Annotated in this window: 57 protein-coding genes and 4 tRNA genes (1 of these 61 cut by a window edge); 36 read left to right on the top strand and 25 right to left on the bottom strand. The window is 66.6% G+C overall.

The window, feature by feature from the left end:
- Positions 1-261 carry the 5' portion of a glycosyltransferase family 4 protein gene (locus tag ON23_RS24795; protein WP_039781115.1) on the bottom strand. The gene continues 879 nt to the left of window position 1, outside the view, so only the first 261 of its 1140 coding nucleotides appear in the window; it begins with the start codon at positions 259-261; its stop codon lies beyond the left edge, outside the window.
- A gap of 74 nt (positions 262-335) precedes the next feature.
- Positions 336-812, bottom strand: coding sequence for a DUF3592 domain-containing protein (locus ON23_RS24790; RefSeq protein WP_223273552.1), 477 nt, complete (start codon positions 810-812; stop codon positions 336-338).
- Positions 813-852: 40 nt separating this feature from the next.
- On the opposite strand from ON23_RS24790, the gene ON23_RS24785 reads away from it, so the two are divergent.
- A complete protein-coding gene (locus tag ON23_RS24785; RefSeq protein ID WP_039781114.1) occupies positions 853-1359 on the top strand; it encodes a DUF2505 domain-containing protein in 507 nt (168 codons plus the stop codon).
- 51 nt (positions 1360-1410) lie between these two features.
- Here the strand turns inward: ON23_RS24785 and ON23_RS24780 are convergent, their stop codons facing one another.
- The 3 genes from ON23_RS24780 to ON23_RS24770 all read right to left on the bottom strand — a co-directional run bounded on the left by ON23_RS24780 (position 1411) and on the right by ON23_RS24770 (position 3696).
- Positions 1411-1860, bottom strand: a complete 450-nt coding sequence (locus tag ON23_RS24780) for a VOC family protein (protein ID WP_036505891.1) — start codon at positions 1858-1860, stop codon at positions 1411-1413.
- Positions 1861-1869: 9 nt separating this feature from the next.
- Positions 1870-2331, bottom strand: coding sequence for a helix-turn-helix transcriptional regulator (locus ON23_RS24775; protein WP_039781139.1), 462 nt, complete (start codon positions 2329-2331; stop codon positions 1870-1872).
- Positions 2332-2415: 84 nt separating this feature from the next.
- Positions 2416-3696 (bottom strand): geranylgeranyl reductase family protein, encoded by a 1281-nt coding sequence (locus ON23_RS24770; RefSeq protein ID WP_039781113.1) that lies wholly within the window; start codon positions 3694-3696, stop codon positions 2416-2418.
- 358 nt (positions 3697-4054) lie between these two features.
- Between ON23_RS24770 and ON23_RS24765 the strand changes: the two genes are divergently transcribed.
- Positions 4055-5077 (top strand): polyprenyl synthetase family protein, encoded by a 1023-nt coding sequence (locus tag ON23_RS24765; RefSeq protein WP_030516270.1) that lies wholly within the window; start codon positions 4055-4057, stop codon positions 5075-5077.
- A gap of 186 nt (positions 5078-5263) precedes the next feature.
- Positions 5264-6142, top strand: a complete 879-nt coding sequence (gene htpX / locus ON23_RS24760) for a zinc metalloprotease HtpX (RefSeq protein WP_039781112.1) — start codon at positions 5264-5266, stop codon at positions 6140-6142.
- Here htpX and ON23_RS24755 read toward each other — a convergent pair.
- Positions 6139-6630, bottom strand: a complete 492-nt coding sequence (locus ON23_RS24755) for a YajQ family cyclic di-GMP-binding protein (RefSeq protein WP_039781111.1) — start codon at positions 6628-6630, stop codon at positions 6139-6141. The two genes, htpX and ON23_RS24755, sit on opposite strands and share 4 nt — an antisense overlap.
- 164 nt (positions 6631-6794) lie before the next feature.
- Here ON23_RS24755 and ON23_RS24750 point away from each other — a divergent pair.
- From ON23_RS24750 to ON23_RS24630, 25 genes are all read left to right on the top strand, one after another.
- Positions 6795-6875: transfer RNA gene (locus ON23_RS24750), tRNA-Tyr, on the top strand.
- A 340-nt stretch (positions 6876-7215) separates the two neighbouring features.
- Positions 7216-7288 (top strand) — tRNA-Thr (locus ON23_RS24745).
- A 65-nt stretch (positions 7289-7353) separates the two neighbouring features.
- A tRNA-Met gene (locus tag ON23_RS24740) sits at positions 7354-7426 on the top strand.
- 43 nt (positions 7427-7469) lie between these two features.
- Positions 7470-7640 carry a 50S ribosomal protein L33 gene (gene rpmG / locus ON23_RS24735; RefSeq protein ID WP_011211653.1) on the top strand — a complete coding sequence of 57 codons (171 nt, stop codon included), beginning with the start codon at positions 7470-7472 and terminating at the stop codon, positions 7638-7640.
- Positions 7641-7860: 220 nt separating this feature from the next.
- A complete protein-coding gene (locus ON23_RS24730; RefSeq protein WP_039781138.1) occupies positions 7861-8931 on the top strand; it encodes a fused (3R)-hydroxyacyl-ACP dehydratase subunits HadA/HadB in 1071 nt (356 codons plus the stop codon).
- A gap of 240 nt (positions 8932-9171) precedes the next feature.
- Positions 9172-9244, top strand: a tRNA-Trp gene (locus ON23_RS24725).
- A gap of 31 nt (positions 9245-9275) precedes the next feature.
- Complete coding sequence (gene secE, locus ON23_RS24720; RefSeq protein ID WP_039781110.1) at positions 9276-9689, top strand: preprotein translocase subunit SecE; 414 nt, start codon at positions 9276-9278, stop codon at positions 9687-9689.
- A 172-nt stretch (positions 9690-9861) separates the two neighbouring features.
- Positions 9862-10677, top strand: a complete 816-nt coding sequence (gene nusG / locus ON23_RS24715; RefSeq protein ID WP_039781109.1) for a transcription termination/antitermination protein NusG — start codon at positions 9862-9864, stop codon at positions 10675-10677.
- A 70-nt stretch (positions 10678-10747) separates the two neighbouring features.
- On the top strand, positions 10748-11182 hold the full coding sequence (gene rplK / locus ON23_RS24710) for a 50S ribosomal protein L11 (protein WP_030516276.1): 435 nt from the start codon (positions 10748-10750) through the stop codon (positions 11180-11182).
- Between the two features lie 94 nt (positions 11183-11276).
- Positions 11277-11990, top strand: coding sequence for a 50S ribosomal protein L1 (gene rplA / locus ON23_RS24705; protein ID WP_039781108.1), 714 nt, complete (start codon positions 11277-11279; stop codon positions 11988-11990).
- 533 nt (positions 11991-12523) lie between these two features.
- Entirely contained in the window at positions 12524-13078 is a 555-nt protein-coding gene (gene rplJ, locus ON23_RS24700) for a 50S ribosomal protein L10 (RefSeq protein WP_039781107.1), read from the top strand.
- Between the two features lie 75 nt (positions 13079-13153).
- The gene (rplL, locus tag ON23_RS24695) at positions 13154-13534 is read left to right on the top strand and encodes a 50S ribosomal protein L7/L12 (protein WP_036505922.1); all 381 of its coding nucleotides are present in this window, start codon (positions 13154-13156) and stop codon (positions 13532-13534) included.
- A 236-nt stretch (positions 13535-13770) separates the two neighbouring features.
- Positions 13771-14859 carry an ABC transporter ATP-binding protein gene (locus tag ON23_RS24690; protein ID WP_051043278.1) on the top strand — a complete coding sequence of 363 codons (1089 nt, stop codon included), beginning with the start codon at positions 13771-13773 and terminating at the stop codon, positions 14857-14859.
- 11 nt (positions 14860-14870) lie between these two features.
- Positions 14871-15665, top strand: a complete 795-nt coding sequence (locus tag ON23_RS24685) for an MlaE family ABC transporter permease (protein ID WP_051025193.1) — start codon at positions 14871-14873, stop codon at positions 15663-15665.
- 41 nt (positions 15666-15706) lie between these two features.
- Positions 15707-16534 carry an MlaE family ABC transporter permease gene (locus ON23_RS24680; RefSeq protein ID WP_086006975.1) on the top strand — a complete coding sequence of 276 codons (828 nt, stop codon included), beginning with the start codon at positions 15707-15709 and terminating at the stop codon, positions 16532-16534.
- Between the two features lie 61 nt (positions 16535-16595).
- Entirely contained in the window at positions 16596-17951 is a 1356-nt protein-coding gene (locus tag ON23_RS24675; protein ID WP_051043276.1) for an MCE family protein, read from the top strand.
- Positions 17948-19027 carry an MCE family protein gene (locus ON23_RS24670; RefSeq protein WP_174376521.1) on the top strand — a complete coding sequence of 360 codons (1080 nt, stop codon included), beginning with the start codon at positions 17948-17950 and terminating at the stop codon, positions 19025-19027. The genes ON23_RS24675 and ON23_RS24670 overlap by 4 nt, the downstream gene beginning before the upstream one ends.
- Positions 19027-20037, top strand: coding sequence for an MCE family protein (locus ON23_RS24665; RefSeq protein WP_039781106.1), 1011 nt, complete (start codon positions 19027-19029; stop codon positions 20035-20037). The genes ON23_RS24670 and ON23_RS24665 overlap by 1 nt, the downstream gene beginning before the upstream one ends.
- Positions 20037-21323 carry an MCE family protein gene (locus ON23_RS24660; RefSeq protein WP_083904214.1) on the top strand — a complete coding sequence of 429 codons (1287 nt, stop codon included), beginning with the start codon at positions 20037-20039 and terminating at the stop codon, positions 21321-21323. Before ON23_RS24665 ends, ON23_RS24660 begins: the two co-directional genes overlap by 1 nt.
- Entirely contained in the window at positions 21320-22558 is a 1239-nt protein-coding gene (locus ON23_RS24655; protein WP_083904213.1) for an MCE family protein, read from the top strand. The genes ON23_RS24660 and ON23_RS24655 overlap by 4 nt, the downstream gene beginning before the upstream one ends.
- Complete coding sequence (locus tag ON23_RS24650) at positions 22555-23796, top strand: MCE family protein (RefSeq protein ID WP_039781104.1); 1242 nt, start codon at positions 22555-22557, stop codon at positions 23794-23796. The genes ON23_RS24655 and ON23_RS24650 overlap by 4 nt, the downstream gene beginning before the upstream one ends.
- A gap of 50 nt (positions 23797-23846) precedes the next feature.
- The gene (locus tag ON23_RS36125) at positions 23847-24659 is read left to right on the top strand and encodes a hypothetical protein (RefSeq protein WP_157170287.1); all 813 of its coding nucleotides are present in this window, start codon (positions 23847-23849) and stop codon (positions 24657-24659) included.
- Between the two features lie 13 nt (positions 24660-24672).
- Entirely contained in the window at positions 24673-25428 is a 756-nt protein-coding gene (locus ON23_RS24640) for a hypothetical protein (protein ID WP_039781102.1), read from the top strand.
- A 508-nt stretch (positions 25429-25936) separates the two neighbouring features.
- Positions 25937-29437 (top strand): DNA-directed RNA polymerase subunit beta, encoded by a 3501-nt coding sequence (rpoB, locus tag ON23_RS24635; RefSeq protein ID WP_039781128.1) that lies wholly within the window; start codon positions 25937-25939, stop codon positions 29435-29437.
- A gap of 128 nt (positions 29438-29565) precedes the next feature.
- Positions 29566-33519 (top strand): DNA-directed RNA polymerase subunit beta', encoded by a 3954-nt coding sequence (locus ON23_RS24630; protein WP_039781101.1) that lies wholly within the window; start codon positions 29566-29568, stop codon positions 33517-33519.
- 300 nt (positions 33520-33819) lie between these two features.
- On the opposite strand, the gene ON23_RS24625 is transcribed toward ON23_RS24630, so the two are convergent.
- Positions 33820-34443, bottom strand: coding sequence for a TetR/AcrR family transcriptional regulator (locus ON23_RS24625; protein WP_039781099.1), 624 nt, complete (start codon positions 34441-34443; stop codon positions 33820-33822).
- A gap of 81 nt (positions 34444-34524) precedes the next feature.
- Here ON23_RS24625 and ON23_RS24620 point away from each other — a divergent pair, with 81 nt between their 5' ends.
- Entirely contained in the window at positions 34525-35418 is an 894-nt protein-coding gene (locus ON23_RS24620) for an SDR family oxidoreductase (RefSeq protein WP_039781098.1), read from the top strand.
- Positions 35419-35564: 146 nt separating this feature from the next.
- Here the strand turns inward: ON23_RS24620 and ON23_RS24615 are convergent, their stop codons facing one another.
- From ON23_RS24615 to ON23_RS24600, 4 genes are all read right to left on the bottom strand, one after another.
- Positions 35565-37940 (bottom strand): ATP-binding cassette domain-containing protein, encoded by a 2376-nt coding sequence (locus ON23_RS24615; RefSeq protein WP_039781097.1) that lies wholly within the window; start codon positions 37938-37940, stop codon positions 35565-35567.
- Positions 37941-38001: 61 nt separating this feature from the next.
- Positions 38002-38412 carry a VOC family protein gene (locus ON23_RS24610; RefSeq protein WP_030517086.1) on the bottom strand — a complete coding sequence of 137 codons (411 nt, stop codon included), beginning with the start codon at positions 38410-38412 and terminating at the stop codon, positions 38002-38004.
- Between the two features lie 17 nt (positions 38413-38429).
- Positions 38430-38867: a helix-turn-helix transcriptional regulator gene (locus tag ON23_RS24605; RefSeq protein ID WP_039781095.1), complete on the bottom strand. Its 438-nt coding sequence runs from the start codon at positions 38865-38867 to the stop codon at positions 38430-38432.
- A 79-nt stretch (positions 38868-38946) separates the two neighbouring features.
- On the bottom strand, positions 38947-39624 hold the full coding sequence (locus tag ON23_RS24600; protein WP_039781093.1) for a hypothetical protein: 678 nt from the start codon (positions 39622-39624) through the stop codon (positions 38947-38949).
- A 179-nt stretch (positions 39625-39803) separates the two neighbouring features.
- Between ON23_RS24600 and ON23_RS36120 the strand changes: the two genes are divergently transcribed.
- Both ON23_RS36120 and ON23_RS24590 read left to right on the top strand, forming a co-directional pair.
- Positions 39804-41822 carry a serine/threonine-protein kinase gene (locus ON23_RS36120; RefSeq protein ID WP_051043272.1) on the top strand — a complete coding sequence of 673 codons (2019 nt, stop codon included), beginning with the start codon at positions 39804-39806 and terminating at the stop codon, positions 41820-41822.
- A gap of 178 nt (positions 41823-42000) precedes the next feature.
- A complete protein-coding gene (locus tag ON23_RS24590; protein WP_039781092.1) occupies positions 42001-43131 on the top strand; it encodes an alkaline phosphatase family protein in 1131 nt (376 codons plus the stop codon).
- Between the two features lie 24 nt (positions 43132-43155).
- On the opposite strand, the gene ON23_RS24585 is transcribed toward ON23_RS24590, so the two are convergent.
- From ON23_RS24585 to ON23_RS24570, 4 genes are all read right to left on the bottom strand, one after another.
- A complete protein-coding gene (locus tag ON23_RS24585; RefSeq protein WP_039781090.1) occupies positions 43156-43665 on the bottom strand; it encodes a hypothetical protein in 510 nt (169 codons plus the stop codon).
- A complete protein-coding gene (locus ON23_RS24580) occupies positions 43662-44735 on the bottom strand; it encodes a DNA polymerase III subunit beta family protein (RefSeq protein ID WP_039781089.1) in 1074 nt (357 codons plus the stop codon). The genes ON23_RS24585 and ON23_RS24580 overlap by 4 nt, the downstream gene beginning before the upstream one ends.
- Before the next feature lie 68 nt (positions 44736-44803).
- Positions 44804-45358, bottom strand: coding sequence for a hypothetical protein (locus ON23_RS24575; RefSeq protein WP_157170286.1), 555 nt, complete (start codon positions 45356-45358; stop codon positions 44804-44806).
- A gap of 13 nt (positions 45359-45371) precedes the next feature.
- A complete protein-coding gene (locus tag ON23_RS24570) occupies positions 45372-45926 on the bottom strand; it encodes a cupin domain-containing protein (protein ID WP_051043270.1) in 555 nt (184 codons plus the stop codon).
- A 181-nt stretch (positions 45927-46107) separates the two neighbouring features.
- Here ON23_RS24570 and ON23_RS24565 point away from each other — a divergent pair, with 181 nt between their 5' ends.
- Complete coding sequence (locus ON23_RS24565; protein ID WP_167331892.1) at positions 46108-47040, top strand: AraC family transcriptional regulator; 933 nt, start codon at positions 46108-46110, stop codon at positions 47038-47040.
- Positions 47041-47121: 81 nt separating this feature from the next.
- On the opposite strand, the gene ON23_RS38080 is transcribed toward ON23_RS24565, so the two are convergent.
- Positions 47122-47259, bottom strand: coding sequence for a hypothetical protein (locus ON23_RS38080; protein ID WP_157104447.1), 138 nt, complete (start codon positions 47257-47259; stop codon positions 47122-47124).
- A 226-nt stretch (positions 47260-47485) separates the two neighbouring features.
- Here ON23_RS38080 and ON23_RS24555 point away from each other — a divergent pair, with 226 nt between their 5' ends.
- Positions 47486-47956 carry a PaaI family thioesterase gene (locus ON23_RS24555; protein WP_039781084.1) on the top strand — a complete coding sequence of 157 codons (471 nt, stop codon included), beginning with the start codon at positions 47486-47488 and terminating at the stop codon, positions 47954-47956.
- A gap of 18 nt (positions 47957-47974) precedes the next feature.
- Here ON23_RS24555 and ON23_RS24550 read toward each other — a convergent pair whose 3' ends face one another.
- Positions 47975-48976 (bottom strand): aldo/keto reductase, encoded by a 1002-nt coding sequence (locus ON23_RS24550; protein WP_039781083.1) that lies wholly within the window; start codon positions 48974-48976, stop codon positions 47975-47977.
- Positions 48977-49076: 100 nt separating this feature from the next.
- Between ON23_RS24550 and ON23_RS24545 the strand changes: the two genes are divergently transcribed.
- The gene (locus tag ON23_RS24545; protein ID WP_039781125.1) at positions 49077-49952 is read left to right on the top strand and encodes a helix-turn-helix transcriptional regulator; all 876 of its coding nucleotides are present in this window, start codon (positions 49077-49079) and stop codon (positions 49950-49952) included.
- On the opposite strand, the gene ON23_RS24540 is transcribed toward ON23_RS24545, so the two are convergent.
- The 5 genes from ON23_RS24540 to ON23_RS24520 all read right to left on the bottom strand — a co-directional run bounded on the left by ON23_RS24540 (position 49953) and on the right by ON23_RS24520 (position 52747).
- Entirely contained in the window at positions 49953-50936 is a 984-nt protein-coding gene (locus ON23_RS24540; RefSeq protein WP_039781082.1) for a pirin family protein, read from the bottom strand.
- A gap of 42 nt (positions 50937-50978) precedes the next feature.
- Positions 50979-51290 (bottom strand): GNAT family N-acetyltransferase, encoded by a 312-nt coding sequence (locus ON23_RS24535; RefSeq protein ID WP_039781081.1) that lies wholly within the window; start codon positions 51288-51290, stop codon positions 50979-50981.
- Between the two features lie 4 nt (positions 51291-51294).
- Positions 51295-51771 carry a carboxymuconolactone decarboxylase family protein gene (locus tag ON23_RS24530; RefSeq protein WP_039781080.1) on the bottom strand — a complete coding sequence of 159 codons (477 nt, stop codon included), beginning with the start codon at positions 51769-51771 and terminating at the stop codon, positions 51295-51297.
- Positions 51772-51835: 64 nt separating this feature from the next.
- Positions 51836-52261 carry a MerR family transcriptional regulator gene (locus ON23_RS24525; protein ID WP_039781079.1) on the bottom strand — a complete coding sequence of 142 codons (426 nt, stop codon included), beginning with the start codon at positions 52259-52261 and terminating at the stop codon, positions 51836-51838.
- Positions 52262-52378: 117 nt separating this feature from the next.
- On the bottom strand, positions 52379-52747 hold the full coding sequence (locus ON23_RS24520) for a VOC family protein (protein WP_039781078.1): 369 nt from the start codon (positions 52745-52747) through the stop codon (positions 52379-52381).
- Between the two features lie 84 nt (positions 52748-52831).
- Between ON23_RS24520 and ON23_RS24515 the strand changes: the two genes are divergently transcribed.
- Complete coding sequence (locus ON23_RS24515; protein ID WP_030517105.1) at positions 52832-53032, top strand: hypothetical protein; 201 nt, start codon at positions 52832-52834, stop codon at positions 53030-53032.
- A gap of 23 nt (positions 53033-53055) precedes the next feature.
- Here the strand turns inward: ON23_RS24515 and ON23_RS24510 are convergent, their stop codons facing one another.
- The gene (locus ON23_RS24510; RefSeq protein WP_039781077.1) at positions 53056-53547 is read right to left on the bottom strand and encodes a SixA phosphatase family protein; all 492 of its coding nucleotides are present in this window, start codon (positions 53545-53547) and stop codon (positions 53056-53058) included.
- A 189-nt stretch (positions 53548-53736) separates the two neighbouring features.
- Between ON23_RS24510 and ON23_RS24505 the strand changes: the two genes are divergently transcribed.
- Positions 53737-55404, top strand: coding sequence for an FAD-dependent oxidoreductase (locus tag ON23_RS24505; RefSeq protein WP_039781076.1), 1668 nt, complete (start codon positions 53737-53739; stop codon positions 55402-55404).
- An 80-nt stretch (positions 55405-55484) separates the two neighbouring features.
- On the opposite strand, the gene ON23_RS24500 is transcribed toward ON23_RS24505, so the two are convergent.
- Positions 55485-56258: an acyl-[acyl-carrier-protein] thioesterase gene (locus ON23_RS24500; protein WP_036505825.1), complete on the bottom strand. Its 774-nt coding sequence runs from the start codon at positions 56256-56258 to the stop codon at positions 55485-55487.
- Positions 56259-56416: 158 nt separating this feature from the next.
- On the bottom strand, positions 56417-56851 hold a 435-nt coding region (locus ON23_RS24495), incomplete at its 5' end, for a lytic transglycosylase domain-containing protein (protein WP_039781075.1).

Genomic DNA, 56851 nt, shown 5'->3' with positions numbered 1-56851 from the left:
ATCCTCGATCGCCGAGGTGAGCAATGGTTGCGGCAGGCCGACCGGCAGTGAGCTGATCCGCGGCACCATGACCGCCGGCACCCGGATCACCGGAAAGCGGCCGTAGGAGCGCGGCGCCGCGGCCTGGCCGCGGGGAGTGTCCGGGGCGATGACGAGCGCATCGTGTCCGTTGCGGTCCAGATGGGTCAGGACCTGCAGCACGGAGTTCACGACACCGTTCATATTCGGCAGAAACGATTCGGAGACGATCGCTACACGCACTCCTGCAGTGTGCGATGCGCGGCACGCCAGGACACCACACCCATGTGACGGATGTGCGAAGTTCGGGCGAACAGCTACCCGGAGGTGCGCACCGAACGGCGCTCGAAGCGGCGCACCACCCACAGCACCGGCAGCGCGGCGACCCACACCACCACGATCACCGAGAGCGCCGGAATGACCGCGACCCGGGCGTCGCGCCCGGCGACCCGGACCAATTCCGGATCGCTGCGGCTGTATTCGACATTGATCCGCTCGCCGGCGGTGAGTTTGGTGGGATACAGCACCCCCACCTTCGGATTGTGCGTGACACCGTCGGGCGTCACATAGGTGACCGCGGACCGCAACCGGCCCGCCGACAACACCTCCGCGCTGGTCACGCCCTTGTCGGAGCTGATCAGCAGATCGTCGCGCCAGGCCGCCAGCACCAGCAGCACGGCCAGCACGCTCACCGCGGCGGCGATCACCGCGATGGTGATCCGGGTCCGGCGGAGGCGAGGTGAACCGGCCTCGGCCCGATCCTCGCGCGCAGCAGACTCGGTGGTTTCCGACACCGCACCAGGCTATTGCATGGTTCCGATAGCGTGTGCGCTCATGTCCCGAAACTTCCGCTTCACCGTGTCATACACCGTCCCGGTCGAGGAATTGCACCGGGCGCTCACGAGCGACGAATTCTGGCACGCCCGCTTCGAGGGCGCCGAGACCGCGACCATCGAACTGACCCACCCGAACGGGCCCGGCACCATCCATCTGCGCATGACCGAGACGGCCCGCCAGGACAAGATCCCGGCCATCGTCCGCAAGGTGCTCAAGGCCGAACTGGTGCTCGAACGCACCGACGACTGGGGCCCGCTGGAGGGGAATTCCGCCGCGGGCACGTTCTCCGCGACCTCCTCGGGCATCTCCTCCGAGATGACCGGCAAGTACCTGCTGCGGGCCGCGGGCACGGGTTCCGAACTCGAGGTCACCGGCAGTGTGAAGGTGAAGGTTCCGCTGGTCGGCGGGGCCATCGAGCCGCTGGCCGAACAGTTGCAGCACCGGGTGGTCAACAGCGAACGCAAGTTCGTCGAGAAGTACTTCGCCACCGAATCCGGGGTATAGCCGACAGTGGTGGGTGCGAGCAGCGCCGGCTCGCACCCGTCCCGCGCCCGGCTACTGCGCCCCCGGACCGAAGGCGCCACCGTCGAATTCGCGTTGTTCGACCAGGACGAGCCAATTGCCGGAGTTGTCGCGCATCACCGCCTCCACGCCGTACGGGCGTTCCGCGGGCGGCTGCACGAATTCGACACCCTTCGCGGTGAGCTCCTCGTAGGCCTTCTGGCAGTCCTCCGTGCGCAATCCCAGCGCGCCCATGGTGCCGTTGCCGAGGGAGCGGCGGATCGCCTCGGCCATCGTCTCGTCGAGCGGCGGACCCGGAACCATCAATGTCACCTCGAGTTCGGGATGATCCGGTTGAGCCACGGTGACCCAGCGGAAACCGTTGTCGCCCATCGAGATATCGGCGGTTTCCACGAAACCGAGTTTGTCGATGTACCACTGTTTGGCCGCGGACTGATCGGTCACATACACCGTGACCAGCGATACGTTGGTGATCGTCGTCATGAGCTCAGGCTATGAGCCCTCGGCGCCCGCCGGCTTCTCCGAAATTGCGCCGTCGGGATCGGGCGCCGGGTCCGGCGGTCTCCGATCGGAGAGGCCGTGCATGAACACGTAACACCCCGGAATCCGCGGAACTCCGTCTGCCGCGAATTTCGCCTGATAGGCCGACGGTGTCATCCCCACCAGTTCGGTGAACTTGCGGCTGAACGAGCCCAGGCTCGTGTATCCGACCAGCATGCACGCCTCGGTCACGGTGATGTTGGTGGCGCGCAACAGATCCTGCGCGCGTTCGATGCGCCGCTCGGCCAGATACAGCGCGGGGGTGCGGCCGTAGGTGGCGGCGAAACAGCGCAGGAAATGATATTTCGAGACTCCCGCGGTCGCGGCGAGCTCGTCCACGTCGAGCGGGCGGGCGTATTCGCGATCGACCAGATCCCGCGCCCGGCGCAGATGCGGAAGCAGATTCTCCGGCACCGAGGGCGTCCGATCGCGGCGCGGACGTGGCCCGCTGCGGTTGTCCACGCTGCCTCCTGTCCGAGCCTCGGCGCCGCGCATCGCTCAGCTGAACGGTGCCGGATCGTCGAAACGCAGCGACGCCCGGCCCGCCGTCCGCCAGGCCCGGGCGGTCAGGTCGGCATCCTCCTCGTCGACGAGATTGCCCATCACCCGCACGGCCGTGCGCTGCAGCAGCGCCGAACGCATCACCGGCGGTCCGCCGGTCGGGACCATCCGCGGATGGGTGGCCAATGCCGCGATCCGGCGGGCCACCGAGAAGGTGCGCCCGTAGCGGGCCCGCAGCAGATCCGGCCACACCGTGGTCAGATCCGGTTCGCCCAGCAGTCCCGACAGCAGGTGGCCGCCCTCGAGCCCGTAGTCGATACCCTCGCCGTTGAGCGGATTCACACATCCGGCGGCGTCGCCCACCAGCACCCAGTTGCGGCCCGCGATATTCGACACCGCGCCGCCCATCGGCAGCAGCGCCGAGGCGACGGCCCGCGCCTCGCCCTCGAACTGCCATTCCGGCCGGCGCAGCGAAACATAATGCTGCAGAAGTGGTTTCAACGCGATATGCGAGGGGCGGCGTTCGGTGGCCAGCGAGCCCACGCCGATGTTGACCTCGCCGTTGCCCAGCGGGAACACCCAGCCGTAGCCGGGGACCAGACCGCCCTCGGCATCGCGCAGTTCCAGATGCGACGTGATCCATTCGTCGTCGCTGCGGGCGGAGCGGATGTAGGCGCGTGCGGCCACACCGTAGGCGAAGCGGCGATGCCAGACGCGGCCCAGCAGCTTCCCGACCGGCGAACGCACCCCGTCGGCGACGATGAGGATGTCGCAGCGAATCTCGCGCGTGCCCGATTCGGTCTGCACGGTGACACCGGTGATCCGATCGTCCGCGCGCGCCACCGCGACCACCCGCACCCCGTCGACCATGCGCGCACCCCACTTGACGGCGGTCTCACGCAGCTTGTCGTCGAGTTCGGTTCGGGGAACGGCACTTCCGTAGGTGGGGAAGGACCCGCCCGGCCAGGGCAGCAACGCCTCCCGGCCGAATCCGGCCATCCGCAGCCCCCGGTTGACGGTATGCGCGCGCAGCCATTCGCCCAGCCCGAGCGCCTCCAGCTCCGCGGTGGCGCGCGGGGTCAATCCGTCGCCGCAGGTCTTGTCCCGGGGAAACACCGCGGCATCGGTGAGCAACACCTCGCGCCCCGCCCGCGCCGCCCAGGCCGCCGCCGCGGAACCGGCCGGCCCCGCGCCCACCACCAGCACCTCGACGTGCTCGGGCAACACCGTGCCACGTTCCCGTTCCGGTGCTGTCGAACCGCCGTGAGCTGAACCCATAGCCCAATAGTGGCAGAGGTGCCGCCACCGGCTCGCTCGGGCGGGTTGTGTGCCGAGTAGATCGGTACGCCGATGAAGTTGCGTTACCCCGAACGATTCAGTCGGTAGTCACCCGCACTACTGGGTATGCGTTTCGAGGATGGTGCTCGGATCCCGGTATCGGCCCGCCTCGATTTCGGACCGACGGAGCGGGGGAGCGAAGCGGAGGAGCGGAGGAGGGAAAAATCGAGGCCCAGGGGACCGAAACCCCGCCGGAGCGAAGCGGAGGCCACAGGCAGAGTGACGGTGTTCATGGGAGGGGGGACGGCAACACGCTAGGTTCTTCGGTGTGGGGACGGACGCGGCATTGGGAGAAGACATGAGTGCATCGGCTGTGAGCGATGAAAGCACCGTGGTTGCCGGGGTCGATCTCGGCGATCCCGAGCTCGCGGCGACCGTGCGCAACGGGCTCGACGAGGTGGAGAAGCTACTGGTCAGCGAGCTCTCCGACGGGGAGGACTTCCTGCTGGAAGCCGCGCTGCACCTGGCGCGCGCCGGCGGTAAGCGGTTCCGGCCGCTGTTCACCATCCTCACCGGTCAGCTCGGTCCACGCCCGACCGACCCCGATCTGATCACCGCCGGCACCGTGGTCGAACTGGTGCATCTGGCGACCCTCTACCACGACGACGTGATGGACGAGGCGTCGATGCGCCGCGGCGCCCCCAGCGTGAACTCCCGATGGGGCAACAGCATCGCCATCCTCTCCGGCGACTATCTGTTCGCCCACGCCTCCCGGCTGGTGTCCACCCTGGGCCCGGACGCGGTGCGCATCATCGCCGAGACCTTCGCCGAACTGGTCACCGGTCAGATGCGAGAAACCTTGGGCGCCAAGAAATCTCAGGATCCGGTCGAACATTATCTGCGGGTGGTGTGGGAGAAGACCGGTTCGCTGATCGCCGCATCGGGCCGCTTCGGCGGCACCTTCTCCGGCGCGAGCCTCGACGACGTGGAACGGCTGGCTCGCCTGGGCGACGCGGTGGGCACCGCCTTCCAGATCTCCGACGACATCATCGACATCTCCTCGGTGTCCGAGCAGTCCGGCAAGACGCCCGGCACCGACCTGCGGGAGGGCGTGCACACCCTGCCGGTGCTGTACGCGCTGCGCGACGAGGGCGCCGAGGGTGACCGGCTGCGCACGCTGCTGGCCCGGCCGCTGGAATCCGACGACGAGGTCGCCGAGGCGCTGGAGCTGCTGTCCCGCTCGCGCGGCATGGTGCTGGCCAAGCAGAAGTTGCAGGGCTACGCCGATATCGCGCATGCCGAACTCTCGGCCCTGCCGCAGGGGCCGGCCAACGACGCGCTGGAGCGCCTGGTCCGGTACACCATCGAGCGAGTCGGCTGAGCTCGTCCGCCGTCGCGCCGGCGGACGGCCGGAGTTGGGTAGTCGGCTGGTGTGATCGATATCGCAGCGTTGTGATCGGGGCGCAGCGTTGTGATCGATGACGCACACGCTGTGATCGATGACGCAAGCGCCAGGGCGCCCGGGCCTCGAGCGGAACCCGAGTTCGCCGCCGTTCGTTGATCCGACATGCATGGTTACGCGAACGGTTTGAAGACCTTCGGGCTGATGGTCGGCCTGTCGGCACTGATCGTGTTCGCAGGCGCGATGTTCCGCAACCCCACGATTCTGATCATCGCCATCCTGCTGGCCGTGGGCATGAACGCCTACGCCTACTTCAGCAGCGACAAGCTGGCCCTGCGGGCCATGCACGCGCAGCCGGTATCCGAACTCGAAGCGCCCGTGATGTACAAGATCGTGCGTGAACTGGCCACCACCGCGCGCCAGCCCATGCCGCGGCTGTACATCAGCCCGACGAACGCGCCCAACGCGTTCGCCACCGGTCGCAACCCGCGTCATGCGGCGGTGTGCTGTACCAGCGGCATCCTGCAGATCCTGGACGAACGGGAACTGCGCGCGGTACTCGGCCACGAACTGTCGCACGTCTACAACCGCGACATCCTGATCTCCTCGGTCGCCGGCGCGCTCGCCGCGGTCATCTCCGGCCTGGCCAACCTGGCCTTCTTCGCGAGCATGTTCGGCGGCGGCAGCCGCGACGGCGAAGGCCCGAACATCCTCGGCGTGCTGCTGGTCTCCCTGCTCGGCCCGATCGCCGCCACCCTGATCAAACTCGCCGTCTCCCGCTCCCGCGAATACCAGGCCGATCAGGACGGCGCCGAACTCACCGGCGACCCGCTGGCCCTGGCCTCGGCGCTGCGCAAACTCGAACGCGGCACCCAGGCCGCGCCGCTGCCGCCCGAGCCGCAGCTGACCGCGCAGTCGCACCTGATGATCGCCAACCCCTTCCGGGCGGGCGACAAGATGGCGCGCTGGTTCTCCACCCACCCGCCGATGGGCGAGCGCATCCAGCGCCTCGAGCACATGGCCGGCGGGCCCCGCAGCTACTAGCGGTAGTTGACGAACTGCAGGGCCACGTCCAGGTCCGCACCCTTGAGCAGGGCGATGACGGCCTGCAGGTCGTCGCGCTTCTTACCGCTGACCCGCAGTTCGTCGCCCTGAATCTGCGCCTTCACGCCCTTGGGGCCCTCGTCGCGGATCTTCTTGGAGATCTTCTTCGCGTTCTCCGGGGAGATGCCCTGCACCAGGGTGCCGGTGATCTTGTAGGTCTTGCCCGAGGCGGCCGGCTCGCCCGCGTCGAACGCCTTCAGCGAGATGTCGCGGCGAATCAGCTTCTCCTTGAACACCTCCAGGGCGGCCTTCACCCGTTCCTCGGATTCGGCCGACAGCACGATCTTCTCCTCACCCGACCACTCGATGCTCGCACCCGTGCCGCGGAAGTCGTAGCGGGTGCTGAGCTCCTTGGCCGCCTGGTTGAGGGCGTTGTCGACCTCCTGCCGGTCGACCTTGCTGACGACATCGAATGACGAATCGGCCACGCTGCGCTCCTGTCTGACGGCTCACATTTCACCCGGAACTCCGGTAGGGAACTTTCTACCCCGGCCGTCCCGCATCGGTCACGGCACCCCCGCTGGCCAGCCGGTTTGCATCCGAGCGCCCTGGTCGTTGTATTCTGCTCTGCGCGCTGGCAACAGTGCGACAAGGCGGATTGCCCGAGTGGCCAAAGGGAGCTGACTGTAAATCAGCCGCGCAAGCTTCGGAGGTTCGAATCCTTCATCCGCCACCCTCTCAGGGCTCCTCCTACTCGGGAGGAGCCCTCGTCGTATTCGAGGGTGATTTGTGGGGGCCCGGCTCCCACATCCCACGCCGGGAGGGCTTCGCCCCCCGGGCGCCCCTTCCAGCCGGTGGCGTTTCCGAGTGTGAGTTACGTCGGCCGTCGGACGACCGAGAGTGCGGCCGGGTTTGTGAGTCCCGTCCTGCGAGTTGAGCGCCGACCTCGACGAGGTGGTTTTGAAATCCGGCCTGACCAGCGGGTTTGGTAACTTCGCGGGAGAGTGTGTAACCTCGTTCAAGGCTTCAGCGCCCCGGGTTCGAGGATTCGAGTTCGGAGCGAATGGAGCCATGCCCCCTTAGCTCAGTCGGCAGAGCGTTTCCATGGTAAGGAAAAGGTCAACGGTTCGATTCCGTTAGGGGGCTCGCCGGATTGCCGGTGGTGACCGACGGCATGTCTGAGGCCGGGCGCCATCGCAAACCGACCTTATGGCGGTGTAGCTCAGTCGGTAGAGCAAACGACTCATAATCGTTGTGTCGCCGGTTCAAGTCCGGCCATCGCTACAAAACTGATACCCCGTCAGGTTGACCCGAAAGAAGGCATATCGTGGCCGCGAAGTCCACTGATGTCCGGCCAAAGATCACCTTGGCCTGCGAGCAGTGCAAGCACCGTAACTACATCACCAAGAAGAACCGGCGCAACGACCCGGATCGTCTGGAGCTGAAGAAGTTCTGCCCGAACTGCGGCACCCACCGGGCGCACCGCGAATCTCGCTAGATCTCATCGCGTGCACGCTGCCGCGCGCGAAGTCGGCGCCCGGATCCAGGGAGGTCTGTCGATGACCTTCCCGGATATTCGTGGACCGCGCCGACCCATGCAGCACCTCATGCCGGAGCAGGTTTCCCGACCCGCTCCGGCATTTGCTGTACTTGCGGTAGTTTCACGCTCCGCAGACTCCCGGTAGCGGAGTCAGATAGGGACTCAACTCTCCGTGACAATCAACACCGGAACCGATGCCGTGGCCGCGCAGAACGCCGAGGGCGAACCGTTCGACCCGTCGGCCCACGCCGCCGCCATGGTCGGACACCACTACCGCGTCGACGACTACTACGAGGTCGGCCGCGAGAAGGTGCGCGAATACGCACGCGCGGTGCAGGACTATCACCCCGTGCACTGGGACGAGGACGTCGCCCGCGAGTACGGCCACGACGGACTGCTCGCACCGGTGACGTTCATCTCCCTGGTCGGCATCCTGGCCCAGCGCAAGCTGTTCGAACAGGTCGTCACGGGTTACGACCTGAGCCAGATCATGCAGACCGACCAGATCCTGGAATTCCACCGTCCGATCCGGGTCGGCGACCAGCTCACCTGCGACGTCTACCTGCATTCGTTCCGGCAGGCCTTCGGCGGCGACATCATCGTCACCAAGAACATCGTCACGGCGCAGAACGACGAACTGGTGCTCACCACGTACACCACCCTGGTCGGCCGCAGCGGCGGTGACGTCGATCCCAATATCGCCGACGCGGTCCGCAACATCCTCATGCACGGCATGGCGGAGGCGCCCGACCGCCCGACCGCCGAGCCGCCCATCACGGCGCCCCCGGTGCCGGTGACCACCGTTCCCGAGGTCACGGTCAGCAGCCACACGCGCTCGTTCGACAGCGTGGCCGTCGGCGACGAACTGCCGGCCCGCGTCGTCCGGCTCACCCGCGGCGATCTGGTGAACTACGCGGGTGTCTCCGGTGACGCGAACCCGATCCACTGGAGCGATGAGGTCGTCGCGCTCGCCGGTCTGGACAACGTGGTCGCGCACGGCATGCTGACCATGGGCCTGGGCGGCGGATTCGTCACCTCCTGGCTCGGTGACCCGGGCGCGGTGAAGGAATACAACGTGCGTTTCACCAGCCCGGTCTACGTGCCGGGCGACCACCCGGCAGAGGTCGAATACACCGGCAAGGTGAAGTCGGTGGACCCGGAGAACCGCACCGCCGTGATCGCGATCGTCGCCAAATCCGGCGGCCGGAAGATCTTCGGACGTGCGACCGCGACGGTGCAGCTGGCATGATGGTCGGCGGGCCGGCAAGCCGCTTCGCGGTGGCCGACGGCCCGATTGGCTATCCGCCGGGGCGGTAACGTACACTCGGATTTCTGGGGTCGCCAGCCACTGCGCGCTGCTCTGAGGGGCTGGTTCCGGGCGGGTGACCGCCGGGGCCGGCACACCGGCGGAGCGGCGCGCGTGTTGTGTGGCCCCGGGTTGGCACAACTGAATAAGCACCGTGCTGGATGACATTGCGATTCCAGCCGAAGGGGCGTAGCTCAATTGGCAGAGCAGCGGTCTCCAAAACCGCAGGTTGCAGGTTCAAGTCCTGTCGCCCCTGCACTGGATGCCAGCGACGAGAGAGGGTTCACGTGAGCGACGAGCGGGACATTCGCCACGGCGCGCATGCCGCCGATGACGAAGACACCGCTGCGGTCAGCCGGCCGAGTGGTAAGCGGTCGACTCGCCGGGCTCGCACCGGATCCTCCTCGGACACCGGCTCCGTCGCCACGATCGACCGTGGTGGCAGCTCGGATTCGGCATCGCGCAAGGCGTCCAAGTCGGCGGGTAAGAAGACCGCCGAGCGCGGTCGGGGCAATCCCTTCAAGCGCCTGGTGAAGTTCCTGCGGGAAGTCATCGCGGAACTGCGCAAGGTGATCTGGCCCAACCGCAAGCAGATGGTCACCTATACAAGCGTTGTCCTGGTGTTCGTGATCTTCATGGTCGCGTTCATCAGCGGGTTGGACCTGGCGTTCATCAAGGGTGTCAACTGGCTGTTCGGCTAGCTGACCGTGCGTCAGGAGCGGAGCCTGCGGAGCGACCCATGGGCACCCGAGCGGAGCCTGCGGAGCGAGCCACGGGAACTGCTAGCCGTCCGCCACGCGAGGACGGAAACCATCCGCCGGATTCACCTCCGGCGTAGTGGATGTACGTGACGACACAGGAAGCGAGTGCCCAGTGAGCACCCCGGAGAACGGCACAACCGACGAGTTCCCGGTCGACGACGAGGCGGCGGAGACGGCCGTCGACGAGGCGACCGTCTCGGACGGTACCGAGGCGTCCTCCGGCGAAGCCGAGGGCGACACCACCGAGACCGAGACCGACGCGTCTGCGGAGCCCACTGCACCGGAAGAACCCGCTGACCCCGTCGCCGAGATGAAGGCCGCGCTGCGTCGCGCCCCCGGTGACTGGTACGTCATCCACTCCTACGCCGGTTACGAGAACAAGGTGAAGACCAACCTCGAGACCCGCGTACAGAACCTGGGCCTCGAGGACTACATCTTCCAGGTCGAGGTGCCGACCGAGCAGGTCACCGAGATCAAGAACGGCCAGCGCAAGAACGTGCAGCGCAAGGTGCTGCCCGGCTACATCCTGGTCCGGATGGATCTCAACGACGAGTCGTGGGGCGCGGTCCGCAACACCCCCGGTGTCACCGGATTCGTCGGCGCCACCTCCCGTCCGTCGCCGCTGACGATCAACGACGTGGTGAAGTTCCTGGTCCCGGCCGAGCAGCAGCAGAAGAAGCCGGCTGCCGCCGCGGCGGGCGCCGCCGCGTCCACGTCGGAGACCGTCACCGAGACCGCGGCCAAGCCGGCCATCGAGGTCGACTTCGAGGTCGGCGAGTCGGTCACCGTGATGGACGGTCCGTTCGCGACGCTGCCGGCCAGCATCTCCGAGGTCAACGCCGAACAGCAGAAGCTGAAGGTGCTGGTGTCGATCTTCGGTCGCGAGACCCCGGTCGAACTCGCGTTCACGCAGGTCGCGAAGATCTGAGACTTCCGGGGTTCGCGCCCCGGGACAGGCTTACGGAAGTCCGTAAGGAACCTAAACCAAGGAAAGAAAGATGCCCCCCAAGAAGAAGAAGGTCGCCGGGCTCATCAAGCTCCAGATCCAGGCCGGCGCGGCCAACCCGGCTCCGCCGGTCGGCCCCGCGCTGGGTCAGCACGGCGTCAACATCATGGAGTTCTGCAAGGCGTACAACGCGGCGACCGAGTCGCAGCGTGGCAACGTCATCCCGGTCGAGATCACGGTCTACGAAGACCGCTCGTTCGACTTCAAGCTGAAGACTCCGCCCGCCGCCAAGCTGCTGCTCAAGGCCGCCGGTGTGCAGAAGGGCTCCGCCGAGCCGCACCGCAACAAGGTCGCCACGGTCACCATGGATCAGGTCCGGGAGATCGCCAAGACCAAGCAGGAAGATCTGAACGCCAACGACATCGATCAGGCGGCCAAGATCATCGCGGGTACCGCTCGCTCGATGGGTATCACCGTCGCCGACTGACGGTCCCCGTCTCCGCCGGTGACCGGCGGGATGTGCGTGGGAGGGACGGCCAGTCCCGACAACCACTTCTGACTTACGAACAGGACAGAGAATCATGGCAAAACGAAGCAAGGCTTATCTCGAGGCGGCCGCCAAGGTCGACCGCGCGCAGCTCTACTCTCCGCTGTCGGCCACCCGGCTGGCGAAGGAGACCTCGACCACGAAGACCGACGCGACCGTCGAGGTCGCCGTTCGTCTGGGCGTCGACCCGCGCAAGGCCGACCAGATGGTCCGCGGCACCGTCAACCTGCCGCACGGCACCGGTAAGACCGCGCGCGTCATCGTCTTCGCCGCCGGCGAGAAGGCCGCCGAGGCCGAGGCCGCCGGTGCGGACGCCGTGGGCGCCGAGGATCTGATCGAGCGCATCCAGGGCGGCTGGCTGGACTTCGACGCCGCGATCGCCACCCCGGACCAGATGGCCAAGGTCGGTCGCATCGCGCGTGTGCTGGGCCCCCGCGGCCTGATGCCGAACCCGAAGACGGGCACGGTCACCACCGATGTGACCAAGGCCGTCAACGAGATCAAGGGCGGCAAGATCAACTTCCGCGTCGACAAGCAGGCCAACCTGCACTTCGTGATCGGCAAGGCCTCCTTCGACGAGAAGAAGCTGGTCGAGAACTACGGCGCCGCGCTGGAGGAGATCCTGCGTGTGAAGCCGTCGACCGCCAAGGGTCGCTACGTCAAGAAGGTGACGATTTCGACGAACACCGGACCGGGCATCCCGGTGGACCCGAACCGCACCCGCAACCTCACCGAAGAGGACGCGTAAGGCGTAGGTAGCTTTCGACGAGGGCCGGTAGGAATTTCCTACCGGCCCTGTGTTTTTGGCCTCCGCTTCGCTCCGGCGGGGTCTCGGCCCCCTGGGCCTCGATTTTTCACTCCTCCGGTCAGGCGCTGCGCTCCCTCCCTCCGTCGCTCCAAAATCGAGGCGGGCCGAGACCCACCAAGGTGAGCAATCTCGTAGATGTAAGCCTCGTTTTGGCTTCTAGCTGCTGGTCCGCTATTCTCTTAAACGGTCGCCGACCAGTTCGGTGATCACCCCCAATCGTTCTACCGAAGACCGTTGGTTGCTGCCGTCAGGCAGTCGAAGGTCCGGCGATATTGCCGGCGGCCCACGCAGGGAGAGCCGAGGTGAGGGACGACATATGAGCCGTGAGCTCATGTCGAGTTTCTTGTGCGCCCCGGGACCACTCTGCGTCCGGGGCGTTTGCTTTGTCGCCGGGTCGACGTAGCCTCCCCGGGTCCAGCCTCCGCGAGTCGGTAGTTCATCGCAGAACCGACCATCCAGAGAGGAGGCGAAGTATGGCGAAACCAGAGAAGGTCACCGCGGTCGCGGAGATCACCGAGCAGTTCAAGAGCGCTACGGCCACTGTGATCACGGAATACCGTGGTCTGTCGGTCGGCAACCTCACCCAGCTGCGTCGTGCGCTGGGCAGCAATGCCACCTACTCCGTCGCCAAGAACACCCTGGTCAAGCGTGCGGCCGCCGAGGCGGGCGTCGAAGGCCTGGATGACTTGTTCGTCGGTCCGACCGCGATCACCTTCATCACCGGTGAGCCGGTCGACGCCGCCAAGGCCCTCAAGACCTTCGCCAAGGACAACAAGGCGCTGGTCATCAAGGGTGGCTACATGGACGGCGCCGCGCTGTCGGTCTCCGAGGTCGAGCGCATCGCCGACCTGGAGTCGCGCGAGGTGCTGCTGGCCAAGCTGGCCGGCGCCATGAAGGGCAACCTGACCAAGGCGGCCGGCCTGTTCGCCGCGCCGGCCGGCCAGGTGGCTCGCCTGTTCGCCGCGCTCGAGGACAAGCAGCGCGCCGCGGGCGGTGCCGAGGCGGCTCCCGCCGCCGACGCCGAATAAGCCGACGCCGACAAGTCGACAAACCAACTCTTTTCTCCCCGCCGATGCGGGGATGAACTACCGAAAGGAAACACCATGGCCAACGTGGACGAGCTGCTCGAGACCATCGGCAACATGACCCTGCTGGAGCTCTCGGACTTCGTCAAGAAGTTCGAGGAGAAGTTCGAGGTCACCGCCGCCGCTCCGGTCGCGGTCGCCGCTGTCGGTGGCGCCGCTGCTCCGGCCGAGGCCGCCGAGGAGCAGGACGAGTTCGACGTCATCCTCGAGGGTGCCGGCGACAAGAAGATCCAGGTCATCAAGGTCGTGCGTGAGATCGTCTCCGGCCTGGGCCTGAAGGAAGCCAAGGACCTGGTCGAGGGTGCCCCGAAGCCGATCCTGGAGAAGGTCGCCAAGGACGCCGCCGACGCCGCCAAGGCCAAGCTGGAAGAGGCCGGCGCGAAGGTTTCCGTCAAGTAATTGCGGTAATCGAGTCCGGAAAAGGGCGGTCCCGTTGCGGGGCCGCCCTTTTCACATATTCGTGGTGAATGTTGTGAACTGTCGGGACCGGCTCATTACCGTCGACATTTCTACCGACCAGTCAGGTAGGGTGTCCTGCACCAGCGGCATGCGATACAGTGGCCGCACCCCAGTGTGACGCGTCACACCGCGCTGAAATAACGGTGACGCGGCCATGGGCGCTCGTCAGAAGAAATATGGAGGTCGACGTGGGCGTCGAGGTCAGGACCGAAGGTGTTACGAAATCTTTCGGGTCCCAGCGGATTTGGCAGGATGTCACTCTGACCCTGCCCACGGGGGAAGTCAGCGCCTTGCTCGGCCCCTCCGGTACCGGTAAGTCGGTCTTCCTGAAGTCGCTGATCGGTCTGCTGCGCCCCGAGCGCGGCTCGATCTACATCGACGGCACCGACATCACCACCTGCTCCAACAAGGAGCTCTACGAGATCCGCAAGTTGTTCGGCGTTCTGTTCCAGGACGGCGCGCTGTTCGGTTCGATGAACCTGTTCGACAACGTGGCCTTCCCGCTGCGCGAGCACACCAAGAAGAGCGAATCCGAGATCAAGCAGATCGTGATGGAGAAGCTCGAGCTGACCGGTCTGCTCGGCGCCGAGGGCAAACTGCCCGGCGAGATCTCCGGTGGTATGCGCAAGCGCGCCGGCCTGGCCCGCGCGCTGGTGCTGGACCCGCAGATCATCCTCGTCGACGAGCCCGACTCCGGTCTGGACCCGGTGCGTACCACGTACCTGTCGCAGCTGCTGATCGACATCAACGCGCAGATCGACGCGACGATTCTGATCGTCACCCACAACATCAACCTGGCTCGTAGCGTGCCCGACAACATCGGCATGCTGTTCCGCCGTCAGCTGGTCATGTTCGGCCCGCGCGAGGTGCTGCTCACCTCGGAGGAGCCGGTGGTCAAGCAGTTCCTCAACGGCCGCATGGTCGGCCCGATCGGTATGTCGGAGGAGAAGGACGAGGCCCAGATGGCGCGCGAGCAGGCGCTCGCCGACGCCGGCCACTACGACAACGGCACCGAGGACGTCGAGGGCATCATCCCGCAGATGAAGGCCACCCCCGGCATGCCCGTGCGCCAGGCCGTGGAACGCCGCCGCCGCCGCGTGCTCGAGATCATGCACACCCTGCCGCATTCGGCGCAGGTGGCGATCCGCGAGTCGATGGAAGAGAACGGCGATACACAAGTCCTTCCGGCGTATACGGGTAACGCTCCGCAATATCAGGGCGGCACGTACGACACCACCGTGCGACACGACACAACCAACGGGTAACATACGCAACCGTGAATCAACCCCTGGCACGGCTGCGCACTCCGGTCGAGTCGGGATTTGCGCAGGCCGGCAACATATTTGCACTGCTCATTTCCGTGGCACGCAACACCCTGCGCCGGCCTTTCCAATGGCGCGAGTTCATCGAGCAGTCGTGGTTCATCGCGAGCGTCTCGATCCTGCCCGCCGCACTGGTGGCAATCCCGTTCGGCGCCGTTGTGGCATTGCAGACCGGTTCACTTATCAAGCAGCTCGGTGCTGAATCGTTCACCGGCGCAACCAGTGTGCTGGCAACTGTGCAGCAGGCCGCTCCCGTCGTCACCGCGCTGATCATCGCCGGTGCCGCGGGTTCGGCCGTCGCTGCCGACCTCGGCTCCCGCACCATCCGCGAGGAGATCGACGCGATGGAGGTGCTCGGCATCGATCCGGTGCAGCGTCTCGTCGTGCCGCGCGTCCTCGGCATGATGCTGGTGGCGCTGCTGCTCAACGGACTGGTTTCGGTGGTCGGCATCTGCGGTGGATATTTCTTCAATGTGTTGCTGCAGGGCGGAACTCCCGGCGCCTATCTGGCGTCGTTCTCCGCGCTGGCGCAACTCCCGGACCTCTGGATCGGTGAATTCAAGGCTCTGATCTTCGGATTGCTCGCGGGCGTGATCGCCGCTTACAAAGGTTTGAATCCCAAGGGGGGACCGAAAGGTGTTGGTGACGCGGTGAATCAATCCGTGGTGATCACCTTCCTGGTGCTCTTCTTCGTCAATCTGCTTCTGACGTTGGTGTACCTGCAGGTCGTCCCGGCCAAGGGTTCGTGACGATGGTTGTTTCCCAGCGTTCTCCGATCTTTTCGAGGCGGATGCGCCGAGTAGGTGCTGCGCTCAAGTCGCCGGTGAATGTCATCGATCGCGCCGGCGATCAGATGTCGTTCTATTCCAAGGCGATCGCGTGGATTCCGCGCACCGTCGTGCATTACCGCAAGGAGGTCATGCGGCTGCTGGCCGAGGTGACCTTCGGTTCGGGTGCACTCGCGGTCATCGGCGGCACCATCGGCGTCGTGGTGATGATGTCGGCCTCGGTCGGTGTCGTCGTCGGCCTGCAGGGTTTCAAAGCTCTCGACGCCCTGGGCAGTTCGGTGCTCACCGGCTTTCTGACCGGCTACATCAATACTCGCGAATTGGCGCCGCTGGTCGCGGCATTGGCATTGTCGGCGACGGTCGGCTGTGGTTTCACCGCCCAATTGGGTGCGATGCGAATTTCCGAGGAAATCGACGCGCTCGAGGTGATGGCGGTACCCGGCGTGCCGTTCCTGGTGACCACGCGCGTCATCGCGGGATTCGTGGCGGTGATTCCGCTCTACATCGTCGGCCTGCTCGGCACGTTCATCGCGTCCAGGCAGATCAGCGTGTGGTTCAACGGGCAATCCACGGGCTCGTACGACCATTATTTCGGTCTGTTCCTGCCACCCGAGGACGTGCTGTATTCGTTCGTGAAGGTGCTGGTGTTCGCCTTCGTGATCATCCTGATCCATTGCTATTACGGCTTCAACGCCACCGGCGGTCCGGCCGGCGTCGGTGTGGCCGTGGGACGCGCGGTACGTGCGTCGATCGTGCTGGTGAACATCCTCGACTTCTTCCTCAGCCTGGCGATCTGGGGTACGACGACGACAGTGCGAGTCGCGGGATGAGCGGACCGGACCGCGGCGCGACCGACGGGTCGATGACGACGGCGTCCCGAAAGGTGGGAGCATGAGCGCGCGCAGTGTGCAATTCTGGCGCTCTACCGAGAAACTCCGAATCCGCACGTTGGGCATCGTGTTCTTCGTCGTGATGGCGCTGTTTCTCGGTACGACGATCGCGGCCTACAACAAGGTGTGGGTCAAGGTGGTCAAGGTCGATCTGATCACCGATACGGTCGGAAACGCGTTGACCCGCAATGCGGATGTGAAAGTTCGCGGGGTCAATGTCGGCGAGGTCCGTTCCAGTGAATCCGCCAACGGCAAGGTGACCCTGCATCTGGCGATCGATCCGGACAAGGCGTCGAAGATTCCGTCCAATGTGACGGCCAGGCTGCTACCGAAAACCCTGTTCGGCGAGCGTTATGTCGATCTGGTCTGGCCCGAGCAGCCCAGCCCGAAGCATCTGCAGGCGGGAATGACGCTGTATCAGGACGCCAGCGGCAATGCGGTCGAGGTGAGCCAGCTGCTGGATTCGATCATGCCGCTGCTGCAGGCGATTCCGCCGCAGTACCTGGCCTCGACGCTGGGCGCGCTGTCGCAGGCGCTGGGTGGTCAGGGTGAGGAACTGGGCCACACCATCGATCGGCTGGACGACATCTTCCGCGATATCAACGGTGTGATGCCACAGCTGCAGGACGACATCCACACCTTCGCGACGGTCGCCGACACCTATTCGGACGCGCTGCCGCAGCTGGTCGACGCCTTCGACAATCTGCGCACGCTGAATGCCACCATCGTGCAGAAGCGTTCGCAGTTGGACACGCTGTATTCGGTTCTGACCCCGACGTCGTCGAAGACCGCCGATTTCCTGACGGCCAACCACGACAACATCATCGATGTCGCGGCCGATTCGCGTGAGGCGCTGGAACTGCTGGGGACCTATTCGCCGTCGTTCCCGTGCACGATGAAGAATTTCGCGCAGCTGAAGCCGCGCATCGACAACCTCTTCGGCAAGGGCACCGATACTCCGGGTTCGCGGGTGACGATCGAGATCACCAATCCGCGTGGCCGTTATCTGCCCAACCAGGACGAGCCGCGCTGGCTGGACACGAACCGGCCGCCGGCGTGTTTCCCCGAATATCCGCTCGGGGTGGATCCCGGTCAGTATCCGACCGGATCGGCCAACGACGGTTCCTATCAGCCGCCGACCCGGAATCCGGGTGAGCAGAACATCGGTCAGCTGCCGGCGGCACAGTTCTCGGTCTACGGCGCAGCGGGCGCCACGACCATGGGTTCACCCGCCGAACAGCACACCCTGGGTGCGATCTACGGTGCGGCGAACGGGGTTTCGCCCGATCAGGTGCCCAGCTGGGTGAGCCGGATCGGCGCCCCCGCGATGCGTGGAAGTGAGGTGAGTGTGCGATGAAGGCCAAGTTGCGTGGTCTGGGCGGCCCCCTGACCAAACTGGGCATCTTCGTGCTCGTGACAGTGCTCGCGACCGCGTTCCTGGCGCTCACCATCGCCAACTATTCCGGCGGCGGCACCGAGTTCAAGGCGCGGTTCAGCGATGTGACGTCGCTGAACAAGGGCGACGAGGTGCGTATCGCCGGTGTGCGGGTCGGCAAGGTGACCAAGGTGGCGGTCGTCGACCGCAACATGGCCGAGGTGCACTTCCAGATCACCGACCGGGACTGGCTGCCCGCCTCCACCACCGCGACCATCCGCTACCGCAACCTGGTGGGGCAGCGCTACATCGCGCTGGAGCAGGGCGCCGGCCAGCAGGGTCGCAAGATCACCAAGGGCGCCACGATTCCGTTGGAGCGAACCAAGCCCGCGCTGAATCTCACCACCCTGTTCAACGGTTTCCGGCCGCTGTTCCAGACGCTGTCGGCCGAGGACGTGAACAAGCTGTCCTACGAGATCATCCAGGTCTTCCAGGGTGAATCGGGCACGATCACCGATCTGGTCCGCAACACCGCGAGCCTGACGAACAAGATCGCCGACAAGGACGCGGTGATCGGCGAGATCGTCAAGAACCTCAACCAGGTGCTGGACGCGGTGAACGCTCGCGACGGTCAGCTCAACGATCTGATCGTCAACACCGAGGCGCTGGTCAGCGGTCTCAACGCCGAACGCGGCACGATCGGCTCGGCGGTGCAGTCGCTGGGCAACCTCGCCTCGGCGACCGCGGATCTGCTGGTTCCCACCCGGCCGACGCTGCAGGGGTCGATCGCCGGCCTGAACCAGCTGACCGGAACCCTGAACGACCGTTCGGGCGAGGTGAATGAGGCCCTGACGAATCTGCCGATCAAGATGGAGAAACTGGGTCGCGCGGCCAGCTACGGTTCGTGGTTCCAGTTCTACCTCTGCGGTATCGACATCGTCGCCGGTCCCGGGGTGCAGGATGCGCCGCAATTGAACCTGCCGGCGCAGATGCCGACGGTGAATCAGCCGGTTTACACAAACCCGGCGCCGCGCTGTCACGGGAAGGGTGGCCGCTGATGGAAGACCGGGTTCTCCTCGGCAAGCGCAGCCCGGCGTTCATGGGCGGGCTCGGCTTGTTCATGGTGCTGCTGATCGCGTTGTCGGCGTTCTTCTTGGACAAGCTGCCGATCATCGGCGCGAGCACCAGTTACACCGCGGAATTCTCCGAGGCCGCGGGCCTGAAGAAGGGTAACGAGGTGCGCGTCGCGGGCGTGAAGGTCGGCGATGTGTCCGATGTGCGCCTCGACGGCGACCGCGTGCTGGTCGACTTCCGGACCAAGGACGCGTGGATCGGCGATGCCACCACCGCGTCCATCCAGATCAAGACCCTGCTCGGGCAGAAGTATCTGGCGCTGGATCCCAAGGGTTCCCACCCGGCCGATCCGGACAAGCGAATCCCGTTGTCGCGCACGGTTTCTCCGTACGACGTGGTCGAAGCCTTCAGTGACGCCGCCTCGAGCATCGAGAAGACCGACACCGCGCAGCTGGCCACCAGCTTCCGGGTGCTCTCCGACGCGTTCTCCGGCACCCCGCCGGAGATCCGCGGCTCGATCGACGGTGTCGCCCGGCTGTCGGAGACGCTGGCCAAGCGCGACGAAGAGCTCAAGCACCTGTTCAACGCCACCAACAAGACCACCAAGGTGCTCGCCGACCGCAACGAGCAGTTCGAGCGTTTGCTCGCCAACGGCGGTGAGCTGCTGGCCGAGTTGAACGTGCGCCAGCAGGCCATCTCGCAGCTGCTCAACGGCGCGAAAACCGTTGCCGCCGAGTTGAGTGCGCTGGTGCACGACAACGAGCAGCAGATCGGTCCGGCGCTGACCAATCTGAAGAAGTCCATCGACATGCTCAACGACAATCAGCAGAACATCTCCAAGACGCTGAAGCTGGCGGCGCCGTTCTACGGCCTGTACGCCAACGTGCTGGGCAACGGGCGCTGGTTCGACGCGGTGATCGTCAACCTGATCCCGCCGGCGCTGCCGGAGATTCCGGGTAACCGCCCGCCGATCCGCACCCTGGGAGGCAACTGATGCAGGCTGCTCTCGGTAAGGGATCGCGCCGGGATCCGCTGACGGCGATCCGCGAATCCGGCCGCGGCACCAAGATCGCCCTGGCCCTCGGCACGGTGGCCGTGGTGGTCGTCGCCGGTGTGCTGTGGTGGCTGTTCAGCAGCTACAACACCACCAAGATCACCGCCTACTTCGACAAGTCGATCGGTATCTACGAGGGCTCCGAGGTGCGCATCCTCGGCGTCCCGGTGGGCAAGGTCGATTCGGTCACGCCGCAGGGTGATCAGGTGAAGGTCACCATGCACGTCGACCGGAAATACAACATTCCGGCCGACGCCAAGGCCGCCCAGATCACGCCCTCGGTGGTGTCGGACCGCTACATCCAGCTCACGCCCGTCTACAAGGGCGGGCCGAAGATGCCGCGCAACGCCACCATTCCGCGCGACCGCACGGCGACCCCGGTCGAGGTCGACCGGCTGTACAAGAGCATCCAGGAACTGTCGGATGCGCTGGGGCCCAACGGCGCCAACAAGGACGGCGCGGTGAACGAGCTGGTCCGCACCGGTGCCGCGAATCTGTCCGGGAACGGGGACGCGCTGGCCAACAGCCTGACCCAGCTCTCGCACGCGGCCCGGTATCTATCGGACGCGCGCGGCGACATCTTCGACACGATCAAGAATCTGCAGGTCTTCGTGCACACGCTGGCGGTCAACGACCAGCAGGTGCGCCAATTCAACACGCAGCTGGCGGATCTGGCCGGATTCCTCTCCGGGGAGCGGGAGAACCTCGGGCAGGCACTGAATCTGCTGTCGATCGCGCTCGGCGACGTCGCCCGGTTCATCGACGACAACCGGGACCTGGTCGCCGAGAACGCCGATGCGCTGACCAAGCTGACCCAGACCCTGGCCGATCAGCGCCAGGATGTGGCGAACGCGCTGCCGGTGCTGCCCGTGGCGCTGAGCAACCTGATCAACATCCACAACGGTGAGTCCGGCACGCTCGACATGCGCGCCAACTTCACCGATCTGCAGAACCCGTTCGGCACCGTCTGCAAGATGCTCGACCTCGGCCAATTGCGGCCGGGCGACCCGAAATTCGATGCGATCAGCCGGCAGATGCGCCCGATCCTGGATCAGTGCAAGGTGATCACCGATCAGATCAAGAGCGGTGTGCAGACGCCGTCGCTGGTGTTGCCGTTCGGCATCCTCAGCGGTGAGAACATCCAGAACACTCCGGCTCCCGGCAGCGTTCCGGGCACCCCGTCGGATCGGCAGCCGCCGTCGCAGCAGGAAGGTGGCCAGCGATGACGCCCTTCGCATTCCGCAGGACGGCCCGCGGACTGGGTGCCGTCGCGGTGGTCGGTGTGACCGCGATGCTGGTGGGCTCGTGCTCCTCGAACGGTATCTACAGCGTGCCGCTGCCCGGCGGCGCGGATGTGGGTGACCATCCGATGCGTATCGACGTGCGTTTCGACGACGTCCTGGATCTGGTGCCGCAGTCGGCGGTCAAGGTCGAGGGTGTGCCGGTCGGCCGGGTGGAGTCCATCGACGTCGCCCCCGACGGCTGGACCGCGAGCGTGCACACGGTGGTCAACTCCTCGGTGAAGCTGCCCGCCAACGCGCATGCCGAAGTGCGGCAGTCGAATCTGCTCGGTGAGAAATTCGTCGAGCTCTCGGCGCCGAAGGACGAGGCCTCGCCCGACCGGTTGAAGGACGGCGCGGTCATCCCCGTCGACCGGACCCGGCACGCGGTCGAGATCGAACAGGTCCTCGGCGCGTTGTCGCTGCTGCTCAACGGCGGTGGCGTGGCGCAGTTGCAGCCCATCGTGGTGGAACTGAACAAGGCGCTGGCCGGCCGGGAGAACCGGGTGCGTTCGCTGCTGGATCAGGCCGACACCCTCATCGACGGCCTCAACCAGCAGGTCGCCGATATCCAGCACGCGCTCGACAGCCTGGGCACGTTGTCCAGCCGGGTGGGGCAGCAGTCCGACCAGATCGGCAAGATCCTCGACGAACTGCCCGCCGGTATCAAGATTCTCGACCAGCAGCGGCCACAGCTGATCGGCTTGCTGAAGCAACTCGACCGGGTCGGCCAGGCCGGTGTCGACGTGCTGGACAAGTCCAAGGACAACCTGATCCGCGATCTGCAGGCGCTGCGGCCGACGCTGCAGGAGCTGGGCCGTTCGGCGCCGGATCTGGTGACCGCGTTCCCGCTCGTGCTGACCTATCCGTTCCCGGACGAGGCGATCAAATCGACCTTCGGTGGTTCGGTGAACACCTGGCTCTCGGTGGACACGCAGATCGGTGTCCTGATGTCGAATCTCGGTGTGGGCAAACCGGATCCGGTGTACATCCCGCCGAGGTACGGGCCGCCGGTGCCGGTGGATCCGACCAATCCGTATTACAACGGCAACGGCCCGCGGCCGGGCTGGCCGACGGTGTCGCTGGTGCCGCTGCCGCCGACCGTGGTGGCTCCGGCCCCCGCCAAGCCGGGTGACCCGATCGGGTCGATTCTCGATCAGTTGGGAGTGAAGCCGCGATGAGTAGATTGGTGCGCTACCAGCTGATCGCCTTCGCGGTGATCGCCGTGCTCGGTGTGGTCTTCGTCGGCGCGAAGTACATTCACCTCGACCACATGCTCGGCTTCGGCCAGTACCAGGTGAAGGTGAAGGCGAAGACGACGGCCAACCTGTCCAAGGGCGCCGAGGTCACCTATCGCGGTGTGCCGGTCGGGCGGGTGGACTCGCTCGATATCACCCCCGACGGCGTGATGATCTATCTGGAGCTGGATTCCGGGAAGCCGAAGGTCCCCGCCAGCGCCAAGGCCGTGATCGCCAACCGTTCTGCGATCGGTGAGCAGTACCTGGATCTGGTGCCGGAGACGTCGAAGGGGCCCTACCTGCGCGACGGGTCGGTCATCGACGGCGCCGAGACCCCGATCCCGGTCGAGGATCTGCTCGCCAGCGTCAACCACTTCTCGAGTACGACGGATCTGACGGCGTTGAGCACGACCGTCACCGAACTCGGTAAGGCCTTCGACGGGCAGGGCGACAACCTGCGCATCCTCGTCGATTCGCTGAACAAGTTCTCCCAGACCGGCGTCGAGGCGCTGCCGCAGACCGTGCAGCTGATCCGCGACGCCCAGACCGTGCTCGGTACCCAGGCCGACCAGTCGCCGGCGATCCGCACCTTCAGCGACGGCCTGGATCGGCTCGCCGTGCAGTTGCGGGCCAACGATCCCGATATCCGCCGGTTGATCGGCACCGGCGCCGACGCCGGCGAGCAGATCGGCAAGTTGCTCGATCAGAGCGCGCAGCCGTTGACCACGGATCTGTCGAATCTGCGGTTGCTGCTGCAGGCGGTGTCGCCGCAGACCTACACACTGAAGCCGCTGCTGCAGATGCTGCCGCTGCTGTCGGTCGGTGGCTCGGCGACCGCGCCCGGTGACGGCACGACCCACTTCGGGCTGGTGCTGGAAACCAACAATCCGCCGGCCTGTACCGTCGGGTACGAGGGAACTCAGCGCATTCTCGACCAGATGAAGGCGCAGAATCCCAATTTCGACGACACCCGCGACGATTTCCCGTTCAACACGGACGCGAAATGCGACGTGCCGTTCGGAAGTCCGACCGACGTCCGCGGCGGCGCGCGTGCGCAGTACGCCGATCCGAATGTCCCGCAGCCGTGGGATTCCAAGCCCAAGACCGATCCGGACAAGCTCAACCTGAGCCCCGTCGCCATCCAGCTGGCCACTCTCATCGGAGTGACCCCGAAGCGGTGAGGCGGGTACGGGAGGCAAGTCCGGAAAACCGACGACGCTAGGGTGTCGCTGTGAGTTCTGATCTGCCCAACCCCTCCTCGCAACCTGCGGTGGAGTCGCCGGACGCCGCCGAAAAGGCGGTAGCTGACGCGTCGCCGGAGGAGACCGCCCGACCGGGTGCACCGGCCGGCGATGCGACCGACGAGTCGGTGCGCCCGTCCGCCGGCGAGCAGCCGTCCGCCGCCCGGCCGGGTTCGTCGACACTGCGCACGGTGGTGACCTCGGTCGCGGCGGTGTGGCTGGTAGCGGCCCTGGTACTGGCGGCGTGGTTCGGCGCGGGCTGGGTGCGCGCGATGTGGTTCACCGACGGTCCGCGCGCCGATGCGCGCGATACCGCGCTGGACGCGGCCCGGCAGGCGGCGATCAACCTCACCTCGATGAATCCCGGCGATGTTGAGGGGTCGATCACCACCATGCGGTCCTCGATGACCGGCGACATGCTGACCCAGCTCAACGAGAACCACGACCGCATCAAGGATGCCGCCGAGAAGTCGAAGACCAAGATCGACAGCAAGGTGCTGGGAGCGGCGCTGAGTTCGCTGGACAGCGAGCGCGACAAGGCCTCGGCGATCGTGGTGCTGAAACTCACGCAGACCGCGCCCAACGTTCCGGTGCAGTCCTTCCGGGCCACCTGGACGCTGGATATGAAGAAGGACGGTGACACCTGGAAGGCCGAGCAGGCCAATTCGCTCGGCCAGCTGGTGTCGCTGGACACCCCCGGTCCCGCCGGGGCGGCCCCGCCGCCCGCGAACGGAAACGCCGCGCCCGCGCCGAGCGCGCCCGCGAATCCGTCCGAGGCGCCCGCCCCCCAGCCGGGATCGTAGGAGAGGTACACCGATGGCATCCCGCCCGCCGATCAACAAGGTTTCCCCGCGGCTCAAGCCCGGCGACCGCTCGTCCGAATCCGCCGAGCGCACGATCCGCCGCCGCGGCGGCGCCGATCGCACCGCGTCCCGCGCGAAGTCCGCCAAGCCCGCCGGTAAGTCGGCGAACACCGCATCGCGCACCCGGACGGTGCGCGCGGGTGCGGCGACCACGCGGCCGGCGCCCGTGGCGCGTCCGTCCCGGAAGCTGCCGCGTCCCGGTCGCCTGCCGCGGCGCGTATCGGCCGGCTGGGGTCTAACCGCCGGCCTGATCGTGGCGAGCGTGCTGTTGACCGCGTTCGCGGTGGTCGCGGCGCTCGAGCCGGGGGTGGACAACGGTAACAAGGCCTTCGTCGACACCAAGGCCACCCAGGAGGTGACCGCGGCGGCCGACAACGCGCTGAAGACGGTCTACTCCTATGACGTGAAGACCGTCGGCGGCTACAAGGATGCCGTGCACAAGGTCGTCACCGGCAAGATGCGCGGCGATTTCGACAAGTTCGCCGACACCACGGTGTCGGCGATCCAGCAGGCGCAGTCGACCGCGCAGGCCACTCCCGACCCGATCGGTGTGACTTTGCTCACTGATGATCGGGCGGAACTGCTGGTGAATCTGACCGTGAGCGCGACCAAGAACGGCGCTCCGCAGGAGAGCGCGTCGGGTCCGATCGTGTTGCACATGCAGAAGGTGGACGGTCACTGGCTGGCGAGCGAGATCGCCGACCGTTGAGTGGCCCAGACGGGTTCGGAAGTATGTTCGAGCCCGTCACCTGCGGAATCTTCCCAGCTCAGCGACGGATATTCGCCCGCGTGACGGTGTGATTCGCCAGCGCCGCAGGGGATCTCGCGGTTATCGAGGTGGTCTCGCCACTTGACGACTTACGTCCGAACCGTCACGCTATTCACAACAGCGGCAGCTGTGACAGGGTCGAGTACCCAGGTCGAGGCGCCGCCGGAGACTCGAACGCAGCCAGCGGAAGCGGGTCCGGCGCGCCGAACATCCGGAACTCGGTTCGGATGGTACTTTGACACCCCTTCTTCGTGGGTGTAGGTTTGGACTTTGCGCTGGCTGCCTCCTGTCCATTCCTTGATCGCATCACGAAAGTTCCACCGTTGAGGTGTTACTTCCGTTGTTTGCTGTTCGGGTTTTGTCCGGGTTGTAACCAGCAGAACTCGTAGCAGACAAGCGACGGTCGCTTGGTGTCTTGTACGTACAGGCACCGGGCGACGCGCGTGAGGTGCTGGAAGGACGCATCTTGGCAGTCTCCACCCAGACCAAGGCCGGTATTCCCGGAGCCCCGAAGCGGGTGTCTTTCGCGAAGATTCGTGAGCCCTTGGAGGTTCCGGACCTTCTCGATCTACAAACCGAATCGTTCGCGTGGCTGGTCGGCGCCCCCGATTGGCGTGAGCGGGCCATCGCCCGGGGCGACGCCAGCCCGGTCGGTGGGCTGGAGGAGGTGCTCGAGGAGCTCTCGCCGATCGAGGACTTCTCCGGTTCGATGTCCCTGTCCTTCTCCGATCCGCGCTTCGAAGAGGTCAAGGCCTCGATCGAGGAGTGCAAGGACAAGGACATGACCTACGCGGCACCGCTGTTCGTGACCGCGGAGTTCATCAACAACAACACCGGTGAGATCAAGTCGCAGACGGTCTTCATGGGTGATTTCCCGATGATGACCGACAAGGGCACGTTCATCATCAACGGCACCGAGCGCGTGGTCGTCTCGCAGCTGGTGCGCTCGCCGGGTGTGTACTTCGACGAGTCCATCGACAAGGGCACCGAGAAGACGCTGCACAGCGTGCGCGTCATCCCGTCGCGTGGTGCGTGGCTGGAATTCGATGTCGACAAGCGCGACACCGTGGGTGTGCGTATCGACCGCAAGCGTCGGCAGCCGGTCACCGTGTTGCTGAAGGCGCTGGGCATGACCACCGAGGAGATCACCGAGCGTTTCGGTTTCTCCGAGATCATGCTGTCGACCCTGGAGAAGGACAACACCGCCGGCCAGGACGAGGCGCTGCTCGACATCTACCGCAAGCTGCGTCCGGGCGAGCCGCCGACCAAGGAGTCCGCGCAGACTCTGCTGGAGAACCTGTTCTTCAAGGAGAAGCGCTACGACCTGGCCCGCGTCGGCCGCTACAAGGTCAACAAGAAGCTGGGCGTCAACACCGGTGAGCCGGTGATCGGCTCGACGCTGAACCGCGAGGACATCGTCGCCACCATCGAGTACCTGGTGCGCCTGCACCAGGGCGACAAGCTGATGACCGTTCCCGGCGGCGTCGAGGTTCCGGTCGAGGTCGACGACATCGACCACTTCGGCAACCGTCGCCTGCGCACCGTCGGCGAGCTGATCCAGAACCAGCTGCGCGTCGGCCTCTCGCGGATGGAACGCGTCGTGCGTGAGCGCATGACCACCCAGGACGTCGAGGCCATCACCCCGCAGACCCTGATCAACATCCGCCCGATCACGGCGGCGATCCGGGAGTTCTTCGGCACCTCGCAGCTGTCGCAGTTCATGGACCAGAACAACCCGCTGTCGGGTCTGACCCACAAGCGTCGTCTGTCGGCGCTGGGCCCGGGTGGTCTGTCCCGTGAGCGCGCCGGCCTGGAAGTGCGCGACGTGCACCCCTCGCACTACGGCCGCATGTGCCCGATCGAGACCCCGGAAGGCCCGAACATCGGCCTGATCGGTTCGCTGTCGGTGTACGCGCGGGTCAACCCGTTCGGTTTCATCGAGACCCCCTACCGCAAGGTGGAGAACGGCCGGGTCACCGACGAGGTCAAGTACCTGACCGCCGACGAGGAGGACCGGCACGTCCGGGCCCAGGCGAATTCGCCCGTCGACGCCGACGGCAACTTCCTCGAGGAGCGCGTACTCGCCCGCCGCGGTAACGAGGAGATGGAATTCGTCTCCCCGGCCGAGGTCGACTACATGGATGTCTCGCCGCGCCAGATGGTGTCGGTGGCGACCGCCATGATTCCGTTCCTCGAGCACGACGACGCCAACCGCGCCCTGATGGGTGCGAACATGCAGCGTCAGGCCGTGCCGCTGATCCGTTCCGAGTCGCCGCTGGTCGGCACCGGTATGGAACTGCGTGCCGCGGTGGACGCCGGCGATGTCGTCGTCAACGAGAAGCCGGGTGTGGTGGAGGAGGTTTCGGCCGACTACATCACCGTCATGCACGACGACGGCACTCGTAAGAGCTACCGCATGCGGAAGTTCGCCCGCTCCAACCAGGGCACCTGCGCCAATCAGCGTCCGATCGTGGACGAGGGGCAGCGAGTCGAGCACGGCCAGGTTCTGGCCGACGGCCCGTGCACCGAGAACGGTGAGATGGCGTTGGGGAAGAACCTGTTGGTGGCGATCATGCCGTGGGAGGGTCACAACTACGAGGACGCGATCATCTTGTCGCAGCGTCTCGTGGAGGAGGATGTGCTGACCTCGATTCATATCGAGGAGCATGAGATCGATGCTCGTGACACCAAGCTCGGTGCCGAGGAGATCACCCGCGATATTCCGAACGTGTCCGATGAGGTGCTGGCGGATCTGGACGAGCGTGGCATCGTCCGTATCGGTGCCGAGGTGCGTGATGGTGACATCCTGGTCGGCAAGGTCACTCCGAAGGGTGAGACCGAGCTGACTCCGGAGGAGCGGTTGTTGCGTGCGATCTTCGGTGAGAAGGCCCGCGAGGTGCGTGACACGTCGTTGAAGGTGCCTCACGGTGAGTCGGGCAAGGTGATCGGTATTCGGGTGTTCTCGCGTGAGGACGACGACGATCTGCCGCCGGGTGTGAACGAGCTGGTGCGTGTGTATGTGGCGCAGAAGCGCAAGATTCAGGACGGTGACAAGCTCGCCGGCCGGCACGGTAACAAGGGTGTGATCGGCAAGATCCTGCCGAAGGAGGATATGCCGTTCATGCCGGACGGCACCCCGGTCGACATCATCTTGAACACTCATGGTGTGCCGCGTCGTATGAACATCGGCCAGATCCTGGAAACGCATCTCGGGTGGATCGCCAAGGCCGGATGGCAGGTCGACGGCGCCGAATCCGGCAACCTGCCGGACTGGGCGAAGAACCTGCCCGAGGAGATGCTGGGTCAGGAATCCGACACCAACATCGCGACCCCGGTGTTCGACGGTGCGCAGGAAGATGAGCTGACCGGTCTGCTGGGTTCCACCCTGCCGAACCGCGACGGCGAGACCATGGTCGACGCCAACGGTAAGTCGGTGTTGTTCGATGGTCGGTCGGGTGAGCCGTTCCCGTATCCGGTGGCGGTGGGGTACATGTACATCCTGAAGCTGCATCACCTGGTGGACGACAAGATCCACGCGCGGTCGACGGGTCCGTACTCGATGATCACCCAGCAGCCACTGGGTGGTAAGGCGCAGTTCGGTGGTCAGCGTTTCGGTGAGATGGAGTGCTGGGCCATGCAGGCCTACGGCGCGGCCTACACGCTGCAGGAGCTGCTGACGATCAAGTCCGACGACGTGGTCGGTCGTGTGAAGGTCTACGAGGCGATCGTCAAGGGCGAGAACATCCCCGAACCGGGCATCCCGGAATCGTTCAAGGTTCTGCTCAAGGAACTGCAGTCACTGTGCCTCAACGTCGAAGTACTGTCCTCCGACGGCGCCGCGATCGAGATGCGCGACGGTGACGACGAGGACCTCGAGCGTGCCGCGGCGAACCTCGGCATCAACCTGTCCCGCAACGAGGCTGCGACGGTCGACGACCTCGCGCAGTAGCCGATCGGTCCCGGCGCCCGTATTGGGCGCCGGGGCATAGTTTCCCGCTCCGCGGAAGTGGTCCGCCACGGCGGACGAACTAGCGAACTTTGCTCGATACTGAACCCGAACAGGGGAAAGGAAGTTACGTGCTAGACGTCAACTTCTTCGATGAACTCCGGATCGGCCTGGCGACCGCCGAAGACATTCGCAACTGGTCCTACGGTGAGGTCAAGAAGCCGGAGACCATCAACTACCGCACGCTCAAGCCGGAGAAGGACGGCTTGTTCTGCGAGAAGATCTTCGGTCCCACCCGGGACTGGGAGTGCTACTGCGGCAAGTACAAGCGTGTCCGCTTCAAGGGCATCATCTGTGAGCGCTGTGGCGTCGAGGTGACTCGCGCCAAGGTGCGCCGTGAGCGGATGGGCCACATCGAACTGGCCGCGCCGGTCACCCACATCTGGTACTTCAAGGGTGTGCCGAGCCGTCTCGGCTACCTGCTGGACCTGGCGCCGAAGGATCTCGAGAAGATCATCTACTTCGCCGCCTACGTCATCACCACCGTCGACGAGGATCTGCGCCACAACGAGCTGTCCACGCTCGAGGCGGAGATGGAGGTCGAGAAGAAGACGATCGCCGACCAGCGCGACGCCGATCTGGAGGCCCGCGCCCAGAAGCTCGAGGCCGACCTGGCCGAGCTCGAGGCCGAGGGTGCCAAGTCCGATGTCCGCCGCAAGGTCAAGGACGGCGGCGAGCGCGAGATGCGTCAGCTGCGCGACCGTGCCCAGCGGGAGCTGGACCGGCTCGACGAGATCTGGACCACCTTCACCAAGCTGGCTCCCAAGCAGCTGATCGTGGACGAGGTTCTCTACCGCGAGCTGCAGGACCGCTACGGCGAGTACTTCACCGGCGCGATGGGTGCCGAAGCCATCCAGAAGCTGATGGAGACCTTCGACATCGAGGCCGAGGCCGAGAACCTGCGCGAAACCATTCGCACCGGTAAGGGCCAGAAGAAGCTGCGCGCGCTCAAGCGGCTGAAGGTCGTCGCGGCCTTCCAGGCCAACGGCAACTCGCCGATGGGCATGGTGCTCGACGCCGTTCCGGTGATCCCGCCGGAGCTGCGCCCGATGGTTCAGCTCGACGGTGGCCGCTTCGCCACCTCCGACCTGAACGACCTGTACCGCCGCGTGATCAACCGCAACAACCGCCTCAAGCGACTGATCGACCTCGGTGCCCCCGAGATCATCGTCAACAACGAGAAGCGGATGCTGCAGGAGTCCGTGGACGCGCTGTTCGACAACGGCCGTCGCGGCCGCCCGGTGACCGGTCCCGGTAACCGCCCGCTGAAGTCCCTGAGCGATCTGCTCAAGGGTAAGCAGGGTCGTTTCCGTCAGAACCTGCTCGGTAAGCGCGTCGACTACTCGGGCCGTTCGGTCATCGTCGTCGGTCCGCAGCTGAAGCTGCACCAGTGTGGTCTGCCCAAGCTGATGGCGCTGGAGCTGTTCAAGCCGTTCGTGATGAAGCGCCTGGTCGACCTGAACCACGCGCAGAACATCAAGTCCGCCAAGCGGATGGTCGAGCGGCAGCGCGCCCAGGTGTGGGACGTCCTCGAAGAGGTCATCGCCGAGCACCCGGTCATGCTGAACCGTGCGCCCACGCTGCACCGCCTCGGCATCCAGGCCTTCGAGCCGCTGTTGGTCGAAGGTAAGGCCATCCAGCTGCACCCGCTGGTCTGTGAGGCGTTCAACGCCGACTTCGACGGTGACCAGATGGCCGTGCACCTGCCGCTGTCCGCGGAGGCGCAGGCCGAGGCTCGCATCCTGATGCTGTCGTCGAACAACATCCTGTCTCCGGCGTCCGGCCGCCCGCTGGCCATGCCGCGTCTGGACATGGTGACCGGTCTGTACTACCTGACCCGCCTGGAAGAGGGCGCCAAGGGCGAGTACCGGCCTGCCACCGCGGATGCTCCCGAGCAGGGCGTCTACGCGTCGCCGGCCGAGGCCCAGATGGCCGTCGACCGCGGCGAGCTGACGGTTCGCTCGCTGATCAAGGTGCGCCTGACCGATCAGCGCCCGCCGAAGGATGTCGAGGCGGAGCTGTTCCCCGAGGGCTGGCAGCGCGGCGACGCGTGGCTGTGTGAAACCACCCTGGGCCGGGTCATCTTCAATGAGCTGCTGCCCGCGGACTACGCGTTCATCAACGAGCAGATGCCGAAGAAGCGGCAGGCGACGATCATCAACGATCTCGCCGAGCGCTACCCGATGATCGTGGTCGCGCAGACCGTCGACAAGCTCAAGGACGCCGGCTTCTACTGGGCCACGCGTTCGGGTGTCACCGTCTCCATGTCGGACGTTCTCGTTCCGCCGGAGAAGGCCGAGATCATGGAGCGCTACGAGGCGCAGTCCGACCAGATCGAGAAGAAGTACCAGCGTGGTGCTCTCGACCACCAGGAGCGCAACAACGCCCTGGTCAAGATCTGGCAGGAAGCGACCGAAGAGGTCGGTAAGGCGCTGCGTGCGCACTACCCGGCCGACAACCCGATCATCACGATCGTCGATTCGGGCGCCACGGGTAACTTCACCCAGACTCGTACCCTCGCGGGCATGAAGGGTCTGGTGACCAACCCGAAGGGTGAGTTCATTCCGCGACCGATCAAGTCCTCGTTCCGTGAGGGCCTGACCGTTCTGGAGTACTTCATCAACACCCACGGTGCGCGAAAGGGTCTGGCCGACACCGCGCTTCGTACCGCCGACTCGGGTTACCTGACCCGTCGTCTGGTGGACGTGTCGCAGGACGTCATCGTGCGCGAGACCGACTGTGGCACCGAGCGCGGCATCCTCGTCGCGATCGCCGAGAAGCAGCCCGACGGTCTGCTCATCCGCGATCCGCACGTGGAGACCAGCACCTATGCCCGGACGCTGGCCGCCGACGCGGTCGACGCCAATGGCAACGTCATCGTGGAAAAGGGTCACGACCTCGGCGACCCGGCCATCGAGGCGCTGCTCGAGGCCGGCATCACCGACGTCAAGGTCCGCTCGGTGCTCACCTGCACCACCGGCACCGGCGTGTGTGCGACCTGCTACGGCCGCTCGATGGCGACCGGCAAGTTGGTCGACATCGGTGAGGCCGTCGGTATCGTCGCCGCTCAGTCCATCGGTGAGCCCGGTACCCAGCTGACCATGCGTACCTTCCACCAGGGTGGTGTCGCGGGTGACGACATCACCGGCGGTCTGCCCCGCGTGCAGGAGCTGTTCGAGGCTCGCGTGCCCAAGGGCAAGGCGCCGATCGCGGAGGTTTCGGGCCGGGTGCGGCTCGAGGACGACGACCGCTTCTACAAGATCACCATCATTCCGGACGACGGTTCGGACGAGGTGGTCTACGACAAGCTGTCGAAGCGTCAGCGTCTGCGGGTGTTCAAGCACGACGACGGCTCCGAGCGTCTGCTCGCCGACGGCGACCACGTCGAGGTCGGCCAGCAGCTGCTGGAGGGCTCGGCCGATCCGCACGAGGTGCTGCGCGTGATGGGTCCGCGTCAGGTGCAGGTCCACCTGGTGCACGAGGTCCAGGAGGTGTACCGGTCGCAGGGTGTGTCCATCCACGACAAGCACATCGAGGTCATCGTTCGCCAGATGCTGCGCCGCGTCACCATCATCGACTCGGGTGCGACGGAGTTCCTGCCCGGTTCGCTGGTGGAGCGCTCGGAGTTCGAGGCGGCCAACCGCCGCGTCGTCGCCGAGGGCGGCGAGCCCGCGTCGGGTCGCCCGGTGCTGATGGGTATCACCAAGGCGTCGCTGGCCACCGATTCGTGGCTGTCGGCGGCCTCCTTCCAGGAGACGACTCGTGTCCTGACGGACGCGGCGATCAACTGCCGCTCCGACAAGCTGATCGGCCTGAAGGAGAATGTGATCATCGGTAAGCTGATCCCGGCCGGTACCGGTATCAACCGCTACCGCAACATCCAGGTGCAGCCGACCGAAGAGGCCCGTGCCGCGGCGTACGCGGTGCCGTCCTACGACGACACCTACTACAGCCCGGAGGGCTTCGGCACCACGACCGGTGCCGCGGTCCCGCTGGACGACTACGGTTTCAGCGACTACCGGTAATCCGGTAGGAGACAACCACATTCGGCCCCCGTTCCGTTCGGAACGGGGGCCGAATCGTATTCGTGGTTCGATCGGTGTGATCGCCGTCGGGTGGAGCCGAGTGCGGGTGCCGGGGAATCGGACCTGATCACGATCGATTCAGCGGGTGGCCTTCGTGCTTCTGGCGCGAGCGGTGTCTTCGGCAAACGGTTGCGTATCGAGCGGCCCTTCCCGATCGACGTGGAGCTACCCGAAATAACCTGGTAGGCAGCCGGAAACGCTCGGTCGGTGGCGGAACCCTGGGTCGGCGCGGGATGCCGCTCAGGCCTGCGCCTCGAAGGTGCGGCGGGCGGCGATGAACAGGGTGGTGCAGACGTCGGTGAGCGCGGCGGGGGATTGCGGGCTGCCGCCCATCAGCCAGTCGACCAGGAGGTGGTTGACGCCGCCGACGAGGGCGACCGCGGCCGAATGTTGTTGCGGTGACAGCGGTTCGGCGCGGGTGGCGGCCCAGGCGGCGGTGACGATCTCGGCGAATTCGCGCAGCACCTCGTGGCGGCGTTCCTCCATGGCGGGGGATACCCCGACGGCCTCGATCAGGGCCACCCTGGCGAGTCGCCGATCCTCGGTGAGATATCCGATGAACGTCTGCAATCCGGCGCGGGTCTGGGCGTCGATGTCGTCACCCGCGGAGGTCATCGCGGCCACGGTCGCGGCGCGCACCCGGGTCACGACTTCCGAATAGAGCGCGGCCAGGCAACTTTCGCGGTCGGTGAAGGATTCGTAGAAGTAGCGTTCGGTGAGCCGCGCGGCGCGGCAGATCTGTTTGACCGAACTGCCCGCATAACCGCCGGTGCCGAAAACCTCCAGTGCGGCGTCCAGGATCGCCGCGCGCCGCTGCTCCCGGCGCTCGTCCGGCATCAGTCCCTGATACTTCCGTCCTGGCATGCCCCTGTCCTCACGTCCCGGCCTATGGCACACTAGAGCATCGTTGCTGACACGCAGGCATGTCAGAATGGAGAACCATCCATGGCCTCACTGATCGCCGGTCGTGTCGTCGCGGTGACCGGCGGGGCGCGGGGCATCGGCCGGGAGATCGCGCGTGTGTTCGCCGAGGCCGGGGCCCGGGTCGCCGTCGGCGACCGCGACGAACCGGCAGCCATCGCTACCGCGACCGAATTGTCAGCCACCGCGACCGAATTGTCGGCCACCGCCGCCGAATTGTCCGGTACCGTGCGCGGATTCGCCCTCGACGTGACCGATACGGAGTCCTTCCGCACCTTCCTCGCTGCCGTGGAATCGCTGTGGGGTCCGATCGACGTCCTGGTCAACAATGCCGGTGTGATGTGGGTGGGCCCGTTCGACGACGAGCCCGAGGCCGCGACCGCGCGCATGCTGGAGGTCAATCTGCACGGCGTCATTCGCGGCGTGCGGCTGGCCGCACCGGGCATGCGGGCGCGCGGGCAGGGCCACATCGTCACCATCGCCTCGGCTGCCGCGCGGTTGTCCCCGCCCGGTGAATCGACCTACGCCGCGACGAAACACGGGGTGCTCGGCTACCTGACCGGCGTGCGCGAGGAACTGCGCGGCAGCGGCGTGCGGATCTCGGTGATCATGCCGGGGGTGGTCGCGACCGACCTGGCCGCGGGTACCGACACCGGCGCCGCGACACTGCTCCAGCCCGCCGACGTCGCCCGCGCCGTGCTGCGGGCCGTCGAACGCCCTCGTTTCGAGGTCACCGTGCCGCGGTATATCGGTCCGCTCGTCCGGCTCGCCGAACTGCTTCCACAACGCCTGCGGGATGTGACCTTCCGTCGCATGGTTCCGGATCAGGTCGCCGCGACCCGCGGCTCCACCGCCCGCGCCGCCTACGAACGCGGCCTGGCCGATCCGGCAGATCCCGACGGCGGTGACACCGCATGACCACCCATCGGCCCGCTCGCTGATCCCGGCGGCCACAGACCGCGTCGGCGCAGCATTGAGCCGCCCGCGCCGACGCATCCGGCCTGCCGGTTCCGGTCGACCGGAACCGGCAGGCGCTCGGGGGAAGTGATCGGCGTTGTCCCGGACTATCCGCCGACGTAGGCGGCGAGGTGTTCGCCGGTGAGGGTCGAGGAGTCGGCGACCAGATCGGCCGGCGTGCCTTCGAAGACGACGCGCCCGCCGTCGTGGCCGGCGCCCGGCCCGAGGTCGATGATCCAGTCGGCATGGGCCATCACGGCCTGGTGGTGCTCGATGACGATCACCGATTTACCCGAGTCCACGAGGCGGTCGAGCAGGCCGAGCAGATTCTCCACGTCGGCGAGGTGCAGGCCCGTCGTCGGCTCGTCGAGAACGTAGATCCCGCCCTTCTCGCCCATGTGGGTGGCGAGCTTGATGCGCTGACGTTCACCGCCCGAGAGCGTGGTGAGGGGCTGGCCCAGTTTCAGATAGCCGAGGCCGACATCGCCGAGGCGTTGCAGAATCTTGTGCGCCGCCGGGATTTTCGCCTCACCCGCCCCGAAGAACTCCTCGGCTTCGGCGACCGACATCTCCAGCACCTCGCTGATGTTGCGTCCGCCGAGGTGGTAGTCCAGGACCGCCGCCTGGAAGCGTTTCCCGTCGCATTCCTCGCAGGTGGTCGCGACGCCGGCCATCATCGCCAGATCGGTGTAGATCACGCCGGCGCCGTTGCAGGTGGGGCACGCGCCTTCGGAGTTCGCGCTGAACAGTGCCGGCTTGACGCCGTTGGCCTTGGCGAAGGCCTTGCGGATCGGCTCGAGCAGTCCGGTGTAGGTGGCCGGATTGCTGCGCCGCGAACCGCGAATCGCGCCCTGGTCGACCACTACGACACCCTCGCGGTCGGCGACCGATCCGTGGATGAGCGAACTCTTGCCGGATCCGGCCACGCCGGTGACCACGCACAACACGCCGAGCGGGATGTCGACGTCCACATCCTTCAGGTTGTGGGTGGAGGCGCCGCGAATCTCCAACGCGCCGGACGACTTTCGCGGTGCGTCCTTGAGTTTGGCCCGGTCGTCGAGGTGGCGGCCGGTGATCGTGTCGCTGGCGCGCAGGCCCTCGAGGTCGCCCTCGAAACAGACTGTGCCGCCCTGGCTTCCGGCCCCCGGTCCCAGATCGACGATATGGTCGGCGATCGCGATCGCTTCCGGTTTGTGCTCCACCACCAGCACCGTGTTGCCCTTGTCGCGCAACTGCAGCAGCAGGTTGTTCATCCGCTCGATGTCGTGGGGGTGCAGGCCGATGGTGGGCTCGTCGAAGACGTAGGTGACATCGGTCAGGGACGAGCCGAGGTGACGAATCATCTTGGTGCGCTGCGCTTCACCACCGGAGAGCGTGCCCGCCGGCCGATCCAGCGACAGGTAGCCGAGGCCGATCTCGGTGAACGAGTCGAGCAGGTGCTGCAGGCCTTTCAGGAGCGGCGCGACCGACGGCTCGTCGAGTTCGCGCACCCATGCGGCGAGGTCGCTGATCTGCATCCGGCAGACGTCGGCGATGCTCTTGTCGCCGATCTTCGAGGACCGGGCCTCGACGCTGAGCCGGGTGCCCTCACATTCCGGGCACATCGTGAAGGTCACCGCACGCTCGACGAACGCGCGGATATGCGGCTGCAGCGAGTCGACATCCTTGGACAGCATCGACTTCTGGATCTTGGGGACCAACCCCTCGTAGGTGAGGTTGATGCCCTCGACCTTGATCTTGGTCGGCTCCTTGTAGAGCAGATCGTGCAGTTCGCGCTTGTTGTACCGGCGGATCGGCTTGTCCGGGTCGAACAGTCCGCAACCGCGGTAGATGCGGCCGTACCAGCCGTCCATGCTGTAGCCGGGAATGGTGAGCGCACCCTCGTTGAGCGACCGGCTGTCGTCGTAGAGCGCGGTCAGGTCGAAGTCGGTGACCGAGCCCATGCCCTCGCAGCGCGGGCACATACCGCCGAGACGGTGGAAGGTCGCCTTCTCGGCCTTGGTCTTGCCGCCGCGCTCGACCGTGATCGCACCGCTGGCGGTCACCGAGGGCACATTGAACGAATACGCGTTCGGCGAACCGATCTGCGGCTGCGCGAGGCGGCTGAACAGGATGCGCAACATCGCGTTGGCGTCGGTGGCGGTGCCGACCGTGGAGCGGGGGTTCGCGCCCATCCGCTCCTGGTCGACCGAGATCGCGGTGGTGAGGCCGTCCAGATAATCGACTTCCGGCCGCGACAGTGTGGGCATGAAGCCCTGCACGAAGGCGCTGTAGGTCTCGTTGATCATCCGCTGCGATTCCGCGGCGATGGTGCCGAAGACCAGCGAACTCTTCCCCGATCCCGAGACGCCGGTGAAGACGGTCAGGCGTCGCTTGGGGATTTCGACGCTGATGTCCTTCAGGTTGTTGACCCGCGCACCGTGCACGCGGATCAGGTCGTGGGTGTCGGCAACGTGCCGGCCCGGCGTCGCGGCCTTGGTCATGGTTTCTCCAAATTCGGGTGGGCGGCCCGGTCCGCCGACCGGCTCGGTTGTCGGGGTCGGCTCAGGAGGCCTGTTGGATCCGCAGCAGATTGCCGGAGGGGTCGCGGAACGCGCAGTCGCGCAGTCCGTAGGGCTGATCGGTCGGCTCCTGCACGACCTCGGCGCCGTTCGCCTGCAGCCGCTCGAACACCTCGTCGACGTTCTTGGTGGCCAGATTGAGGCTGGCGAAGGTGCCCTTGGCCATCATCTCGGAGATGGTGCGCTGCTCTTCTTCGGTGACGCCGGGGGTGGCGTTCGGCGGGTAGAGCACGATCGAGATGTCCGGCTGGCCGGCGGGACCGACCGTGATCCAGTGCATGCCCTTGAAGCCGACGTCGTTGCGCACCTCGAAGCCGAGGGTGTCGCGGTAGAACGTCAGCGCGGCCTCCGGATCGTCTTGCGGGAGGAAGGTGTCGTGAATGGTGATGTCCATGTCGCTCACGCTAATTCCTACTCGGTAACCTGCGCTTCTCGATTCCTGATCGGTCTGGTCACCTGTTTCGCGACACATGACGGCATGCCCAGGGTGGCGTCGGCGGCCTCGCGCCGGTAGACGCTCGGCGGCACTCCGACCAGTTCGGTGAAGCGGGTACTGAAGGTGCCCAGCGATTGGCAGCCGACCTCGAAGCACACCTCCGTCACGCTGAGATCACCGCGCCGCAGCAGCGCCATCGCGCGTTCGATGCGCCGCGTCATGAGGTATCCGTACGGCGACTCCCCGTAGGCGAGGCGGAACTGCCGGCTCAGATGCCCTGCGGACATGTGCACATCCCGCGCGAGGGCCTCCACATCCAGGGGTTTCGCATATTCCCGGTCGATGCGGTCGCGGACCTTGCGCAACCGGGCGAGATCGCGCAGGCGCTGGTCGGGGGCAGGTGTGCTGCTCACAACGCGATGGTGCCACGTGGCACCGACATTGCCCAGCAACCCTCACCACGACCGGGACGAGGGGATGCGGAAGGTGAGGTCAGCGCTCTCGGACCGGTGGGCATGTCTTCCCCGCCAGATGGCATTTGTCCTCGAATCCGGCGGGCAGCCAATTTCCGGACAGCAGCAGCGGATGATTCGGGAAGTGCAGATGGGCGGCGACGACGAATATCAGTACGGCCCAGGGTGTTCGGACCTGCCACTGGTGGAAGGTGTGGTTGCGGTCGACGTAGCGCGCGACCACGTGGTCGGCGGCGGTCAGGTCGATCGTCTCGAGCGAGGCCCAGCGGATCCGGAAGGAGTAGTCGGGGTTGGTGAGGTGGATGCGACGGTCGGAGATCATCACCGAACCGGGACGTTCGGCGATCCAGCGCGGCTGCGACGCGGCCTCCGCACGCTGGCGCCGGGCCTGGTTCACCAGTGCGTTCCCCAGCTGCGCGGCCGCGACGAAGGAGGCGCTGCCCGCGACGTAGATGTTGTTGCGGGTCCAGCTGCCGTTGCCGGGTGAGCGCCAGAACGACCAGGTCGCCGGGCCCTCGGCGATACACACCTCGCCCGGATCGATCCGGATCCGGGTCGACTTGACGGGCATGTGCGCCAACTCCTCGCGGCGCAGCAGGTCGAGCACTCCGCACGTGTACAGCAGGTGGTCGTCGAACCACGTCCATCCGGCCCGGTCGGCGAGGGCCCGGTCGATATCGGCCAACGGGTCGAACATTGCGATCTCACCACCTTCGTCGACATCTGCGGCGCTGGATATCCACGGTATCGGAGGAGGCGGCGCCCGGCGAGGGCCGCAGGATCGAGCCGGTGCGGACGCCGAATCCGTCCGGTGAGGAGGCCGGATCGGTCCGGTAAGCTGCTGACGCCTCGGTGGGCTCGACGAGAAGGGGGACCGTGGCCGCACTCGCGATCGGCGAGACCTTCGCCGATTACCTCATCGAGGGCGTGCTCGGCCGTGGTGGGATGGGGACGGTCTATCTCGCCCGCCATCCCCGGCTGCCGCGCCGGGTGGCATTGAAACTGCTCGACCGGGAGGTCTCCGCCGATCACGAGCGGCGCCGACGGTTCGATCAGGAAGCCGATATCGTTGCCCGCCTGGAACATCCGGGCATCGTGCGGGTCTACGATCGCGGCGCCGACGACGGGCACCTGTGGATTTCGATGCAGTATGTGCACGGTACCGATGCCGCGCGGCTGGACCGGCGCGCGCTCACCACCGAACGGGTGCTGCGCATCGTCACCGAAACCGCTGCGGCACTGGACTATGCGCACAGCAAGTCGGTGTTGCATCGCGACATCAAGCCGGCGAACCTTCTCCTCGAAGTACCCGAGGCCGGCCGCGCCGAACGGACCGTCCTCACCGATTTCGGCATCGCCCGATTACAGGACGCCGATACCGAACTCACGGTGACCGGCACTCTCACCGCCACGCTCGCCTACGCGTCTCCGGAGCAGCTCTCCGGCGAACCGCTCGACCATCGCTGCGACCAGTATTCGCTGGCCTGCACCCTGTTCACACTGTTGTGCGGCCGACCGCCCTATGCCGGAACGAATCCGGGCCAGGTGGTCGCCGGGCACGTCACGAAACCGATTCCCCGGCCGACCTCGGTGCGAACGGACCTGCCGCCCGCCCTCGATCCCGTGCTGGCGCGGGCGATGGCGAAGCAGCCGCACGAGCGGTACGGCAGCTGTACGGAATTCGTGACACAGGTGCGGGAAGCTCTGTCCGGCAACGGTTTCGGTGTGCTGGCCGACGTGTACCGTGCTCCCGCCTCGGAACCCGCGTCCGGTGCGGATTCCTTCGTCCCGGTGCCGCAAGCGGGTTCGGCACGGGGCCGTCCGGTCGTCACACCGCCGATAGTCCCTGATGTCTCGACCCCTTCGTGGGAGGCCGCCTCGCAGCCGCAGCAACACTCGCCGGGCGCGCCCGCCGGTGCGGCCCGGCGGAAAGTGTGGATCCGGCGGGGTGCGGCTGCGGCGGGTGTGGTCATCGTGCTGGCCGGCGCCGGGGTGGCGGTCGAGAGATTGCCGGGTGGGCAGTCGACGGCCGACCGCGGTTGGGGACCGAAGTACCAGCCCATCGCGGACAATTTTCCGCAGGTCGTTTCCGCGCGCCCCGGAGAGACCGGATGGCTGGGGACCCGCTGCGCGGTGGATCCGACCACGGGCGACCGAGCGGCGATAACTTGCGAGAATCCGGACCGCGATCTGCGGGTGGAACTCGTCGATCTCGAAAAAGCCGACGCCGCAGTGGAATTCGCCGCCGACGAGAGTAAGCACAGTGGCGATCTGCTGGCGAGGCATCCGGGCTTCACCGATCCACTGGATGTCGTCCTGCCGACGCCGGATGCGACCGGGCCGCAGGACCTCTACACGCTGTTCCCGCAGGATGTGCAGCGGTCCCGATTCGTCGTCGGCCTGCGCTGGACCAAGCATGCGGCGCTGGAGGTCTACGATCGCTGGTGGCGGCAGCTGCCGATGGGTATCGCCCCGCCTGATGCGACACCCCCGGCGGAGGCGAAAGTCGAAGCGCCGGACAGTGTTCCGTGGTGCTACGCCGTGAGAACCGCGACCGACGTCAACGACGATACGCCCGGCGGCACCGAATCCGGCCCGGATGCCGTACTGGGCTACGAATACGCGCAGTACGCCACCCGAGGCGGCTCGGCGGCAAGGCAATACGTCGTGCCCGAAGCGACGGCGGTGCCCACTGCCGATACCCTGCAGACCCGGATCGCCCAAGTGCCGGTCGGCACCCAGCACTGCGTGCATGTGACCGGCGGCGATGTCCCGGACCGCTTTCGGGTGCAGGTCTTCGAACGCCGCCCCGACCGTGGGTTTCTCTACCACGCCTACACCGCCATCACGACCGACCGCGACGGTCGGGTGCTGATCCGGGAGATCCGCACCTGATCCGGCACCGGCCCGCCCGACAGGGTCGCGCTCGTGGCCGCGGTGCTCGTCCCCGCCACCCCGAGCGTGCGCGTCGTCCGGCACCGCCAGGAGGGTCGCGCCGACCACGCTCCACGGCACCGGTCGTCGTCCGCAATTCGTTCGTGCCCGACGCTTCGATCCGGCAGCATGGGCGGCGATGCCGTACACACTCGCCGATGTCCTGCCGTCCGTAGCCGCATCGTTGGGGATGGATGTGGACAACTCGCTGGGCCTGGTCGCTGCCCGCGATGTCGTGGTGCTGCTGATCGACGGGCTGGGCGCCGAACTGCTCGCCCGGAATCGAGACATCGCCCCGACCCTGTCCGCGCACGTCACCACCACGCTCGACGCCGGTTTCCCGGCCACCACCGCGGTCAGCATCACCAGCCTGGCCCTCGGCGCGCCCTGCGCGACGCACGGAATCATCGGCTACAGCTTCGCCGTGTCACACGACGGAACATCGCGGGTGTTCAACGCTCTGCGCTGGCGGCTCGACTCCGCGACCGGTCCCGACGCTCTCCGCGAACTTCCGCCGGAAGTCCTGCAGCGCAGGACCAGCCGGATCCAGGACCTCGCCGCACACGGTGTCGACGTGCACTATGTGATCCCCGGCTACCAGCGCGATTCGGGACTGACCCGTGCGGCCTTCCGCGCCCCGGGCACGGTGCATCCGGCCGCCGACCTCGACGGGGTGCGGACCGGAATCCTCTCTGTCGCAGATCATTCCGGCACCGGACGGCGGTTCGCGTACGCCTACTTCGGCGAGCTGGATGTCGCCGGGCACCTGCACGGCCCGGAATCATCGGAATGGCTACGGGTACTGGCCGAGGTGGACCGCGCGGTGGCGGATCTGCTGACCGACCTCCCGGCCGAATGCGCCCTCCTGGTCACCGGCGATCACGGCATGATCCACGCCGATACCGTCGTCGACCTCGACGCCCGCCCGCATCTGCATCGCGGCGTGCGGACGATCGCCGGGGAGGCCCGGGTGCGCCACGTCTACCTCGACGACGCGGCGGCGCTGTCCGATGTGCTCGCCGCCTGGTCCGAGGAATTGTCCACGGTCGCAACTGTTGTCACGCGGGAACAAGCCGTGGACGAGCAGTGGTTCGGTCCGACACCACCGGATCCGGTCGTCACCGCGCGAATCGGAGACCTCGTCGCGGTGGCGGAGCATCGCGCCGTGCTGGTCTGCCCGGCCCGCGAACCGCTGGAATCGACGATGCTCGGCCACCACGGCGCCCGGACCGCGGACGAACAGTTCGTCCCGCTCATCGCCTCGCGATGAACCGGATACGTGGAGGGTGTTCGATCACGCCCCGGACGTACCGGGTGCCGAGTCCCGCCGCCGGGTCGATCGGTGCTCGATCGCCGCGGCGACCTCTTCGATCGCGCGTCGGATGAGTCGGCCGTACCCGTCGTCGGCCAGCGCCCCGATATGCCGTCGCGCCACCGCGATGTGCTCGGCGGCCGCCGCGAACGATCCGAGCAGCCGGTAGTTGTCGGCGATGTTCAGATGCAGCGAGGGATAGAAGCCGGCGATGTGCAGACTCGCGTGATGGCTCTGCACGCGCGCCTCGGTGAGGGCGTCGGCCGCGTCCAGCGCCCGCACATCCCACACGAGCGCCCGGGCCGGATCGGTGTGGAGATCGGCCAGGTGGTGGGCGAGTGTGCATCGGTGCAGCGGATCGCCCGCCGGCCCGATCTCCTCCCACAGTTCGACGAGCCGGGTTCGGGCGGAGTCGGTTTCGCCGTCCCGGCCGCGTTCCACGGCCGCGCCGATGGCCGCCATGGTGGGGTCGTGGGTAACGGTGTCGGTCATGATTCCTCGACGTGGGCAGGGGCGACGGGCATCGCCAGGGTGGTGAGGTCGCCGTCGTCCGCGGATCGGATGACGACGGGCTGCTTCGGACCGGCGATGTCGATCATCACCTCGGGCCCGATGGCCGCGCCGATTGCCGGATAGAGCGTGGTGATGTCGAAGGTGAGCTCGGCGTCCGGCCCGGTGACCGTGGCCGAAACCGCTTCGCTCGCACCGGAACCGGCATTCGCGAGCGTCACCGCCCCGGCGCGGACACACAGCCGGATATGCCGCGCGCGCAGCGATTCCATCGCCCGGACGAGAGTGTCCCGCGGTGTCACGATGCGCGTGCGGGCGGTCTCGATGGACCCCAGCAGCATGCGATGGTCGGGAAACGGCCCCGGCAGGATGCGGCACGTCCCGGCCGCCGACTCGCCTGCCCGGAACCGGACGGAATGCGGTCCGGCATCCAGCCGGACCTGGTGGTGGCGGCGGATCCGCGGCACGGCCAGCCGCAGATCGTCACCGTCGACCGTCGCGGCCCACTCGGTCGAACTCGGCCGCTCGGGGACGAGGGTGCGGGTGGCGAGCCGGTAGCGGTCGGTGGCCGTGAGCGTCAGCGCCTCGGCCGAGGCCTCGACGTGGACCCCGCTCAGGACGGGATGCTCCGGTTCGTGCACGGTCGCGGCGAGTATCTGCTCGACCGCCGTCGCGAAGACGGGACCGCTGACGGTCGCGACCGCCCACCCGCGTCCGCTGCCCAGGGCCGCCTTGATCTCGGCCGCCCACCCCCGAGCCCGCCGCACATGCTGTTCCAGCCCGGCGACGTGCTCGTCGATGAGCTGTCCCGCGCTCTCGCCCTCGGCCGCCAGCACCGCCGCGATCGTGTCCAGCGGCATGCCGATCTCGCGTAGTCCGCGAATCGCCACCGCCCGTTCCAGCTGGTCGTCGGCGTAGTACCGATATCCCGACACCGGATCCACGATCGCGGGCGGTAGCAGCCCGGAATCGGCGTAGAACCGCAGTGCGCTCGCCGTGAGCCCGCTGGCCCGCGCGAACGCTCCGATCGTCACCATTCCGGATTCCGTCACCGCCTCATCATGAAGCTTCAGCCGACCTGAAGGTCAAGGGCGGTGACGGCCGAAGGCGGTGCCCGGCCTCAGCGGCGCAAGGTCCGCGAATGTGCCGAGACCAGTGCGTGCGGGCAGTGCGGCCGGGCGCGGGGCGGGGGTGCGAAGCCGTCGAACCGCGACGGCGGGGCCGGTGCGGGCAGCGTCACCGTCGACGTCCACGGCTGCGCCGGCATCTCCATCCGGCACGCGACGTTCCAGCCGAACGGAATCGCATGGGCGCGTTCGCCGTGTTCTTCCAGGCGATCGGTGAATTCCGCGAGGACGTCCAGGGTGTCGGCGAGATGGCTCAGCACGTCGGCCTGGTCGGAGCCGAGGGTGAGACGGCTGTCCCTCGCCACGCAGAACGGGCTGCCGGCGAGGACGACGAAGGATGCGTCGCTGTCGGCGCACAGCCGCCGGACCGTGCGCACGGCGTCACCGCTGATGGGGCAGTCGCCGGGTTCGACGACGATGCGCACCAGCAGGCAATCGAAGAATCGCCGCGGTACGCCCACGGCGGCGGTGGGCAGTTCCACCGCACACGGACCGGCATCGACGGGCGTGTATTCGAAACTGCGCCAACGACTTCCGGTAATTCTCATCGCCGTGCTCGCCTCACGGTGCGGCCGGCGCGTTCCGCTCGACGCCGCAGAGGGTGTAGCAGAACACGAACGGTTCGGTGCCGTCGTTGAACCAGGCATGCGGCGCGCCGTGCTGCACGACGCAATCGCCCGGTCGCAGTGCCACATCCACGTCGTCGCCGATCCGCAGCCGGCCCTCGCCGCTGAGCACCACCACGAAGTCGACGCTCTCGGTGGCGTGCACGCCGGGACGAGCCGGGTCGAAGGCCGCCATCATGCCCGGTAACTTCTGCTCCGCCTCGGCGGCCACCACCGCCATCTCCGCCTCGGACAGCTCGGCGGGGGGTTCGTAGCTCAGGCCCGGCGGGACGGAGATGAAGCCGAAGCGCACTCCGCCGGGTCCGGGAAAGTAGCTGGTGTCGACGTCGGAGGGCATCCGGTCGACCGGAAGTGCGGGCAGTTCGTCGACCTCCCACATCCGATGAAGTTGCGCACCCGGCAGCAGCGCCAGCGTCAGCGGCTCGACGTTCTCGTCGGAAAGTACTCTGCCCTGTCCGGTGCCGTCGTCCCCGACCACGATCCTGCGCATGGAACCTCCTGATCCTCATCCATTCCGCGCTGATCCGGACTCGTATTCCGCCGTTGTACAGCCCGTTTCCGGATATCAGCTCTCCGGCACGGTAGCGAGGGCCGGGGTATGTCCACATGTCCTGGAACGCACGGACATTGTTCAGGTGCGCAGAATCGGAAAACCGGCGATGATATCCGCGATGACCATGGCCGAATCGGAGACGACGAGTGCGATCGAGCCGCACGAGCGGGTCGATTACTGGGCTCATCTGATCAGCTCGTACCAGTGCACCCTGGGCTACCGGTTTCCGACCTCCGCGGATTTCCGCGGCCGGACCTCGCTGCGGCGTACCGAGTCGTATCAACTGGTCGGCTGGGAATCCGACGCCGTCACCTATTTCCGGAGTCCGCGCCTCATCCGCGCCGACCCCGACCCCGACTATCGGTTGCTCGTACCGATCACCGGCACCCTGACCTTTCGCCACGGTGACGACACCGGCGCGTTGCCGCCGGGCAGTGCGTGCCTGGTCTCCACCGACGAACCCTTCGAGATGTCGATGTGCGAGGGCTCGCACGGGCTCATCGTCACCATTGCGCGCGAGGACATCCGGCACCGTCTCAACCGCCGGGAGCCGCCACCGCGGCCGCTGAATCTCAGCACCGGAATCGGCGGGGTCGCGGGAGCGGTGGCCGGCACCCTGTACAGCCAGCGCGCCGCGCTCACCGACCACCAATTCGACACTGTCGCAGAACAATTGGTGGATCTGCTGTGTATGCAGATTCTCGGGGAGGCGCCGAGCGCGCCCGCCCAGCTGGCGCAGGTGGAGGCGAGCGCCAGGCGCTACATCCGCACGCATGCGGCCGATCCGGAGCTCACCGGCGCGCGCGTCGCGGCGGCACTCGGCTGGTCGCTGCGTCAGCTGCAACTGGCCTTCAGTCAGGCCGGTACCACGCCGAGCGAGGTGATTCGGGAGCAGCGCCTGCAGATCGCTCGCGACCGCCTGCGCAATCCCGCCTATCGGCAGCGCAGCGTCGCCGATATCGGCGCCGGCCTCGGATTCATTTCGGCCAGTAGTTTCACCAAGGCGTTCCGCCGCCGCTTCGACACCACCCCAGGTCAGCTGCGCGGCTGAACACCACGGCCGTCGGCGGGAATGCGAACGGCCCGCCTCCCTGCATGGGGTCGGAGGCGGGCCGGCGTTGCGGAGCGCGGCTCAGTTGAAGATGCCGCCACCTTGGGTGGCGGACCCGGCCGACCCCGTCACGAACAGGTTCATGATGTTGGTGAAGACGCTGCTCGAGTTCACTGTGCCGGCGGAGTTGGAGTCGATCAGGGCGATAAAGGCGTTCATGAACTGCTTCCTCGTGCATCATGGGTCCGCGGACCCGGTTGGTTGTCCTGCCGTGCTCAGCGCAGTGGAATGAAGCTTAACCACAATCCGCCCAATCTGAACCATCTTCTTTTCGGATTTTTCGGGCACCCCGCCTGGCCGGTGGGGCGGTGTGCTGTGGACAGGCTTCCTCGTACAGAGTAAAAAAGTGGAACACGTTTCAATTCTGTGTGCGACGGGAGACGCAATGGACCACGCTGCCATGGGCGAGCTGGTGATGGCCGGATTTCAGAAGCTGGGATTCATCCAGTTCGCGGGGGTGGAAGGGGTGGAATATCTGCCCGGTCGCAACGTGGTGAGCATGGCGCCGAAGCCGGAACACCTCAATCACAACGGCGACGTGCATGCCGCCATTCTGTTCGGCCTGGCCGAAACGGCCGCGATGGGCGCGTCGATTTCCGGCATCGTCGATCTGATGGGCGAGACGTTCATCGTCGCGCGCGACGGCCGGATCGAATATCTCGCGCGGGCCAACGGCGAGGCGGGCCCGTTCCGTGCCACCTCGGAAATGACCGCGGCGGAACTGGAACAGGCCCGCGCCGATATCGCCGCGCAGCAGCCGGTGGAACTGGCGATGCCGGTCGACATCACCGACAGCACCGGTAAGTCGGTCGCCGCGGCCACCTTCACCGCGGTGATCCGGCCGCGGCGCAAATAAGCGGGTGGCGAACGGGTTTCAGCGCTCGCTGTCCAACATGGCCATCTGCGGGGCGGCGTAGCGGTCACCGGCGACAGCCTCGGCGGGCGCCGCCGCCTCGATCGCGGCGAGTTCCGATTCGGAGAGCCGAATATCCAGTGCGGCAACGGCTTCGGACCAGCGATCCACGCGGCGCGCGCCGATCAGCGGAACGATATCGGCACCCCGGGTCAGCACCCAGGCGATCGCCAGTTGTGCCACGCTCACGCCGTGCCGGTCGCCGATCTGCGCCAGGGCCGAGACCAGCCGGAGATTGGCGGTGAGATTCTCACCCTGGAATCGCGGGCTGTGCGCGCGGAAATCGTCGGGGGCGAAGGTCTGGTTCGCGCGCAGGGAATCGCTCAGCAATCCGCGGGAGAGCACCCCGTAGGCGGTGATCCCGATGCCGAGTTCCCGTGCCGTCGGCAGGATTTCGCGCTCGATGCCCCGGGTGATGAGCGCGTACTCGATCTGCAGATCGACGATCGGCGCCACCGCCGCCGCACGCCGCAGGGTCTGCGCGCCGACCTCGGACAATCCGATGTGGCGCACGTAGCCTGCCTGCACCATCTCCGCGATCGCCCCCACGGTGTCCTCGATCGGCACCGCCGGATCCAACCGGGCGGGACGGTAGATGTCGACGTAGTCGACTCCCAGCCGCTGCAGCGAATAATGCAGGAAGTTGCGCATCGCCTCCGGTCGCGTGTCGACGCCGCCGAAGCTGCCGTCCGGACCGCGCAGCGCACCGAATTTCACGCTCAGCTGGTAGTCCTCGCGCGGGCGCTCGGCGAGGGCACGGTGGATCAGCATCTCGTTGTGGCCGGCGCCGTAGAAGTCGCCGGTGTCGACGAGGGTGGCGCCGGAGTCGAGGGCGGCGTGGATGGTGGCGATGGATTCGGTCTCGTCGGATGCCCCGTAGGCGCCCGACATCCCCATCGCGCCCAGACCGATGCGTCCGACCTTCGGACCCGTCTTGCCCAGTTGTGTCTGCTCGATAGTCATGATCGAATCCTGCGCCTCGATCCGCCGCCTCGGCAGAGATCGTTTATCGGGGGATCGGCGATCCCTGGCTGTGGCCGCTCACGCGGGGCACAGTGGAGTGATGAATCGCGAGGAACTGGCCGATTTCCTGCGGCGGCGGCGCGAGCAACTCCAGCCCGCCGATGTGGGCCTGCTGCCCGGCACCCGCCGCCGGACGCCCGGCCTGCGTCGCGACGAGGTCGCCCTGCTCGCCGGGATGTCCACCGACTACTACACCCGCCTCGAACAGTCGCGGGGCCCGCGGCCCTCCGTGCAGGTTCTCGGCGCGCTTGCCCGCGCGCTGCGGCTCAGCGACGACGAGCGCGACCATCTCTACCACCTGTGCGGGCATGCGGCGCCGCATCGCGGCGGCGGCGACCGGCACGTCGGCCCCGGGCTGCTCTACCTGCTGGACAAGCTGGAGGACACGCCCGCCTGCGTGGTGTCGGATCTCGGCGAGATCCTCGCGCAGAACCGCATGCACATCAACATGGTGGGTGACCACACCCGCTTCACCGGCATGGACCGCTACCTGCTGTGGCGCTGGTTCACCGATCCGATCGGCCGGGAGACGTTTCCCGACGCCGACTGGGACCGGCTGACCCGCCGGCACGTCGCCGATCTGCGCGCTACCGCGGCGCGACGGGCGGGCGACGCCGACGTCACCGAACTGGTGACGAAGCTGCGGGCGGTCAGTCCCGAATTCGAACGGCTGTGGTCGGCGCACGAGGTCGCGGTCCGGATCAGCGATGCCAAGCGGATCCGGCACCCGCAGGTCGGGCTGCTCGACCTGGTCTGCGAAACGTTGGTCACGCCGAATGCGGCCCAGCATCTGCTGGTCTACTATCCGCGTCCCGGAACCGACGCCAAGGAGCGGCTGGAACTGTTGCGCGTCATCGGAACCCAGTCCATGACCGACGACACCGATTCGGGCAGTACGGTTTTCGACCGGAGCTGATCAGCGGGGCGGGAACGTGCGGCGGGTGCGCGGGCGCAGCCGCAGATTGGGCAGCGGCGGCGCCGGAATGCGTTGCTGCGGAGTATGTCCTGCGACATCACCGAAGCGTTCGGTGTCGTGCTTCTCCCACGCGGTGCGTGCGGCGTCGATCTCGTCGTGACTTCGGCCGACGAAATTCCACCACATCACCAGATCCTCGCCGAAGGGCTCGCCGCCGATCAGCACCACCCGCGCGCCGGACTCGCTGCGCAGCCGCAGCTCGGCGCGGTCGCTGCCCAGATACAGCAGCGGACCGGGTTCGGCGAGTACGTCGTCGATACGCACCTCGCCCGACATCACCAGCACCGCATGTTCGAATTCCGGTGCCAGCGGCAGCTGCGCGTCCGCGCCCGGGCCGACGGTGATGTCCGCGCCGACGATCGGGGAGTAGGTGATCGCCGGTGAGCGCACCTCCCCGAGCGAGCCGATGAGCACGGTCGCGCGCAATCCCGGACGGGCCAGCACCGGCAGCTCGCGATGCTGCTCGAAGTGCGGTGCGATATCGCGGTGGGCATCCGGCAGGGCGATCCAGAACTGCAATCCCTGCCCGGCCGGCGCACCGGGCACCGTGTACTCCGAATGCGCGATACCGCGCCCGGAGGTCATCAGATTCAGCTGGCCCGGCTCGATCTCCACATCGGATCCGACGCTGTCGCGATGACGGATCCGCCCGTCGAAGGGCCAGGTCACCGTCTGCAAACCGATATGCGGATGGGGATCGATATCCGGCGGCAGCCGATGCGAGGTCTCCGTCGAACCGAAGTGGTCGAGGAAACACCAGGCGCCGACCGTCGGCAGATCACGCTGAGGCAGTACTCGCATCACCGTGACGCCGCGCACGCCGCCCAGTGGCACCTCCCGCGCCGGATGGAAATCCGCCCGCGGACCGGGCGCCGGCGACGATTCGCACAGCGCCTCGGCGGGATTCGCCTCGAGATCGCTCATCGGCCACCTCCGGTCCGGGGTCACCGCTGATGTCGGGCGCGGTTACCGCTGAATGCCTTTGCCCACTACGTGAGCATCGTAGTCCGGGTGCTTGTCGAGCCAGCTCTTGATGAACGAACAGCGGGGCACGATCGCACGGCCGCGCTCGATCGCATCCGTGATCGCATGCTGCGCCAGCGTGCCGGCCAGGCCCTTCCCGCTGAACTCCGAATCCACCTCGGTATGGATGAAGGTGGTGTCCTCGCCGTTGTCGCGATATTCGGCGAATCCGGCGAGTTTGTCGCCGTACCACACCTCGTAGCGGTGCTGCGCGTCGTTGCGGACGACTGCTGCGGTCGCGGCCTGATCGATCATCGGGTTACTCCTTCCGTTCCCGCACCGGATGCCTGCTCATGATCGACACGCGATTGAACGCGCCGATGGTCGTCGCGACCCAGACGATCACCGAAACCTGTTCGTCCGACAGCTGTTTCCGCGCATGGGCGTACACACGTTGCAGGGTGTCCTCATCGGGCAACGTGGTGGTCGTCTCGGCGAGTGCGAGGGCGGCGCATTCCGACGGGGTGAACAACTCGGTACGCCGCCAGGCCGGCAACACGTCGAGTTGCTGTCGGGTCACGCCGGCCTTCAGCGCTGCCTGGGAGTGCAGGTCCAGGCAGTACGCGCAGCCGTTGATCTGCGAGACGCGCACGTTGACCAGTTCGACCAGTGAGCGGTCGAGACCGGCGGCCGCGGCCGCGGTGCGGACGGCCAGTGCGACGTTGCTGAGCGCATGGAAGGGCTCGGGGCTCTGTTTGTCGATCCAGATACGGGCATCGGCGGCGGGGGTTTGCATAGCGGAGGCATCCTAACCGTGCGCTGCGTCACCATGCGCGGGATGTATGCGACGTCACGCGGGTTCAGATCTGTTGTATGGCAGCGACTCTGCCCTCGTAGAGGCCGATCTTGCGGTCGAGCACGGCGAGTGTGCCGTGCAGGTCCTCGATCTGGGCGAGCACGCCCTCACGGGTTTTCCGGAACATCTCCAGCCGCTCCGGGGTGGTCTCGTCACCGGCCCGCACGAGTTCGGCGTAGTGGACCATATCGGCGACCGACATCCCGGTGGTGCGCAGACAGCCGATCAGATGCAGCCAGTTCAGATCGCGATCGCTGAACCGGCGCTTACCGCTGGAATCACGGCCGATGTAGTCCATCAGGCCGATTCGCTCGTACCAGCGCAGCGTGTCGCGGGTGAGGCCGGACTTCTCCGCGGCATCGCCGATCGAATACTTGGGGCGCTCGTAGTCCTCGGTGTGCTCGAGGGGATTCGCCGTGGTTGCCGTCATCGCCACTCGCCTTCCTGACCCGCTTCCCGACCCGCGGGCCTGCGATTCGACAGTACCGACCTGGAGTGCACTCCATGCAAGCCCGAGCGCATCGCCCGGGCTCGGCCCGGCCGCGGGTCACCCCCGCTGCGGCAGTTCCTGCACGGCCCACTTGTTGCCGTCGGGATCGGCGAAATAGGTGAACAGCCCCCAGCCCTCGTCCTTGACCGGCGTGGCCTCCACGCCCGCGGCCACCAGCTGTCGATAGGCCTCCTCGGCGCTGGCCACCACCATCTGCATACCGACCACACTGCCCGGCGCGGCGTCGGTGATGCCCTTACCGATGCAGATCGAACACCCCGAACCCGGCGGAGTCAGCTGCACGAACCGGATGTCCTCGGTCGGGCTCGCGTCGTGATCGGCGTTGAACCCGATGCTCGTATAGAAGGCTTTCGCCCGGTCGACGTCGGTGACCGGGATGGCGACGAGCTCGATTTTCCAATCCATGTGAGGAGCATCTCATCCACCACCGACAAGCTGGGTTGCCGGACAATTCGGGCGCATCTCGCGCCGACCGCCTACCCTGAGTACATGGCCAAGGAAATCGATCGGGTCCGGGCGCGGTCGGCGCTGGAGACGGTCAAGGAAAGCCCGTTCATCGCCCTCGTCGCGGCGGTCCCGGTGATCGTCGTCTTGGGCGTCGTCTGGGCGCTGACGAACTGGTTCGTCGCGTTGCTGGTGCTCGTGCTGCTCGGCGCGGTCGTCGTCGTGCGCGGCAAATTCCTACGCTGACAAACCTTTTCGCGAACCGCGCGTCAGCGCGGCACGTGGAACCGGACCAACTCACCGGTGCCGGGGTCCGCGCGCGACCACGGTCGGTCGAATTCCAGCACCGCCAGTGCGGAGGTCGGGAATTTGCGGCTGAGCTCTTCGGCCGGCAGCGACGCGCGATTGGCCGCCAGCTCCCACGCCGTCCACGGCATCCCCGGCGAGTGGCCGATCAGCAGCAGCGTCTCGATCGCGTCGTCGGTCAGCTGGATCAATTCGATCAGGGTGTGCGGTGTGGCCTCGTAGATCGAATGCTCGTAGACGACCGGCGCGTCGATGCCGGTCGCGGCCAGTGTCTCGCGGGTCCGGACCGCATCCGAACAGGACACCGCGTCGATCGCCGGCTGGGTCTCGCGCAGCCAGGTTCCGGCCAGCGCCGCCTCGCGCCGCCCCCGCGGTGCCAGCGGCCGGTCGTGGTCGTCGACACCCGGCGGATATGCGGATTTACCGTGTCGCATCAGGATCAGCGTCCGCGCCATGAGCAATACCGTAGCGCCGTAGAAAGTAAACGGTGTTATCTAAATCGCTACCTGATGAGAGATGTACCTCACTCTCGAGGCACACTGAAGAGTAGTGTCACAGCGGGGGCCGACCGGCAACCGGTGTGATGCACGCCCTGTCCAAACCCGGGTGGGGACGTCCCATGATGTTTCGAGGATCTGCGAGATATGGCCTACGTGATCACGCAGCGTTGTTGCAACGACGCCAGCTGCGTTCCCGAGTGCCCGGTCGATTGCATTCGTCCCACTCCGGAGCAACCCGAGTTCGCGACGACCGAGCAGCTGTACATCGACCCCGACACCTGTATCGACTGCGGTGCCTGTGTGGATGCCTGCCCGGTGGAGGCCATCTTCTCCGAGGACGATCTGACCGCGTCGCTGGCTCGTTTCCGCGATATCAACGCCGCCTACTTCCAGCGCCACCCGCTGGAGTCGAATTTCGACCCGCTGGTGACCCCGGCGCGCCCGCCCAAGGAGCTGGGCACGCTGCGGGTGGCGATCGTCGGCGCCGGGCCCGCGGCCTGCTATGCCGCCGACGAGTTGCTGCGCCGCGCCGATGTCGAGGTGGAGATGTTCGACCGGCTGCCCACCCCCTGGGGTCTGGTGCGCGCCGGTGTGGCTCCGGATCATCCGGGCACCAAATCGGTGTCTGCCATGTTCGAGAGCGCGTTCCGTCGTGACACCCTGCAGTACCGGCTGAATGTCGAGGTGGGTAAACACATCTCGCACGAGGAGCTGCAGGCCCATCACCACGCGGTGATCTACGCCGTGGGCGCCTCCACCGACCGCCGCCTCGACGTGCCGGGTGAGGATCTGCCCGGAAGTCATTCGGCGACCGAGTTCGTGGCCTGGTACAACGGCCATCCCGATTACGCCGAGCGCAGCTTCGACCTGTCCGGTGAGCGCGTGGTGATCGTGGGTAACGGCAACGTCGCCCTCGACGTCGCCCGCGTGCTGACACTGTCGCCCGACGAGCTGGCCAAGACCGATATCGCCGACCACGCCCTGGACGCGCTGCGGGACAGCAATATCCGTGAGGTCGTGGTGCTGGGCCGGCGTGGCCCGCTGCAGGCCGCCTACACCTCGGCGGAGTTCCTGGCGCTGGGGCATCTGAAGGGCGTCGATGTGATCATCGACCCGGCCGAGCTGGAGTTGGATCCGGCCAGCCAGGCGCTGCTCGACGACCCGGACATCGAGCCCTCGCTGCGGCTGAAGTACGAACTGGCCCAGGAATACGCGGCCAAGGCCCCGAATCCGGACAACAAGCGCATCGTGTTCCGCTACCTGGCCTCGCCGACCGAGATCCGCGGTGAGGGTCACGTCGCCGAGCTCGAGTTCGTGCACAACGAACTCGTCGCCGAGGACGGGCGCGTGGTGGCGCGGGCCTCGGATCGCCGCGAGACGCTGCCGGCGTCGATGGTGTTGCGGTCCATCGGCTATCGCGGTGTTCCCATCGCGGATCTGCCGTTCGACGAGCGCGCCGGGATCGTGCCCAACGAGCACGGCCGTGTGATCGCCGACGGCGCGCACGTGACCGGCGTCTACGTGTCGGGCTGGATCAAGCGTGGTCCGCGGGGCGTGATCGGCTCCAACCGGGTCGATGCCACCGAAACCGTGGAACAGCTGCTCGAGGACTTCACCTCCGGCAAACTGACTGCGCCGCAAGGAGATCGGGCCGCGCTCGAGGCCCTGCTCGCGCAGCGTCAGCCCGACGCCGTCGGCCGCGACGGCTGGAAGGCCATCGACGCCGCGGAGAAGAGCGCCGGCAAGTCCGGCGGCCGGCCACGGGTCAAATTCACCACCATCGAGGATCTGCTCAAGGCCGCACGCGGCTGAACACCTGCTCTTCCGGACCCTCCACGGATGAGGGTCCGGAAGTCGGCGGGGCTCGGTCGCGAACTCTCCGCTATCCGCACTCAGGTCGGTAGCGCGCCGATCCGCACGGTGGTGGTTATGGTGCCGCCCACCATGAACCACAGCCGCAGCACCGGCTGGCCGTTGCGGTCGCCGGGCTCGTAGCGGCTGCGCACGCTGATGTGCTGGCGGGCCAGCACCGGCGCGACATATTCGATCACCGCGCGATGCGGACCGGCCACCAACTTCGGGTAGTCGACCAGGAAGTGTTCCACCGCCTGCCAGTACATGGCGTTGTTGACGTGGTTGAACTGGTCGATATCGGTCGCGCGCACCGGGAACGTCAGATCGGTATCCGATTCCGGCGGCACCGCGTCGGTCAGCCACGGCCGCCAGCGCAGCCGATGTTCGTCGGTGGTCCGGGCCAGATGCGCCAATCCCTGGTCGCTGATCCGGGTCGGCATATTCGTCGACTCGTTGATATTGATCCAGAAGCCCTCGGTCTCGATCAGGCCGCCGCTGTCGCTGGTGATCCGTACCCGCATATTGGTCCACCGGGTCGACATCGCCGAACACCAGCGCCGCAACTGCACCCGATCCGGCCAGACGATCGGACGCACCACGTCGATCACGGTGCGGCGCACGATCCACGCCGGGTCGGTGCGGTGGAAGAACGTGGTGTGCAACTCTTCCCACGCGATGTCTTGCAAATATCGAGCCACGGCGTCGAGCCGCAGCCGGCTGTAGGGATCTACATCGCCAGCCCGGATGGGCCACGCCGAGGCGAAGCCCATGCCCTCCTGGGGAAGCGGGGCGAGTGGCTGATCGAGTGACACTGGTGCTCCTCGCGCTGCACGGTGTGCCGCGTACTTCATGCGGTGCTTCTTGTGACATGACTTTACGGGGCGCAGGTCACACTGTTACGCCGAGATGGCTCTACTCACACGTAGCAAATGTCCAGTTGTGTCGCGGCGTGCGGTGTTCGCGCCGCCGATCAGTAGCCGACGTAGCCGCCACCACCGGAGACCGCGGAAACGCCCGGCACATTGTCGAGCGAACCGTAGCGGTCGATCGAATAGCGCGTGGCGGCCACGATGTTGTCGACCGGGTTCCAGATATCGGTGTGGCCCGGGGCCGCGTGGGCGTTGAAGGTGCTGTCGATGCACTGCATCAGACCCTTCGACGGATGGCCGGCCGCCGCGTTGCTGTCCCAGTTGTTGATCGCGTTCGGATCGCCGCCGGATTCGTGCTCGATGATGAGCGCGATGGCGTTCTCGTCGATCGATTCCGGGGGATAGCCCATCTCGATCAGGACCTGTTTGGCCTGGGCGATCCACTGCTGCACATCGCCGGACGGATGCGCGGTCGGCGGCGGACCGCTGGTCGGGCCGTTGGAGCTGCCGCCGTAGCTGCCGCCGCTGTAGGAGCT

It is taken from the genome of Nocardia cerradoensis NBRC 101014 (assembly GCF_000308535.1).
Taxonomy (GTDB): domain Bacteria; phylum Actinomycetota; class Actinomycetes; order Mycobacteriales; family Mycobacteriaceae; genus Nocardia; species Nocardia cerradoensis.
The sequence above is the reverse complement of the archived record's forward strand: the minus strand, read 5'-3'. Positions and strand labels throughout refer to the sequence as shown.

What these genes read in the sequence shown, in the direction of transcription:
- htpX (WP_039781112.1), top strand. Translation starts at nt 5,264, where the DNA reads ATGCATGGTTACGCGAACGGTTTGAAGACCTTCGGGCTGATGGTCGGC.
- ON23_RS24675 (WP_051043276.1), top strand. Translation starts at nt 16,596, where the DNA reads ATGAGCGCGCGCAGTGTGCAATTCTGGCGCTCTACCGAGAAACTCCGA.
- ON23_RS24765 (WP_030516270.1), top strand. Translation starts at nt 4,055, where the DNA reads ATGAGTGCATCGGCTGTGAGCGATGAAAGCACCGTGGTTGCCGGGGTC.
- ON23_RS24570 (WP_051043270.1), bottom strand. Translation starts at nt 45,926, where the DNA reads ATGCGCAGGATCGTGGTCGGGGACGACGGCACCGGACAGGGCAGAGTA.
- ON23_RS24785 (WP_039781114.1), top strand. Translation starts at nt 853, where the DNA reads ATGTCCCGAAACTTCCGCTTCACCGTGTCATACACCGTCCCGGTCGAG.
- ON23_RS24770 (WP_039781113.1), bottom strand. Translation starts at nt 3,696, where the DNA reads ATGGGTTCAGCTCACGGCGGTTCGACAGCACCGGAACGGGAACGTGGC.
- ON23_RS24535 (WP_039781081.1), bottom strand. Translation starts at nt 51,290, where the DNA reads ATGATCGATCAGGCCGCGACCGCAGCAGTCGTCCGCAACGACGCGCAG.
- ON23_RS24690 (WP_051043278.1), top strand. Translation starts at nt 13,771, where the DNA reads ATGGAGGTCGACGTGGGCGTCGAGGTCAGGACCGAAGGTGTTACGAAA.
- ON23_RS24615 (WP_039781097.1), bottom strand. Translation starts at nt 37,940, where the DNA reads ATGACCAAGGCCGCGACGCCGGGCCGGCACGTTGCCGACACCCACGAC.
- ON23_RS24525 (WP_039781079.1), bottom strand. Translation starts at nt 52,261, where the DNA reads ATGACGGCAACCACGGCGAATCCCCTCGAGCACACCGAGGACTACGAG.
- ON23_RS24670 (WP_174376521.1), top strand. Translation starts at nt 17,948, where the DNA reads ATGAAGGCCAAGTTGCGTGGTCTGGGCGGCCCCCTGACCAAACTGGGC.
- ON23_RS24655 (WP_083904213.1), top strand. Translation starts at nt 21,320, where the DNA reads ATGACGCCCTTCGCATTCCGCAGGACGGCCCGCGGACTGGGTGCCGTC.
- ON23_RS24585 (WP_039781090.1), bottom strand. Translation starts at nt 43,665, where the DNA reads ATGACCGACACCGTTACCCACGACCCCACCATGGCGGCCATCGGCGCG.
- ON23_RS24625 (WP_039781099.1), bottom strand. Translation starts at nt 34,443, where the DNA reads ATGCCAGGACGGAAGTATCAGGGACTGATGCCGGACGAGCGCCGGGAG.
- ON23_RS24640 (WP_039781102.1), top strand. Translation starts at nt 24,673, where the DNA reads ATGGCATCCCGCCCGCCGATCAACAAGGTTTCCCCGCGGCTCAAGCCC.
- ON23_RS24510 (WP_039781077.1), bottom strand. Translation starts at nt 53,547, where the DNA reads ATGGCGCGGACGCTGATCCTGATGCGACACGGTAAATCCGCATATCCG.
- ON23_RS24545 (WP_039781125.1), top strand. Translation starts at nt 49,077, where the DNA reads ATGAATCGCGAGGAACTGGCCGATTTCCTGCGGCGGCGGCGCGAGCAA.
- ON23_RS24540 (WP_039781082.1), bottom strand. Translation starts at nt 50,936, where the DNA reads ATGAGCGATCTCGAGGCGAATCCCGCCGAGGCGCTGTGCGAATCGTCG.
- ON23_RS24610 (WP_030517086.1), bottom strand. Translation starts at nt 38,412, where the DNA reads ATGGACATCACCATTCACGACACCTTCCTCCCGCAAGACGATCCGGAG.
- ON23_RS24680 (WP_086006975.1), top strand. Translation starts at nt 15,707, where the DNA reads ATGCGCCGAGTAGGTGCTGCGCTCAAGTCGCCGGTGAATGTCATCGAT.
- rplA (WP_039781108.1), top strand. Translation starts at nt 11,277, where the DNA reads ATGGCAAAACGAAGCAAGGCTTATCTCGAGGCGGCCGCCAAGGTCGAC.
- ON23_RS24575 (WP_157170286.1), bottom strand. Translation starts at nt 45,358, where the DNA reads ATGAGAATTACCGGAAGTCGTTGGCGCAGTTTCGAATACACGCCCGTC.
- rplJ (WP_039781107.1), top strand. Translation starts at nt 12,524, where the DNA reads ATGGCGAAACCAGAGAAGGTCACCGCGGTCGCGGAGATCACCGAGCAG.
- ON23_RS24620 (WP_039781098.1), top strand. Translation starts at nt 34,525, where the DNA reads ATGGCCTCACTGATCGCCGGTCGTGTCGTCGCGGTGACCGGCGGGGCG.
- ON23_RS24530 (WP_039781080.1), bottom strand. Translation starts at nt 51,771, where the DNA reads ATGCAAACCCCCGCCGCCGATGCCCGTATCTGGATCGACAAACAGAGC.
- rplL (WP_036505922.1), top strand. Translation starts at nt 13,154, where the DNA reads ATGGCCAACGTGGACGAGCTGCTCGAGACCATCGGCAACATGACCCTG.
- ON23_RS24550 (WP_039781083.1), bottom strand. Translation starts at nt 48,976, where the DNA reads ATGACTATCGAGCAGACACAACTGGGCAAGACGGGTCCGAAGGTCGGA.
- rplK (WP_030516276.1), top strand. Translation starts at nt 10,748, where the DNA reads ATGCCCCCCAAGAAGAAGAAGGTCGCCGGGCTCATCAAGCTCCAGATC.
- ON23_RS24600 (WP_039781093.1), bottom strand. Translation starts at nt 39,624, where the DNA reads ATGTTCGACCCGTTGGCCGATATCGACCGGGCCCTCGCCGACCGGGCC.
- ON23_RS24780 (WP_036505891.1), bottom strand. Translation starts at nt 1,860, where the DNA reads ATGACGACGATCACCAACGTATCGCTGGTCACGGTGTATGTGACCGAT.
- ON23_RS24555 (WP_039781084.1), top strand. Translation starts at nt 47,486, where the DNA reads ATGGACCACGCTGCCATGGGCGAGCTGGTGATGGCCGGATTTCAGAAG.
- ON23_RS24590 (WP_039781092.1), top strand. Translation starts at nt 42,001, where the DNA reads ATGCCGTACACACTCGCCGATGTCCTGCCGTCCGTAGCCGCATCGTTG.
- ON23_RS24505 (WP_039781076.1), top strand. Translation starts at nt 53,737, where the DNA reads ATGGCCTACGTGATCACGCAGCGTTGTTGCAACGACGCCAGCTGCGTT.
- ON23_RS24660 (WP_083904214.1), top strand. Translation starts at nt 20,037, where the DNA reads ATGCAGGCTGCTCTCGGTAAGGGATCGCGCCGGGATCCGCTGACGGCG.
- ON23_RS24665 (WP_039781106.1), top strand. Translation starts at nt 19,027, where the DNA reads ATGGAAGACCGGGTTCTCCTCGGCAAGCGCAGCCCGGCGTTCATGGGC.
- ON23_RS24650 (WP_039781104.1), top strand. Translation starts at nt 22,555, where the DNA reads ATGAGTAGATTGGTGCGCTACCAGCTGATCGCCTTCGCGGTGATCGCC.
- ON23_RS24520 (WP_039781078.1), bottom strand. Translation starts at nt 52,747, where the DNA reads ATGGATTGGAAAATCGAGCTCGTCGCCATCCCGGTCACCGACGTCGAC.
- ON23_RS24515 (WP_030517105.1), top strand. Translation starts at nt 52,832, where the DNA reads ATGGCCAAGGAAATCGATCGGGTCCGGGCGCGGTCGGCGCTGGAGACG.
- ON23_RS38080 (WP_157104447.1), bottom strand. Translation starts at nt 47,259, where the DNA reads ATGAACGCCTTTATCGCCCTGATCGACTCCAACTCCGCCGGCACAGTG.
- ON23_RS24565 (WP_167331892.1), top strand. Translation starts at nt 46,108, where the DNA reads ATGACCATGGCCGAATCGGAGACGACGAGTGCGATCGAGCCGCACGAG.